The following is a 57,671-nucleotide window of genomic DNA, read 5'->3' as shown; positions in this document are numbered from 1 at the left end:
AAAGCTTTGTAAGCGATGTCTCTTAAAGAACGGGATACCCGAATCGGATTATTGTCACGAAGATATCTTCTGATTTCCCCAATAATCATCGGTACAGCATACGTTGAAAACTTAACATTTTGACCTAGGTCAAAGTTATCTATCGACTTCATCAACCCTATACAGCCTACCTGAAATAGATCATCTACATACTCTCCCCGATTGTTGAAGCGTTGAATGACGCTTAGAACGAGTCGAAGATTCCCGTTTACCAGTTTCTCTCTTGCTGAAATATCGCCATCTTGCAGTTCTTTAAAGAGTTTTCTCATTTCTTCATTCTTTAAAACCGGTAATTTTGATGTATCCACACCGCAGATTTCAACCTTATTACGAGACAAAATTATTCCCTCCTCACAGGAGCGCTGTACAAAAAACAGTATTTCCGCGGGAGGAAAAAATATGCACATGGCTAGAACAGAAAATCCCGATTATTTTTCAATATAGCTACCGAAGTATTGATTTGATTGACATTCAAGCACTTTATTTTTTTACACCATTTTATTAAATTCTTTACGAAGCCTCTTAATAATCCGTTTTTCCAAACGCGAAATGTAAGATTGGGAAATGCCCAGCATGTCGGCAACGTCCTTTTGGGTTTTTTCTTCTCCTCCTGCAAGTCCAAAACGGAGTTCCATTATCTGTTTTTCACGTTCCGATAACTGTGTAAGTGCTTTTGTCAGCAACTTACGGTCAACGTTTGCCTCAAGGTCTTTCGTGATAATGTCATCATCCGTTCCCAGTACATCGGATAACAGAAGTTCATTTCCATCCCAATCAATATTCAGAGGTTCATCAAAAGAAACTTCAGAGCGGATCTTGTTATTTCTGCGTAAATACATCAATATTTCATTCTCGATGCATCTCGATGCATATGTAGCCAGTTTTATTTTCTTCTCAGGATTGAATGTATTCACAGCTTTGATCAAACCTATGGTGCCTATGCTGATTAAATCTTCAATGTTGATGCCTGTATTTTCGAATTTCCTGGCAATATAAACAACCAGCCTTAAATTACGTTCAATCAAGATCGAGCGTGCAGCTTCATCGCCATTTGGTAATTTATTGATCAGTATTGCCTCTTCTTCCTTTGAAAGGGGCGGCGGCAGTGCCTCACTCCCTCCTATATAAAATATTTCGTCCGTTTTCAATCCGAGCTTGAACAATAGTTTGTACCAAAAGTAAGTAAGCCGAAGAATGAATTTCTTCAAAATAATTCTCCCTTCTAATAAACGGATTATGGGTCAAATTTAAGAGTGAATCGGTGGTTCAGGAGGCAGTTTGCACCGGTATGCCGGTTAACATCTTCGGGTGAACGATAGATTGATAGCTATTGTTGGGAGAGAGTTGTTGAAAGGTAAACGAAATGAGACCCTGCTTGACATGAAATTCTTTTTCTCCTTGAACGATTTTAATATAATCCGGTTTGATTGCGGTTAACAGCTGATGTTCATGCCCTACGACTTTATAAGGGATGACACGCATTCTTCCTGTCCATGAATATTCGGGCTGCACTTCCTGACTAATCAGGGTATCGGGGTTTTTAAAGAGCTCTAGCATATCATTCGGAATTCCTGTTTCCGCGCCTGAAAGAGAAATGATCATTACTGGGGAACGTGTAATCGGGTCATATAGTTGATTGCCGCTATCCACCAATCCATGAAACGTTCCTTCAAAGTCAGAAATTTTAACCGAGACCGAAACCATTTGTTCATGTGTGAGCTTGGTCATTTCCATCCCTTCTAGTGTTCGCTTGGAAAATTGCCATGCGAGCGGGAACCCGATCATGACGAATATCCAGCTGACAGGGTCGCCAAAACGATTGATTCCGGCATATTGACCAGGGTCCTTGGACACGATTTGGAATTCAAATAGGTAGTGAAGTCCCAGAAGGATTCCTCCCGATAAAAATGTCACAAAATATAAAGTGGCCACCGATTTCACGAATAGTTTTAACCTATTAAACCCAAAGGTTGCCAGCACCATGACCATGGATACTAAAATCTTCATGTATACCCGGTCGGCAATTGCATAAAAAGGAGTGAATGCCAATACGATAATGAAGGAACCAATCAATCCGCCGATGCATACCCGCCAAAGAGCTACCCTTCGTTTGAGAATGATTGCGGTCCAATATAAAAGGAGGCAGTCAAATAACCAATTCAATAACCAGATCACATCTAAATATAAAGTCAAACACCCTCCCCTCCTTATATGAACTAACCTTCCACTAGCAAAAAGTATAGCGTACCTGCCCTAAGAAAGTGTGTCACTTTTTGTACTGAAAACTTAAGAGTTTTTCAGTCATTTTTACCCTTTTTGTAGAAAATCAGCTATTGATATTTTCAATACTGTCTTAGAGACTATCCTGCTCCCTTTTACTGCTGTCGATTTATGTTATAAAAGTTTAATAATTTCTCTCTCATCTTTTTACATTAATGAATGGAAGTGAACAAAAGACGGAAGCTCCCTTCTGCCCAGGCAACATCCAGCACAATTCCGTCTAGGAATGCATTTTATTAACGACAAAAAACCGTCCCCAAATGGGAACGGCATATAACGTCGGTATTAACGGCGTCTGTTACGGTTACGGAGGAATGTTGGAATATCCAAAGCCTCATCACCTTGATTGGCATTACGTGCAGGCTGTTCATTGACTTCTTCCCTCTTCACTTCACGCTTCACGTTAGACTGTGGCGTTTGTTGTGTCTGAGGTCTTGATTGCTGCTGCTGTCCGAGTGTTGGACGTCCAGTAGGCCGAATTGAAGCTTCAACCTCGTTAAATCCTGTAGCAATTACCGTAACGACGATTTCGTCTTTAAGGTTTTCATTGATAACAGAACCAAAAATCATGTTGACGTCTTGATCGGATGCTGTAGCCACGATATCGGCCGCTTCCTGGACTTCAAAAAGACTTAGGTTCGTACCACCGGTAATATTCATCAGTACGCCTTGGGCGCCATCAATCGATGTTTCAAGCAACGGACTGGAAATGGCTTTTTTCGCCGCTTCCGCCGCACGGTTTTCCCCGGAGGAAATCCCGATTCCCATAAGAGCTGAACCTTTGTTGGACATGATCGTCTTAACATCGGCAAAGTCCAAGTTAATAAGACCTGGAACAGCAATTAAATCTGAAATCCCTTGTACACCTTGGCGAAGTACATTATCCGCTTCACGGAATGCTTCAAGCATTGGCGTGCTTTTATCGACGATTTCAAGGAGGCGGTCGTTCGGAATGACGATCAGTGTGTCAACCGATTCCTTCATGGATGAAATGCCGCCTTGTGCCTGTGTTGCACGTTTTCGGCCTTCGAAAGTAAATGGACGTGTAACTACACCCACTGTAAGGGCCCCTAGATCTTTAGCAATGCCCGCTATGACAGGAGCTGCCCCCGTTCCCGTACCGCCGCCCATTCCAGCCGTTACGAATACCATATCGGCACCTTTAAGCGCTTCTTCAATCTGCTCTTTGCTTTCTTCAGCAGCCTTTTTTCCTACCTCTGGATTGGCACCTGCACCCAAACCGCGTGTAAGCTTCCCACCGATTTGCATTTTGATTTCTGCTTTTGATAGATTAAGAGCCTGTGCGTCAGTATTGACTGAAATAAACTCAACACCCTGTACACCATGCTCGATCATTCTGTTTACCGCATTGTTTCCGCCGCCGCCAACACCTATTACTTTTATCGTTGCTAATTGTTCTAGATTAGAATCAAACTCCAACATGACAATCCTCCTATTTTGACGAAATTCCCGATTCTTAATGATTGTTATTCAAAAAAGTAACCCAGGATTTTTTTGAATTTAGATTCACCTTTTTCACCTTGTTTTTTAGCCGTGTTCTCTTTATTTTTCTGAGAAACCTTCTGGCTGCGCTGGTCGTTATCTTCTTGAGCTTGTCCAGCTGCTACAGGAGTTTTATTAGCGGTGTTTTTTTGCATTCTCTCTTTCTTGCATGCGTGTTTAATCAAACCAACAGCCGTGGTGTATTGGGGTTCCCTAACACCGATGTAATTGGGTTCAGCTGTCCTTACTCGGTTTTGGAACACATATTGAGCTAGCTCCAGGACACCCGGCATCTTGACGACGCCCCCGGTCAACACGAAACCACCCGGTATATCCTGGAAGCCAAGTCTCTTCAAATCATCTTGAATCAACTCGAATATTTCGGTCACCCGCGCTTCAATGATATCCGAAAGCATTAACTGGTTGCAGGTCTGTTGCTGATCGCTGCCGATGATCGGTATTTGGAATACTTCATCTTCAGACGCGTCATCATAAAAGGCATGTCCATGCTTCACTTTTATTTTCTCAGCTTCTTCCATAGTCGTCCTTAGAACGATGGAAAGGTCTTTCGTAAGTGTTTCCCCGCCTATAGGTATCACAGACGTATATTGTAAATAGCCTTGTTCGAAAATTGCCAGGGTCGTGGAACCCCCGCCAATATCGACAAGTGCCACACCAAGTTCTTTTTCATCCTTGGATAAAACAAGGGAACCTGCGGCTAAGGGCTGAAGGGCGATATCGGTTATTTCCAATCCTGCCCTTTCCACACAGCGCAGCGTATTATGTAAAATTGTCCGAAGACCTGTGATTAAAATCCCTCTCATTTCCAACCGGACACCTATCATGCCCCGTGGATCACTGATTTCATCAAGTTCATCAACTTTGTAGTGAATCGGCACCACGTCGATGATTTCCCTGTCGGATGGTATCGTTATTAACTCCGCTGCTTCCCTGACACGGAAAACGTCATGCTCGGTAATCTCTTTATTGTCACTGGATACCGCTACTACCCCATGACACGGCTGAAGCGTCACATGATTTCCGCTTATGCCGACGATTACTTTTGTTATCTCCATCCCTATCATCCGTTCTGCTTGCTCTATAGCCTTTTGAATGGATTGGACGGTTTCATCTATACCGACGATCGAACCCTTTTTGAGCCCTTCTGATTTAACATTTCCTACACCGATTATATTTAATGTGTCATTGACCATTTCCCCAATGATAACTTTTACACTGGATGTACCGATGTCAAGACTTACGTATATTTCGTTGCTGTTCATTCCATGGCACCTCCTTCAGTTTTATACATGTATTAGTAGAATAACATCTTTATATCGAAGACTTATACATTATAGAATAACAGAACTGTTTACAACAACTGACGAATTACATAGATAAGCGTTTCATTTTGTATTTCCCGAACAAAACTCGTACTTTATGGTGTATATTGTTCGCTTCTCTACGAGACTGATTTACTAAAAAAACTAGATACTGCCATAAACTATTCGTCATTTATAACTTAATTCCCTTTAAAATTATAGATTTTTTTTCTGCTTTTTCCGGGAAATGGACCATTTTTCAATCAGGATCCTTCTAATCAGGGCAATATTTTGAAAGAGCCTGACACCGAATACAAAGATTGCGGCTAAATATAAGTCTACACCAAGATGTACACCTAGAAAAGCCAAACCTGCGGCTAAAATAATATTAAAGAAGAATCCTGTTACAAATACAACTTCATCATAAAGATTTTGCAAATGAGCCCGTATTCCCCCAAATAAGGTATCAAAAGCAGCAAGCACGGCAATGGAGAGATAATTTGAATATTCATGGGGAATATCAAAATCCACCAAAAAACCAAGGGTGATTCCAATCAACAGACCAAAAACTGAAAGCCACATCACGATTCCCCCCCATCCATAATGGGTTCCATATGTTCCACGTTAATAGCATTTTGATAAGCCGGCAATGTCAACTCGCCGGAAGGCACCTTAATCTGCACTTCAAAATTGTCTATAAAGAAATCATCCATAAGTTCGGAACCTTCAATGCGCTGCTTCAGTTTCTTTGGATTAACGGTTATTGCCTGCACTTCGACCGGGTAATGAACCAGAGGATATCCGTCCATTTTCGGCTGCCCATTAATATCACGAATAACCGATGTTGATATATACCTTTGTCCTGAAATGGAAATTTCGTCAGCGCCATACCTATACATTTCATTAATGAGCCGAATGATCAATACTGGTGAAATATACTCGACCTTCTCACCGAGAAGGATATCGGCCTTGATAGGCTGTATAGATATGACTACCCCATTACCTCTTATTTCGGTCAAACCTGCGTCAGTCTTCAATTCGATCAGGGTATCACGCAAGACTTCTTCCTTACTCTCATTTTTCTTTGTTTCATAAGATGCTATTTTTCCCTCAAGCTTACTGATACCCTCTATTAATTCCGCCTGGGTCTGCTGTTCTTTCAATAAATCATTTTTCAGTTCCCACATATCCCTTGTATCGGATACGACAGGCTGATTCACCAAATTGAATTGAATAGCGAGCATGAAGCCAGCAATCAACGTAACCAAACTAAAAGAAAGCTTTTTTTTCATTTCCAGTTTCTCACCAATCTTTCATCGAATCCGGCGGTCACGATCACCCTCCAATAATTGGATCAAAAATGATATTCTTTTGTTTTTCCACTGTAAAGATAATATTCTCATTAACCAGCTGTTCCTTGATGCCACCCGGTAAATCCAGTGAAGCACCCAGGACTTCCGGGTCCCCTATCGCAGATATGATGAAGGGAGCAGGATGCTGGTGGCCATCGATTGTAATCACAGGCCCATTACAGATTATGTATGAATCATGATTTAACCTTTGACCGTTAATCGCAACTGCCTCTGCACCTGATATGTATAGTTCATTGACGACCTTGAAGACATGCTGTTCATGGACGAGGTAATTATTAACATTGGCTTCTGATTCCATATATATACCATCTTCAAGCGTCACCTGAAGGCCTGAGCCTTTCACTTTCACTTTTCCGAGAAACATTCGGTATTTTTCCGTTTCCTTTGCCAAATTGAAAAAAAGCTGCTTTTCCTGCGCTAGGTCTTTTTCTATTTGGGATACATTTTCTTGCTTCTGGAGGAGTTCCTTCTGAAGTTCGCGGTTCTGCTTCTCTTGTTCGATCAGCTGCTGCCTGAGCTCATATTCCTGATCCCAGGCTTTGTCCTTCCCTGCACCTTCACCTTCTTTGGTCAGATTGTAAGAGAAGGCAATCATGAATCCGAGAACCACACAAACCAGGGGTAAAACCACCCGTTTGCCATTAATTTTCCTCATTGGTGTCTTCCTTTTGTTCAGCGTCTTCATATGCTTTAAAATAAGAACCAACTTCCAGATCGATGACTCCCTTTACATTTGGATCCAGCTGGCTGACTATCGATGGATAGTGAATCATTTTCTCGTATAAAGTCCGGCTTGTCGCACTTACTTCAAACCCATCGTTCATGAACATGACGATATGGTATTCATCGGTTTTTGTAGGAGCGTAATGAATTTCCGAAATGGCATTCTGGATCTCGACAGGAAGCTTGTCCAGCTCTTCTAAAAGCAACTTTAATGCTTTACCCTCTTTGAAACCAATTAAAACAGGGGCAAATACTGGAATTTCTCCTGTTGCTAACTCCTCTAAAACGGACCCGTTTTCCAAAATGGGTGCAAACTTCCCATTATTGGACAAATATGCCATCCTGTTATGTTCCGAAACTGTAATTTTAATGGAATTAGGAAATACCGGTGTCACCTTAACGCTTTTTATTTCTTGATTTTTTTTGATATTGGCTTCGGCTGTCCCTGTATCAACCTTCCAGATGCTTCGATCCTTCTTCACCTTACTCAATTTAATGATCTGTTTGGAAGTAATATACCGATTCCCCTCTACCTGCACGGATTTCACATAGCTCAACGGGGATAAGAAATATAGCACACAAGCAACAAGAATGAAGAAAAGGGACAGCAAAAGAACAAGTCGCCTGTTTGCTTTGCTTTTTCTTAATTGTTTTAATTTCGGGATGCGGTCCTCAATGGAAACGATTTTTCCCTTTTCCATCCCCTTCACCTCTTCCTGAAAAAATGGATGGTTCTTGACAGTGCGAAATCAAGAAAACTCAATATTATGTTCTTAACAAACTTTAAAGGTAACACATTATATCACAATATTTGGATATAATGAATCTCATTATTTTCTTCCAATGATCTCCACTTCTGTTTCCATTTCAACTTCAAATTTATCATATACAGTATCCTTCACATGCTGTATCAAGGCTTGAACATCCGCTGCACTTCCATTACCTGTGTTAACGATGAAGTTCCCGTGCATCGGTGAAATCTGAGCTCCGCCAATAGAATGTCCCTTCAGGCCTGCATTCTCGACCAATTTACCAGCATGGTGTGGAAGTGGATTCCTAAATATGCTCCCGGCACATGGAAGATTATACGGCTGGGTATCTTTACGATAATTCTTGTTATTTTGCATTCTTTCAACGATTTCGGTTTTATCCCCCTCTGTCAATTGAAAAATTGCTTCCAGTACGATACCAGGTCTTTTCTTCTGAAGCAGAGAAGTTCGATAAGAAAACTCCATTTCCTCTTTCGAAAGCCAAGCTAGAGTTCCATCTTCAAAAAGAACATGTGCCTGCTTGAGGATTTCACTCATATCGGAACCATGTGCACCAGCGTTCATATAGACTGCTCCGCCGACGGAACCAGGAATCCCACTGGCAAATTCCAATCCTGCATATCCTTTTTTACTGATTTGTACGGAGAGGCTGACAAGTGATACCCCAGCTCCTGCTTTGATCTCCGTCCCATTTATCTCGAGATGATCAAGTCCTCTACCCAATTTAAGCACGGCACCTTCAATTCCGCCATCACTGACCAGCAGGTTCGAGCCCCTGCCAATCACCCTCCACGGCATCCCATTTTCTTTGATGACCTGCATCGTTTTTTCTATATTTTCAATGGATGACGGCATGATGAATAAATCAGCCGGCCCCCCAATTTTCATAGTGGTATGATTTGCAAGCGGTTCCTGTTCAAGAACTTTGCCGATTTTCATTTCAGTTAATTGCTTTATCACATTATCCATGATAAACCTCCTTGTTGTTCCAAAATTCCAAGTTATAATTTTCATTTCCTCTTCCATGAGGTCACTTATATTACAAGATTAATAACGCCTTTTTAGCAGAAAAATGAATAGAAGCAAGCCCCAGTACGGCCTAACCCTCTTATACTATAGTCTAAACAAAGACGTATTGCCAATATTTATTGTGGATTCCCCAACATTCATACATGGTAATATTTAAGCGGCATTTCATTTATTTCTAAATTTCGGCAAGCCCCACCAAAAAAATGTTTTTCCTGGAAGGGTTTTCAACGTAAAAAAGGGAAGCCCTGCGTTCAACAGGACTTCCCTTTTGCCAAACCACATTTTTTACTTATTTCAGAACCTCGAATATCGGCTAATATTCAGGAGCACCCCAATCGCCATCAACATGAGCGTCAGCGATGAACCGCCATAACTTAAGAGGGGCAAGGTGATACCCGTAACCGGCATAAGTCCCGTTACCACCCCTATATTGATCATCACTTGAATGGCGACCATTGCAATGATTCCCACCGCTACAAGGCTCCCGTATAGATCAGGGGCACCAAGTGCGATCCGAATGCCCCGCCAAAGCATTAGCGCAAATAATAAAATGACAAGAGAACCCCCGATGAAGCCAAGTTCCTCGGAAAGTATGGCAAAAATGAAATCAGTCTGCGGTTCGGGTAAATAGAAAAACTTTTGGCGGCTTTGCCCGAGTCCCAATCCGAACAATCCCCCTGGCCCGATTGCATAAAACGATTGAATCATTTGAAATCCACTGCCCAAAGGGTCTTCCCATGGATCCAGAAAAGACGTGATCCTTTTTATCCGGTAAGGCGCTGACAAAATCAGACCAATAAAACCTGCTACCCCAATTAGCCCCAAGCCGACAAAATGACTGATTCTTGCCCCGGAAATAAAAATCATGACAATGCACGTTCCAACCATTACCGTTCCCGTTCCAAGGTCCGGCTGTAACATGATCAAACCAAATGCCAAAAACACTAAACCCAAGGATGGAAGCATCCCTTTTTTAAAGGAGGTGATCAGCTTTTGCCGTTCTGATAAAAACTTAGCTAAAAAAGCGATCATCGCCAGCTTCATGAACTCAGAGGGTTGGACCGAAAAAGCACCCACACCAATCCAGCTCCTCGAACCATTTCTCGCCATCCCTATACCTGGTACAAGCACAGCCAGTAACATAATGAAACAAATGATGATAAGGATTTTGGCCCATGTCCGCCACGTCCAGTAATCCACATTCATGATGAAAAACATGGCTATGACACCGACGCAGGCAAAAAGCAATTGCCTTTTAGCAAAATAAAACGAATCATCAAATTTATATGTTGCCCAAATGGCACTCGCGCTGTAAACCATGATTAATCCAACAGTCAAAAGACTTAAGGTGACGATAATGAGAATGAGATCAGGATTCGATTTTTTTAATGGCACGGACATCCACCTCTAGGAAGTTTTTAGCCTACGAATATAAACATCAGTGCTGATTGCTTGTCAGCACTTTAGTCAAAAAAAAAGCGATAACGGCTCATTATCGCTTTTTTTCATGGTGTCAACGTAGAAGCAGGTTCACTTCTCTCTGCGAAAGCTCTTACTTAAGTTTATGCACGGCCTCCATAAACATGTCTCCTCTTTGCTCAAAAGTTTTATATTGATCCCAGCTTGCACAAGCCGGGGAGAGAAGAATACAGTCGCCTTCATTTGATAATTCAAATGCAGCCGGCACGGCCTTTTCTACATTATCGACACGTTTTATATTCGCTATTCCTATTTCTTTGGCTACCCGTTCAATTTTTTCCGCCGTTTCACCAAAAGTTATCACGGCTTTGACATTTTTCATCGCCGGTTTCAACTCATCAAATTCATTTCCGCGATCCAGACCGCCTGCCAATAAAATGACAGGTTCCGTAAAGGATGTTAACGCTTTGGATGCTGCAAGAATGTTCGTAGCTTTCGAATCATTATAAAATTTACGGTTATCGATCGTTGCCACGAACTGCAGACGGTGCTCCACACCATAAAATGTTTTCAGTACAGTCTGAATGGCTTCATTAGTTACACCCTTCAGCTTGGCCGCTGAGATGGCGGCGAGCACATTTTCCAAATTATGCTTCCCGGGAAGGGCTATCTCTGAAACTTCAATGATTTTTTCCCCTCGGAAACAGGCGGCACCATCTTCCACATAGGCTCCATTCTCATGTTTCACTTCAGCTGAAAAAGGAACAAGTTCAGCCTTGGTCTCTTTCGCCATGGATAAAACAAGATCTTGATCTGCATTATAAATCATGAAATCTGATGCTATTTGATTTTTCGTGATGGCAGCTTTTGCTTCGACATATTCCTGTTTGGAACTGTGATAATCCAAATGTGCATCATACAGATTTGTCACGATTGAGATTTCAGGACGAAATTCGTCTATTCCCATTAACTGAAACGATGATAATTCAATGACGATCGAGTCATCTGGTTTTGCATGTTCAGCAACACCAGATGCCACTGTCCCGATATTACCGGCAATCAGCGGGGATTTTTCACCGGACTTCAACATTTCGTATATCAATGTTGTCGTGGTCGTTTTCCCATTTGTACCAGTGATTCCTATGAAAGGTGCTTCACTTATCTGGTAGGCCAGTTCAACTTCCGTGATAACAGGAATCCCTTTTTCCAATGCCCCTTTTACTATAGGGTTCCGATAGGGAATTCCCGGATTTTTCACGATCAGCTCGAACCCCTCATCCAGAAGCTCGATTGGATGACTGCCGCAGATGACTTTGATTCCCTGTTCAAGAAGTCCTTGAGCCTCAGGATTTTCCGATAATGGCTTCATGTCATTAACCGTCACGAAAGCACCTAATTTATGTAGAAGCGAAGCTGCCATCACTCCGCTTTTTGCCAAACCCAATACTAATATCTTTTTCTCTGAATACTTTGCAGTCTCTTTCAATTATATCCACACCTCTAAATAGATTCCGAGTACCGCACACAGCAGCCCCACTGTCCAGAAAGTGACGACGACACGCCATTCCGACCAGCCGGAAAGCTCATAATGGTGGTGAAGCGGACTCATTTTAAAAATACGTTTACCAGTCGTTTTAAAAGATCCTACCTGAAGGATGACCGAGAGCGTTTCAATGACGAAGACTCCGCCAATGATGACCAGGAGGATTTCAAGCTTCGTTAACAAGGCGATGGTTGCGATCGCTCCCCCAAGGGCCAAGGAACCCGTATCCCCCATGAAAACCTTTGCCGGGTGTGCATTGAATACCAAAAATCCGAGTACTGCACCGACAACCGCCACCGAAAAAATGGCGACATCATATTGTGACTGACTCCAGGCTAAGATGGCAAAAGCACCAAAGGCAATGGCTGATGTCCCTGAGACAAGTCCATCAAGCCCATCCGTCAAATTGACGGCATTTGAAAAGCCTACCAGCCAGAATATAACGATGAACAGATAAAACCAGCCAAAATCAAAAGCAAAGTCAGTGCCTGGAATCGTCAATTCAGGATTAAAACGGTCTGTCTGCTTGAAGACGAAGTAAAAGATGACCGAAATCACAATTTGTCCAAGCAGTTTTTGCTTGGAAGTCAGTCCCAGGTTACGCTTCATGACCACTTTGATGAAGTCATCAAGGAAACCTAATAAACCAAAACCTAAAGTAACGAATAATAATAAATACGTTTCGGTTGAAGGTGCCGAAAATTTCAAAGTCATGACCAGTGTAGCGATGGTAACAGATAATAATATGACCAAACCGCCCATGGTGGGTGTTCCCGTTTTCTTCAAATGCGATTGCGGGCCTTCTTCCCTAATACTTTGCCCGAATTTCAATCTTCTTAAAAACGGGATGAAAATCGGCGAAAGAAGAACGGTTACTAAAAACGCCACCAAAATCGTATAAAAAATCACTTGTTCCAACATTCCTTATTCCCTCATTCCTAACACAATTCAAATATAAAATTCTGCTTGATGTCTTTTCCTATTTGTTGCAGGGCAATTTCAGCCTTGGTTCAAACTGAACCCAAACGACTTTGAATCGCCTTTTCCGCTTCCTCACGGTCATCGAAGTGAAGCACTTCGTCACCGACCAATTGATAGGTTTCATGGCCCTTTCCAGCAATTAATATAACGTCGCCCTCTTCCGCCTTGGAAACTGCGTAAGCTATCGCCTGCCTGCGGTCTTCAATAACCGTATATTCTTTGCCTGCTACACCAGCTTCCATATCGCGGAGGATCTGGGCAGCATCTTCACTGCGTGGATTATCCGAAGTGAAGATCGGGTCAGTCGCCAAGCTGCATGCAATTTGCGCCATGATTGGACGCTTTGTCTTGTCTCGGTCCCCGCCGCAGCCCACTATCACGTAAATTTTCTTTCTAGCAAACTCACCAACAGTCTTTAGAACATTTTCCAAACTGTCCGGAGTATGGGCATAGTCAACAATGACCGGGAAGTCCTGATTCGCTGAAATGAGCTCAAAACGGCCTGCAACACCTTTTATATCCTCGATGGATCTAATGGTCTCATCCAGATCGTTACCGGCGCACAAAGCAGCAGAGATGGCAGAGAGTACATTATAAACACTGAATTTACCAATTAGCTTCAGCTGAATGTATCGCTCTTCTTTACCTGCTGTCAAGGTGAACGATGTGCCATTTGCATCAATTTTTATATCCTTGGCCCTGAGATCCGCTTCATTGTCTATGCCGTATGTAACGACTGTAGCAGCAGTCGCTTTAATGAAATCGGCTGTTGCCTCATCATCAGCATTAAGCACAGCATATTTAGGGCGATTTTCTATGTAAGCATTGCCAAGCTGTGAGAAAAATAAGGACTTTGCCTGCCTGTATCTGTCCATGGTTTTATGAAAATCCAAATGATCCTGTGTGAGATTCGTAAAGACGGCAATATCATAATCACAGCCATGGACGCGCCCAAGCTCAAGTGCATGCGATGAAACTTCCATAATGGCCGTGGAAACGGATGCTTCGGCCATTTCATGAAAAGCCTTCTGCAATGTAACGCTATCTGGCGTCGTATTCTTGGTTTCATATACCGTATCGGCAATTTTTGTATACATCGTGCCAATCAAGCCTGTTTTTTCATGTCGATCCTCGAAAATCTTTTCCAATAAGTGACTGGTCGTCGTCTTTCCATTCGTTCCTGTAATTCCGATCAAGCGCATCTTTTGAGTCGGATGGCCATAAAATGCATCGGCAAGAACTGCCATCGCCCTGCTCGAATCCCTGACTACGATCACGGGAACATCGAGGTCAAGCGGCCTTTCGGCAATGACTGCTGCAGCTCCATGCTCTACAGCAAGTTCGGCAAAATCATGACCATCGACTGTATAACCTTTTATACAAACAAATAAACTTCCGTCTATGACTTTTCGGTTATCATTTTCAATGGAGGTGATTTCAGGATTTTCTCCTTCATACGTAAATAAGGAGTGTAAATAAGATAGTAATTTGTGAAGCTTCATTTTTCCATCCCTCTCAACTTAATTTGAGGATTCATTATATGTGATTAGCCTTGGCTTGTCGAGAAACCAATTTCAATTATACGGGGTTATCCCGACTCCGTAAACAAAGCGGCTGATGATTCTTCAGCCGCTTTAACTATTCATATATTATATTATACTTATTCTGTATTTTCGCCAAGATAAATTCTTATTGTAGAGCCTTGTTTTACTTTAACACCTGGATCTGGGGCTTGATTTATGACTTTATCCCCATTTCCGGCAATATCAAGCTTAAGGTCGATGAGCTGGGTTTGCAACTCTTTTTTGCTGAGACCCACGACGTCGGGTACCTCGACCATGACGGGATCCGTCCAGACCGTTTCCTTCTCAATCTGGTTCTTCCTTGGCTTGACGCCCATGGCCCTAAGTGAATCCTCCATGATATTCCCAACGATCGGTGCGGCAACGACCCCGCCGAATTGTACCGTTCCTTTCGGATTATCCACAGCTATATACACGACGATTTGCGGATCATCCGCTGGAGCGACACCAATGAATGAGAGAATATAATTATTTTCAAGGTATCTGCCATTTTCAGCTTTTTGGGCTGTACCCGTTTTCCCGCCGACGCGGTACGACTCCACGAATGCTCCTTTACCGCTTCCTTGGGCGACAACGGATTCAAGCGCTTCCCGGACTTTCTTCGAGGTTGCTTCTGAAATCACCTTTTTCTTCGCCTGAGGGGTCTTTCGCATTAGCACTTCCCCATTTTTTGGATTCACGAGTTCCTTCGCGATATATGGTGTATACAAAGTCCCGCCATTCACGGCCGCCGATACCGCTGTCACCTGCTGAATGGGCGTTACGGCTACACCTTGTCCAAACGCAGTAGTTGCCTGCTCTACCGGACCCACTCGATCCATGTTGAACATGATTCCTTTTCCTTCTCCGGTTAAATCAATTCCCGTCTTTTGCCCAAAACCGAAATCATTTATATATTTAAACAGCTTGTCTTTACCAAGCCGGTTCCCTAATTCTACAAAACCCGGGTTACATGAGTTCTCCACCACTTCAAGAAAAGTTTGATCCCCATGTCCTCCGCTTTTCCAGCAATGCAGCGTTGATCCTGACACTTCCACATGTCCGGAATCATAAAAATGTTCCTTTTGTAAGTCGACCTTCCCTTCCTCAAGCGCCGCAGCAAGCGTGATGATCTTAAAAGTCGATCCTGGTTCATATATACTCCAAACTGGTAAATTACGATTATACACTTCTGAGGGGACATTTTGAAAATTGGCAGGGTCGAAGGTTGGCCTGCTGGACATTGCCAATATTTCCCCTGTGTTCGGGTCCATTGCAATGGCAATTATACCATCGGGATCATATGTCGCCTCCGCATTATCGAGCTCCCTCTCCACAATTGTTTGGATTTTGCTATCGATGGTCAGCTTCAAGTTATCACCATCAACAGGGGGCTTATAGTCATCGGCCATATTCTCAAGCCTTTTCCCTTTTGCATCGGAGTAAAATTTAACGAACCCTTTTTCCCCGCTTAGTTCCTTATCATAAGACAATTCAATACCCATCAACCCTTGATTGTCAGAGCCTGTAAAGCCAAGAACATGTGAAAGGTATTCACCAAATGGGTAATGGCGCTTTGAATCTTCAGCGATATATACACCCTTTATCCCTAATGCCTTAATTTCCTTCGCCTTTTCGTGAGATATCTTTCTGCCTTCCGGAATTCTGACGCTCATCGCCTGTTTCGTTAACCATTGATAAGCCTTTTCCTTTGTCATATCCAATATTGAAGCAAGCTGTTCCGCCGTCTCCCCAGGATTCTCAATCTGTCTTGGGATGACATACACTGTTGGCGCAGATATATTCGTTGCCAGCTCGACACCATTCCGATCAAGGATTTCTCCTCGTTTGGCTTCAAAAGGAATATTCCTGCTCCAGGAATCTTTAGCCAGCCCCGTCAACTTATCCCCTAGATAAAACTGTACAATTCCCAATCGGATATCAATGATAAAAAAAACAACGATACCGATCGCCAATGCGATTGCCAGCCGTTTTCGGACAGTAACATTCGAAACACGCAAAAACAGGCACCTCCATTTCATACATGCTTCAATATATGCTTGTCTACTCGATGCTAGACTAGAAAATTCGAAAGAAATAAAGAGGGGATCCAATGCACATAACCCTGTCAAGTAGACAATAAAAAAAGAGTATTTTTTAAGCTACGGCCTTTTCTCGATATTCAATTGGAGAAAGGCCGTTGAATTTCTCCTGAAAGCGAGCCGTATTGTAAAACTCTATATACTCTTGAATAGCTAGATAAGCTTGCTCTGCTGTTTTTGGACATGTTAAATATAACTTTTCTGTTTTTAAATGTGAGAAGAAGCTTTCTATACACGCGTTGTCGTGACAATTGCCACGACGAGAGTGGCTTCCTCGAATGCCGAGTTCCTTCACCTGATTTTCATATGATTTCGTCGTATATTGGAATCCTTGATCTGAGTGCAGGAGAGCCCCCTTGCTAAACGGCTTGTCCCTTAGCTGGTTTAGCGTATTATGAACCAATTCAAGATCATTTCGTGTAGAAACTTCCCATGCAACAATTTCATTATTATACAAATCTAAAACGGCGGAAAGGTAGGCAAACGTGTTTCCAATCCGTACATAGGTTATATCTGTTACTAACTTATGAAACCTCATCTCTGCGTAGAATTCACGATTTAAGACATTATGAAATACAACTGACCCTCTTCGACCGTAGAAAGGGCGTTTCTTCCGAATGACAGATTGGACCCCCAACTCTCTCATTAATCGACGAACACGCTTGTGGTTTACAACGATTCCTTCTCTGGACAAAGCTCCAGTCATCCGTTTATATCCGTAGTAGGGGTGTAGCTTATGGATGGCTAAAATATGTTCTTTTATCCATAAATTTTTCTCAAGTCGCAAAGAACGAGCAGAATGTGTCTTCCGCCATTTGTAGTATCCAGCCTTTGATACTTCAGCGATTTTTAATAGCCACGAAAGTGGGTACGTTTTCCTCAAACCATCGATTATTTGAAACCTTTCGGCTTTCAGGACCATTCCTTCCCATGTAGATTTGGATTGCGCTTTTTTAAATAATCCACCTGCGCTTTTAGATAGGCATTTTCCTCTTCGACACTAGAAAAATTCTTACGGTTCCATACACCACGTTGATCTTCAAAAGACTCGTTATTCTGCACTTTCTTCACCCAACTCGCTATCTGTGCATCACTTTTAATACCAAAACGCTCACGAATCTGGCGATATGACCAACCTTCCTCCACTTTCAGACGAACCACTTCTCTCTTTAATCCTTCTGTATACGCTTGAAACGTTTGCCCCTTTTTTGCCATACAAAAATCCCCTCCAGATTGACAGTTAAGAACATTTTATCATGTTCTCTTTTTTCTCTGTCTACCTGAAGGGGATAATACCACAATTGGATCCCCTCTTTGTCTTCACTCTGTTTTCTCTTTTGTCGGTATATCTTCACCAGCCCCATCTGGCTGGGATAATTCAATATTGAAGGTTTCCCCTTCATTAACCTTTTTCCCGGCCTCAAGACTCTGTTTACTCACGTATCCCGTACCTTCGGTTTTCAGATCCAGTTTTGCAACCTTAGCCAATTTCATGACATCGCGCAAGGACCATCCCTTCATGTCAGGAACTTTCATTTCGCCGTCCGTCCTGAGGATTATCTTTTCACCCTGTAAGAGTACACTCCCCGCTTTCGGGGATTGGTCGAGCACTTTACGTCCACTTCCGATCGTACTTATATCATAACCAAGTTCCTTCAGTTCTGTAACAGCTGAACTCTCGGTTTGATTCGTATAGTCTTTGATTTTATTTGCTTTTTGTTTTTTAACTTCAGAAGGTTTTATGTTTAGATATTGCAGGCTATTTTGCATGACAGGATTAAATATCTCTGACAATGGATCAGCCCCAACATAAGATACACCTAACTTGGGCTGCTTGACCGCCACATACATGACCAACTGCGGATCATCTTTTGGAGCCATTCCTAAAAAGGAGAACACATAGTTATTTTTCCCTTCTAAATATCTACCTGTCGGACCCGCAATTTGTGCAGTACCGGTTTTCCCCGCTACTTGATATCCATCAATGGCATATTTTTTCCCTGTTCCTTTTTTCGCAGAAATTACCGTTTCCAAATAATCACGTACTTGTTTTGCAGTTTCTGCCGAAATCGGTTGCCCTGTCACTTTCGGCTTAGTCGTTTTCAAAATTTTTCCGGTATCCTGATCGGAAATGCTTTTTATCACGTACGGCCGCATCATTTTTCCGTCATTGGCTATTGCGGATGCAGCTTGGATTTGTTGAATCGGTGTAACGGTCGAACCCTGTCCAAAGGAGGTAGTCACTTTTTCAAGCTTATACTTGTATTGAATTTTTCCGGTTATCTCGTTTGGCAGGTCAATTCCCGTTTTTTTATCAAATCCGAACTTAGTCAAATACTCTCGGAACGTATCGGCTCCTATTTTATCCATTGCAAGTGTGGCAAAAGCGACGTTCGAGGAACGTTGAACCCCTTCCAGAAAGGTCATGCTCTTTCCTCTTTCGATTCCGCTATGGTCCCCGATTTTACCCGATCCGGCTTTGTAGGTTCCTGCAACAAAGCTTTCATTCGGATTAAAGACCCCTTCCTCAACAGCCGCGGCAAGGGTGAAGGTTTTCATGGTTGAACCCGGTTCGAAGGTTTCTTCAATTGCCAGGTTACGCCATGTATCCGTTAGGCCGACTTTCGTTGTCGGATGGAAGGTGGGCCTTTGCCCCATCGCCACAATTTCCCCCGTTTTGGGATTGGAGACAATCGCTATGATTTGTTCGGGATCGTATTTTTCCTGCACCTTGCTCATCGAGTCTTCCAAGAATGTTTGTATTTTCTTGTCGATCGTAAGCATGACATCATTGCCATTATCAGGAGCAACGACCTTTTCCTTCTTATCCGGTAAGAGGAAACCCCATGAGTCACTGTCATATGTCAGCTTCCCATCCGTTTCCTGCAATTCTTTATTGAGGTACCTTTCGATGCCGAACTTACCAGCCATTTCTTCCGTTTTTTCATCCTTTTCTACATAGCCAATCAGATGGGAGGCGAAAATCCCATTCGGATAAAAACGTTTATTGGTCCTTCCGAATGTAATTCCCGGCAGTTCCAATTTTTCTATTTTCTGCTTGACGACCTGAGTCAAATCCTTGCCGGCACTGCCAAACTCCACTTGGTATGCCCCTTTTTTCGTAAGTCTTTCATAGATGTCCTGTTCATCCATGTCGATATATTTAGCAAGCTCATTCGCGGTCTTCTCCGGATCCTTGACATGCTCTGGCTCCTTTTCACTAAGTACTGCCCTTAAGATATAGGAGGAAGTATCTTCGGCGATGACTTCACCTTTTGTATCGAGTATGCTTCCCCTTTTTGCTTCTATGACCTGTTTTTTTTCATATTTCTTGTCGATTTTCGAAGCCAGTACCTCCCCGCCAGCTGTACCCGTCACCTGAATATACAAAAAGCGGCAGACTAAAACAAAAAAGAGCAGGCCGAATAAGAAGAATAATCCGGCTGCCCCATGCTTCATATTTTTTTGTTTCTGCATTATCACTGCACACCCTTCACATTATTCTCATTTAACTTGAACCCTAGCGCTGCAGCTTTTTTCCAAATTCTCTCGTATGTACTAAGTTCAGCAACCTGCACTTTTAAATCATCATTCACTTTACCCTGTTCTTCAATCGATGTTTCCACTAGCTGGATCTCTTTATTCGTTTCATAGATGGCCGCTTGATTAGAGACTATTTTCACTCCCATGAAGGTGACCATGATAGCAAGGGCACATAGTAAGAAAACTTCACCAATGGATATCTTCGCTTTACGGATGACCACTGTTTGCTGTGTCTGTTGCTGCTGTTGGTCTTCATATTGCTGTTCTTGTACTTTTTTGGCTATGGAACTCATTCATGTTCCCCCTCACTGATTTTTTTCTGTAATCATTGCTTTTCGGCGATTCTTAGCTTAGCCGACCGGGAACGATTATTCCCTTCCAATTCTTCTTCTGAAGGTAAAATCGGTTTTCTCGTAATTATTTTCATAGTTGGCTTGAATTCATCCGGGATAACTGGAAGTCCAGGCGGAAGATCCGGCATGCTACTGGCCTTTTTAAATACCGTTTTACAAATTCTATCTTCGAGCGAATGGAATGTAATGACAGATATTCTTCCCTCTTTATCCAAAAGCGAAATGGCCTGCTCCAGGGAATCTTCAAAGACACCAAGTTCGTCATTCACAGCGATCCTTATTGCTTGGAACACTCGTTTCGCAGGGTGCCCGCCTTTACGTCTTGCCGGGGCCGGTATCCCATCCTTAATTAATTCCACAAGTTCGAACGTCGTTTCAATCGGTTTTATTTCACGTGCCGCTTCAATTTTCCTGGCAATTTGTTTCGAAAACTTTTCTTCTCCATATTGGAAGAAAATTCTCAACAAATCATGGAATGACCAAGTATTCACGACATCATAGGCAGAAATGGCAGCACTTTGGTCCATCCTCATATCCAGAGGTGCATCATGGTTATAGCTGAAACCACGCTCCGGTGTATCCAATTGTGGGGATGACACACCTAAATCATAAAGGATCCCGTCCACTTTCTCGATTCCCCGGGCATTCAACTCTTCTTTTAAGTATTTAAAATTATTAGGAACAAGAACAATACGTTCGCCATAGCTTTCCAATTTTTCCTTAGCATTCCGAATCGCCGTTTCGTCCTGATCAAAAGCATAAAGCCTGCCCTTGTCAGAGAGCTGTGAAAGTAAGTATTCGCTGTGACCGGCTCCTCCTAAAGTACAATCCACATAAATTCCATCAGGTTTGATGTTCAATCCATCAACCGTCTCTTTTAATAACACTGTTGTATGTTGAAACATGCTAGACATCCTTCCAATCGGTTATTGAGTGACTCTATATCTGAGGGCAGCCTTAAATATCAAAGCCAATCATATTTTCTGCTATCTCAGCGAAAGAATCCTCCGAAGCTGAAAAATAGTTTTCCCAAAGGGATTTGCTCCAAATCTCAATACGATTGGTAACACCAAGAATTACACATTCTTTTTCCAATTGGCCATATGAAGTAAGCGGCGTGGGGATATTAATTCGCCCTTGTTTATCAATTTCGCATTCTGTAGCTGCAGAAAAGAAAAAACGGGTAAAGGCTCGGGCATCTTTTTTTGTTAAAGGCAGGGCTTTCAGCTTTTCTTCTAGCAGCTTCCACTCTTCCATAGGGTAACCAAATAAACATTGATCGAGTCCGCGGGTAAGGACAAATTGCTCCCCGAGATTTTCCCTGAATTTCACCGGGACTATCAAACGGCCCTTTATATCGATGTTATGATGGTACTCTCCCATGAACATACCCAATACCCCCACATTCTAATCTCAATGTACCACATTCCCCCACCTTTCTCCACTTGTTTTTACTTTCTCCTTCCAAGTAAAAATTACCTTCTTTTCTTATTAAGTTTATTTAGCCAAATTATTCAAAGAAACGTGCATTTCCCTCGAATGCACTCAAACTAAGACGCAGGCCCACTATTACTGTCGAAGCCCCGCCTGACAAGTACTCAGGAAACAGAAAAAAGACAGGCTTTAGCACCTGTCTTTTTTCACATTTCAATCCCTCCATCAGGATTGGTTTGTGGCAACCGTATTCAAAATGATCTATCCGCCACTTTTCCCCAAAACGGATGGTTTTTCTAAATGAAAATCAATTTATGCTGATTATTGAAGCGATAGTCCAGTTTCATCATATCCCTTACGAGCTCTGGCCCATATTGATTCAAGTAATAAAACACATTCCAAATCCTCTCCTGGGGTGATTCGAGAGGGTACAGCGAATTTGCTATCCGATCATATTTTTTCAAGATGACCGAATGTCGTTCCTTTGTACGGTCACCGATTTTGCCATACATGAAATTCAATTGCTTTTGAATGAATTCAATGTTCTTGTTCAACATCGGCTCGAGTCCTCTATCCAAAGAGACAGCGTGGACAAATAGCTTTTCATGGTTCTCTTCAAGCTGTGATTTCAGCGTCCCGAACAGGGTGTCAATCGTCTCATCTTTAACGGAATCAAGGTAACTTTCCACTGCATTAGCGATCCCTTCAGTCAGAACAGTTTCCAAACTGAGTTCCATTTCTTCAAGGTCGCTTTGGATACTCCGCTCCACCAGCGTGATGTTTAACCTAGGAATGATTGGCGGCATCTTCATGGAAAACAACTCAAACACATTTTTTAATTCTGCCCAATAGGCTATTTCCCCTGGCCCAGAAACGAAAGCCAATACAGGGAAAAGCATTTCCTGCATGAGCGGGCGTGTAATGACATTGTTGCTTAATCGTTCTGGATGATTTCTGGCTATCTGCAAGAGTTCATCTCCGGTAAATGATACCTCACCGTTTTTTCCGCTGAAACCGCCTTCTACACGTTCGAGTAAACATCGATCTTTTTTTTCTGGATCATAATAAAATAAATTAGCGGCCTGTTTATCCATTTCAATCATTTTTGCATACCCTTTTGCATGCATGAATGATTGCTGTTCCTCGACCACTTCAGCAATCCGTCCACTTTCATTGACCATCGATTCAAAGTATGTCTTCTCGATTCGCCTTAAATCCGGATCTCCGGCATCGACTAGTAAAAGGCCATATTCTTTGAACCATTCATGAATCAGCTCGGCGAAGAAATCGACGAAAGTATTCGATCTCTTAATGGTTTCCTTCATATCAATCAGGAGTTTGTTCGTAAATTCCGTTTCTCCATATGTTTCAATGATTTCCTCAAGCCACTTCTCTGCCTTTTCCGTTTCCAGCTCCACATCGGAAACCATTGTTTTATATGGCTGGTAGGAAGGGTAGGTTTTTTTATCGGGTTTTCCGTTTTTCATAACATAAACATGATTGACTTCAGCCAAATCATGATCTTCTCCAGCTATCCAAAAAACCGGAATGACTGGCTGCCCCAGTTTTTTTTCCTGTTCTTCCGCAAGCTTAATGATCGATATCACTTTATGAATGGTATACAGCGGCCCTGATAATAACCCTGCCTGCTGTCCTCCAATCACAACCACGGAATCATCCCTGCGCAACCTTTCAATATTACCCTTAACTGCCTCACTGAATGAAAGACGAGACATGTATTGTTGTATGTAATCCGACAATTCATCACGTGAAAAAGAGCGGTTCATCAATTCTTCATATCTATTGAGATAAATGTCAGGCTTAGACAAGTCATAGTGAAAATAATCCTCCGCTTCAAAACGGTTTTGTAAATAGTCCGATGCAAAACGGTTTAAAGATGGTAACGCGAGATCTTTCATCTCCATTTCTGTTCTCCCTTTCTCTGCAACTACAATTCTTTTTAGAGTATAACATTCCGGTTTAAGAAAACAAAAGAAGTTGCCCAGCAGCAGAAAATTGATGCGATGTTCTATGTTATGTAGTCAATATCTTCGTAATACTTGTAATTATTCCAATGGAAAACAATAGAAGGTAAGCCACGAAAAAGAAGGCGAAGTTCACTCTCCAAAAACCCTTTAATACCTTATGGAAAATGATTTCTTCTTTTACCTTGTAATGGACAAGAACCACCACGAATGCGTTGATGATCATGATGAGCATGATCACCCAAAGAATTTGCATATCCCAAATCGTAATGATCAAATAATGGACGGATAATACGAATAGTAGCGTACTCATGTCCATTGCAAATTGAACGGAGCGCCGATGGTTTCCAGTGAATTGTTTGGCACCTATAAAAAAAAGTATATACCCTACGAAAGGCAAGGTAATAAATATCGCGGCAAGACTTGAAACTACGTACGGCACATCCTCATCCCCCCTGAGACTCTTTTCCTTTGACCATCTTATATAGAGAAGACGTCAGGCAATCACTTTTCCCTTTACTCTTTGCCTCCGAGAGGATATGACCCAAAATGGCATCAATTTCCGTTTTACGGCCATTTTCTAAATCTTTTAGCATGGACGATCGATTTTCAGCAGTTGCCATGCAAACGGATTTCACATGTTCAAATGACTCATCCTTATTTTGAACTTCCAAAATACCGGAGATTTCCCCAAAAAGATCTTGAAATAATTGGTAGTGAAAAGAGTTAGTGATTAAACCGCCATTTTCCACACCAAGTATCGCCGTTAATGGATTTATCACCGCATTGACGACAAGTTTATCCATCAGCATCGAGTGAAAATCTTCACTCGTCGTAAAAGGAAAATGATCGATCCTTTCATTCACGAGCGATAGTTGCCCAAGTTCCCCTCTAAAGGAAGCGATCCTTGTAATGCCAAGCCCCGTATGCTCCACGGTATTCCCGTCATGTTTCAATGCTCCATGCTCCACTACCCCCACATATATGGTCGGGGATTGAAGCTGCTTTAAATAAGAAATATGCCCATAGCCATTCTGCAAGAATAGCAATGGAACCTTAATACCTTTGATCCTAGGCAGTATTTGCGGCAGGTGATATTGCTTGACGGCCACTATAAGAAGATCCACATCCGATATCCCTTCATCCAGCCCTTTGGAAATGATGCCCGTCAGCAGTCGGTTTTCACCATCCGCAATAAGACGGATTCCATCACGTTGGATGATGGACGCCTGATCCGCAGTATGAGTATAGAGAGTCACATTATGTTTTTCACTTAAATGGGACGCAAACAGCAGCCCTATGGCCCCTCCGCCAATGATTCCAATTCTCATAATAACCTTCCTTACTTTTTGAAATATATTTACTATTTTATCACATTATCTTTTTTAGCCTGCACCAATTTTCCCATCGTTGGAAAACGCAGCCAATCTGATTGAATGAAACGATGGAACTGCCATTATCGATGGCTCATCATAAAATACCAATGGAAAGAATGATTAATACGCCATTGAAGATATATTTTCTTCTTTAAGTGTTAATTTAATGGTATATTAGATACGAAAAGCTTAGCCATTTTGAAGACTTTACAGGAACAAAAGATAACTCCAAACTCACCCGAAGAGAAATTGAAGGGAAAAGGGCGGGGGATAAAAGGCTATAAGCATTTAGTCAGCTAGGATAAGTCGATGATGTCATACTAGATTTAACCTAAGTTGAAATTCCACATGGCAAAGATCAGTGGGATGACTTTCAAAGGGTACTATCGGAAGAGGTTTATCAGAATTAAGGGGGAGCTTTTTTATGGAATACAAGGTTGAACGATTACTTGTAAATTTTAAAACGCTTGAGGAATTCAAAAAATTCAAAGAATATGGGATACAGGAACTGTCCATGCTAGATGATTTAGAGGGTAACATCATCGAAAATGACAGCCAATCACCTTTTTACGGAATCTTTTATGGCGATAAACTTGTAGCTCGCATGAGCCTGTATAAAAGAAGCGCTAAATTCGACCAGTATTTTGACAATTCCAGGGATTTCCTTGTTCTTTGGAAACTTGAAGTCCTGCCTAACTATCAGAAAAAAGGTTATGGAAGAGCTTTGGTCGAATTCGCCAAAAGCCTGAACATGCCTATCAAAACCAACCCAAGAGTCCATTCACAAGACTTTTGGAAAAAGATGGGTTTTTCTGCTGTTTCCTATGACTTGGACAGGGACCTCGGAGAAAACCCGCTGATTTGGAGCCCATTTGACATACAAGATAAGAAAGAAATAGATACACAAGAATAAGGAAGCATCAAGAAAATGCGGGCGGATTTTCCCACCCGCATTTTTTATTTATTGACCCTTTCCAAATTACCATTCTTATCCATTTGAAAACTCACCTTCGGATTCGCCTTTTCGTCCTCCTGGACACTAAGTTTTCTTGCGCGCTCCATGATCTGCATTAACGCACGATAATCTTCCTCAACAGCTTTCAGGTTTTCCTTAAGCAGGACATTCTCTTCCAGTAATCGGACATTTTCCCGTTCAAGAAATAGGGAACGCTCAGAAATCCGTTCTTTTTCCTTATTATCAAGCTGAAAGAATTCATCCATTTTGGTTAAATATAATATAACTTCCTGAAGGGTAATAGATTCTTTATCTTCATGCTCGGGCGTTATTTCTTCAATCGTGACATTTTCGACCGCTGCAATCGAATCCCTTTCCACTTCAGGATTATTGACTACCTGTTCCTTCCTTTGTTTTTTCGCCAGCTCTATCCCTGATTTATATTGCTTCCTAACAAAGGAATTCCAACGGAACCCACAAGCAGCAGATGTCCTTGATAACTGTTTCCCCACGTCTTCAAACGCCTTTAATTGTGTACTGCCTTCCCGTATATGCCTCAGTACCACTTCAGCCAACAACAGATCCTCATCATGAGTCCATGCATCTTGTCTCGCAATCGTCATCTCTCTACCTCCTTAGCAAGTTTTAATTCATAATATGCACATGCTAGGAAAGATAGAAGATATATAGAGCGTGTAATATTTATTTTTTCTTATTTAGAAAACGCTCGACTGCAGCATGGTGCTCATCACTCGCCCACAGTTTGGAACATTCACGGATTTCCGCATCCATTCTTCCTTTAAGCCCGCTATCCTGCCATTTATGGACCAGCAATCGTTTATAGGCCATCAATACCCCTGTCTCATGGCGAAGAAAATCTTCCGCAAACCATTCCCATCCATCCGTACCTTCTCCGACTACCTCATCTACGAAACCAAGTTCCTTCGCTTCCTCAGCTTTATGTATTTTTGCATCCAATAATAGCTTTAGCGCTTTTTGCTCTGGTATTTTTTCAAGTAAGAGCGAAGCTCCGCCCCAGCCAGTCGTTATTCCTAGAGTACCTTGTACAAACCCTAGCCTAGCTTCCCTCTTTGCTAACCTGAAATCACAAGCTGTCGCTATTTCGCATCCGCCGCCGAAAGCACTTCCATTGATTAGCGCTATTGTCGGTTTTGGGAAAACTGCTAGTTTATACAGAATTTCACCCATTTTCGATAACATAAAAAAGGCCTCTTCTTCTGTATGCAAATCCTGAAATTCCCTTAGATCCCCGCCTGAACAGAACGCCTCAGAGCCCGCGCCGGTCAGGACCAGCAACTTAACTTCATCATCGCTTGCAGCTTCCGACAATATCGACTCAAGTTCGTCCATCAGCTGATAATTCACGGCATTCCTTTTCTCCGGTCTATTAAATAGGAGCTTCATGAAACCGCGTTTATCCATTTCAACTTCAATCACCTGACCCATGTAAACACCTTCTCCAAAATCATCGGCAAACGCTAATGATTCGAAATATTCTGCCAAATACATTTGTAAAAAAAGCACAGAGAAAAATCCCTGCGCTTTGATTAGCGTGTTGCATCAAGAGAGCTAAGCTCTCAAGTAGGTCAAGAAATTATTTTGCGACAACTTCTTTTCCTTTATATGTTCCACATTCTTTACAAACGTGATGTGAAAGAGTCATTCCACCACAGCTCGGGCATTCTACCATACCAGGTACTTGAAGCTTGAAGTGCGTACGACGTTTTCTTTTTACAGTTTTCGACGTTCTTCTAAAAGGTACAGCCATTATTCCCACCTCCTTAAAAAATATAAAAAAGCTGGAAAAATCGGATTAACGATTTTTCGTTCCAATCAAGATTCTTTATTGTTGTCAAAAAAGTCGGCAAGCTTTGCAAATCTCGGATCAACCTTATGCTCATTTTCCTCTTCGGAAATAACAGCCCAGTCTTTCCCAGATTGAGGAGCAGCTTCATTCGAATCGACATCCTCACAAAAAACCTGCATCGGAATTTCTAGCAATAAATTTTCTTTAATTACCGGTATTAGGTCTACAACGTCGCCTTCCACAACAGTGACATCATCTCCGTAGAAATCTGTGCCATCTGCCTTTAAAAGAAAGGTTTCCTTTGTATCAATATCAATCGGATATTTAACGTCTACCAGTGTACGGGAGCAAGGTAATGTTAATTCACCTGAAAGATGCAAGTGAAAAGTAATCTCGGTCGAGCTGATATCAGCTCTTCCTGCTACTCTGATCGGAGAAACATCGCGAATTTGCGGGTCTCTTTCTCTAATGTCCAAGACATCCACCAGTTCATCAAACCGTAAATCTTTGTCCCGAATTTTTTGAAGTTGACTAATCGTCCATTTCAAATGAAATCACCTCAAGGCAACAAAAATAATTATAGCTTTCAATTATAAGTTTGTCAATATTTTTTCTTTACACTATAATGTAGTCATCCTAACTGATTGTCTAAGTTTATGAATCATTTCTAACAAAAAATCCAGACGATTACTTATAGTAATTTTACTTGAAATACTATTTTAGCACTAAGTTGATAAAATACAAAGTTTTTCTCTGAGGTGAACGAATGAAAGCTTGCGGTTTAGTAGTCGAATATAACCCTTTTCACAATGGACATGTTTTACATGCAAGAGAAAGTAGAGAAAAAACAGGTGCAGATGTTGTTGTCGCTGTTATGAGCGGGCCCTTCTTACAGCGTGGCGAGCCCGCTATCGTCAGCAAGTGGACACGCGCTGAAATGGCCTTGAATGGCGGCATTGATCTTGTCATTGAGCTGCCATATGCTTTCGCGACACAGAAGGCTGAAATATTTGCAAAAGGATCTATTGCTCTTTTGGAATCCCTTGGCTGTGACTCCTTTTGCTTCGGAAGCGAGGATGGCAAAATTGAACCATTCATCATCGCCCACAGAATCCTTTCGGAAAATTCCGCTGCATTCGATGCCGCAATCAAATCGGCCATGGATGCCGGTAATAGTTATCCGGCAAGTGCTGCCCAGGCTTATCGTTCGATCATCCATGGTGATGCGGCATTGGATTTGACGAAGCCGAATAATATCCTTGGAAAGGAATATGTAAGTGCTGCCCTTTCTAACGGCTACTCCATTCGCCCTTATACGATTCAAAGGGTCGCTGCCGGGTACCATGAAACAAAGTTGTCCAAAGACCCTATTGCCAGCGCAACGGGGATACGTAAAGCCATCCATGAACACCAGGAATTACATTCTGTTTCCAGTTACATTCCTCAAGCGACGATGAGTGGCCTTGAGCAATATTTAACGCACTACCATGCCTTGCATGACTGGGAAATGTATTGGTCCATGTTGAAATACCGTATCCTTTCCTCCTCTTTAACCGAATTGGCAGGAATATACGAAGTTGAGGAAGGCATAGAGCACCGAATGAAGAAGATGGCCAACCATTCTTCGAGCTTTTCTGGATTCATGGCAGCGCTGAAGACAAAACGCTACACATGGACACGGCTGCAGCGGATGTGTGTCCATATATTGACGCATACATTCAAGGAACAGGTGATTCATAATGACCAACCGGCCTATATCAGACTTCTTGGCATGAATGGCCGGGGACAAGAATATCTTCGTTCTGTAAAAAAAGGCTTGCCCCTCTCTCTCGTCTCTAAACTTTCGTCCTATCGGGAGCAGGACATCGATATGGACTTGCGAGCGGCACAGGTTTATGCACTGGGCTTGCCCGAGCCGCATCAAGCTGCATTGATGAAACGTGAATATGAATCTCCCGTCATTTTCAAATGAAGAAGGATTCAAGCTTGGTCCGTATCATCCTTAAGTGTAAAAAGAAAAATGAAAAAAGCGCAAACAGTAGATGACTGCCTGCGCTTTTTTTCATTTTTCTTTTCCATTTAGCTTCGTTAAATAGGCTACTGCATCTTCAAAGTTGTCAACCGGCACGATCTTCATGTCAGTGTCAATATCCTTTGCTGCAATGAGTGCATCTTCATAATTCGAACCCGCTGCTCCGTTTTCATTCGGGGCAAAGAATATTTCGGCTCCAGACTTATCGGCTGCAACAATTTTCTGTTGAATTCCACCAATTGGACCGACTGTCCCATCATCAGACATCGTCCCTGTACCCGCTATGTCATATCCATTTGTAAGATCGCCTTTCGTTAATTGATTATAAATTTCCAACGAAAACATTAAACCAGCCGAAGGACCGCCTATATGTTCTGAATCTATGGCAATCGCCGGTTTTGTGGTCACTCTTCGATTGTCATCCAGCGAAATGCCGATTCCTACCCTATTTGGGTCATTTTTAAAAGGCTGCAATGAAAGAACGGCCGTTTTCTCCGTCTCTTCCCGCTTATAAACTATTTTAACTTCATCTCCAGCCTTCTTTTCGTTAATATAGTCCATGAATTCCTGTGCAGACTTGAATTTAACATCATCAACTTGAATGATTTGATCGCCCGCTTTCAGCTCTTTTGCTGCTGGCATTCCTTTTAGCACGTCCAAAACATATACACCCAGGTACTCGTATTCGACTTCTTTCCCTGCTTTTTCATATGCGATCTTAATGGCATTATTTTTAGAACCATCCATTAAATGGAGCTGCCTGATATTATATTCTTCATCTGTTTCATCTTCGCTTCTGATGGAGGTTTCAGGATAAAGCTCCTGATATTTGCTCCACTTCGCCATCATGTAGGAATATATATTCGCCCGGCCCATCCTTACAGTGGTTAACATAAAGCTTCCTTTTGCTTCATCTCCTCCCGATACCTCAATGATTGGCTCCAATTCTTTAGCCATTCCTGGTTTCGATACATAAAAAGGTAGGGAATAAAGGGCTGATGCTATGAGAAGTATAGCCACCACCAGGAAAGTGCGTACATACGTTTTACGGCTCATCTTCAAAGGACTCCTTCCAAGTAACAATGCTCTGCTTAATTTGATCTATCTTACCTCTTGCTGCTTCTTCTCCAATACTAATTATTTCCTGTACGTTTGTAAATGATTTCGAGCTGTATTTCTCAACCCTGGGGCGTATCATGACGTCTGAAGCAAACTCCCTGCTTTTAACCAGCTCCATTTGCAGGATATCGAGGCTTTGCATGATGACGTCATATATGGAGTTTATCTCCATATCCTGTTTCACGTGGGCTACATCCACACCAATTATGATGTCTGCTCCCATATCCTTCACAACTGAAACAGGAACCCTGTCAACTACGCCGCCATCAACAAGCAGTCTGTTTCCGATTCTTTCGGGAATGAAAATCCCGGGAATGGAGATGCTTGCCCTTACAGCCGGCGCGATGGGACCTTCCTGAAAAATGACTTTTTCCCCCGTTTTTATATCAGTGGCTACCACCGCCACAGGAATATCAAGTTCTTCAAATTTCTTGCCATATGTAAATACCCTGATTAAATCCTTTGTCCGCTTACCCGAAATGAAGCCCATCTTAGGTATGGTGAAGTCCAAATAATACTTCCGCTTAAATGCACGGGACAACTTATACAGCCTCTCGATATCCGACCCCGCTCCATAAAAGGCTGCAACCATTGCTCCCATGCTGCTTCCAGCAATCATATCTATCGGAATGCCTTCTTGCTGCAATACCTTTATCACGCCAATATGTGCAAACCCCCTAGCTCCTCCTGACCCAAGTGCAAGCCCGACCTTTGGTTTCGACAAAGATATCCCTCCCGCTTTAACTAGTTCAAAATATTGAAATAACACTCATTCAAAGTTATGGTCTTAAACGGATTTATAGAAGCATATTATTTATATTGACAGTGAAACAAGCATGGCAGATATATTCCATGCAGCCAATGTAAGTGAAGGGCTGCGCGGAAATTCCATTGTGCGGATCATACCTCTTTACATGTCGGTACAATCCTTATTCCATCATGCGCTTACTTTCGAGAAAAAGAAGTTCATATTTTATTATATACGAAACGAACTGCCCTTATTTAGTAACCTTCAAGAGGAGGCTGAATTTTGCTAAAATCAAAATCTAAAACAGTACTGTTAGCTACCTCCGTCACGATGATGGCAGTTGGCTTGATCATCTTCCCCCAAGAATCCTTTGAAGCTTCCAAAGGCGGACTGAATATTTGGTGGACAATTGTTTTCCCTTCGCTTCTGCCTTTCTTGATTTTCTCGGAGTTATTAATCAGTTTTGGGGTTGTCAGGTTCATCGGTGTCATGCTCGAACCATTTATGCGTCCCTTATTCCGTGTACCAGGAGTGGGAGGTTTCGTTTGGGCGATGGGGCTTGCATCAGGGTTTCCAGCCGGGGCGAAATTCACTGTAAGGCTTCGTCAGGAAGAACAATTGACCCGCATTGAAGCTGAAAGACTCGTTTGTTTTACTAATTCATCCAATCCATTGTTCCTATTCGTTGCCGTTGCCGTTGGTTTTTTCCACAACCCTCATTTAGGGATCATCCTTGCACTTTCCCACTACCTAGGAAATATTTGTGTAGGCATCATCATGCGTTTTTACCGTTGGAAAGAAGAAAAATCCCATGCAAAAGTACTGACCAAGCTCCCCTCCATAAGACAAGCCTTTAGTCAAATGCATCGAACCAGAATAAAAGAAACAAGACCATTTGGCAGTTTACTTGGAGATGCAGTACTCTCATCCATCCAAACCCTATTGATGATCGGGGGGTTCATCATTCTCTTTTCTGTGGTGAACAAGCTTTTATTTCATATGAACATCACCGGATTGCTAGCATCTGGGGTCGGAGGAATTCTACATATTTTTAATTTCCCGGATTCCTTAAGCCTTCCCTTCATATCAGGTATGTTTGAAATGACTCTAGGTTCAAAATTAACCAGCACGGTCGAAGAGGCGACACTCTTTCAGCAAACCGTGATGACAAGTTTCATCTTAGCTTTCAACGGGTTCAGCATTCAAGCGCAAGTTGCCAGCATCATTGCCGCAACGGACATTCGTTTCACTCCCTTTTTTCTGGCTAGGATTGCACATGGCCTTCTTGCATCCATTATCACCGTCCTGCTTTGGGAACCATTCTATAAAGGCAAAATGTACAGCGGCAGCCCGATAAACGCATTCCCGGTCAGCGGATCCGGTGACCACGCGAATTCCCTATATCAAAGCATGCTTGAAATAGGTCCCATTCTAACACTCGTGTTTTTGATCCTATACATCATCATATTTACCAAAAGGTTATTCAAAGGCCTTTCGTAAACCAAAAAAGAGCATTGCGCGTTGGCAATGCTCTTTTTTCTATCCTTTCAGTTCCTCGTATTTTTTGGCCAGAGCTTTCTGGACGACACTTGGCACTAGTTCGGAAATATCCCCGCCATACTTCGCTACCTCTTTCACGATACTCGAACTCAAGAAAGAATATTGATTTTTCGTCATGATAAAGAATGACTCTATTTTATTGTTAAGGAATCGGTTCATCGAAGTTCCCTGCATTTCATATTCAAAGTCTGAAGTCGCCCTCAATCCCCTGATGATGGCATTCGCGGAAACGCTTTCAGCATAGTCGACCGTCAATCCCTGATAGAAATCCACTTTAACATTCGGCATATGGGCAGTCGCTTCAGTAATCAGTTCCAGTCTCTCCTCCACTGTAAAAAGAGAGTTTTTCGCTGAATTGTTCACGATGACCACATATACCTCATCAAAAACATTCGCTCCCCTTTGAATGATATCAAGATGACCAAATGTTATTGGATCAAAACTCCCCGGACAAATCGCTATTTTGGACATTCATAGTTCCCCCTGTTCGTGTACGTTTCCCCATTGATAAATCGTAACGGCAATGACGCCATAAACTTCTTTTCTCTTAACGGTAAAGTCACCAACTTTTTCTGGCAAAGTAACATCATGGCCATGCTCACAAACAATGTATCCCATATCGTTCAGCAATCGGTATTTATGTATTTCTTCAAGAATCTCAACTAGCTTTTGTTTCTTATAAGGTGGATCAAGAAAAATCAATTCAAAAGTCATTTCCCTTTTCACCAAAGCCTTTAATGCACGTTCTGAATCATTTTTATAAACTTCTGCACGGTCTGAAAACTTGCATAGTTCCAAATTAGCCTTAACCGTTTGATTTGCTTTAAAATCCCGGTCGACAAATATGGCTTTTTCCATGCCTCTGCTTAACGCTTCAATTCCCAGTCCACCGCTTCCGGCAAACAAGTCGAGGACCAGCCCTCCTTCGAAATAAGGACCAATCATGTTGAAAATGGATTCCTTGACTTTATCAGTAGTCGGCCGGGTTCCTGTACCCGGTACAGCCTTAAGTGGTCTTCCTTTGCAAATTCCGGAAACGACCCTCATCATTCTCACCACATTTTATGACAAATTTCTGTTACTTTCCTATCCTAACATATTAGAAAAAGCTAGCCAATATTTAAACCCATTTGGCTTCATTTCAATGATGAAAAGAACATAACATTTCGTACCACGGATAGTAGATATCCATTCTTTTTATAAATCTTTTACATGTTGAATAATAAAGTGGTTTTTGGCAATAATGTGAATAACAACATTCCTTTTTAGGTGTTGTTGCCAACCGCGGAGAAGGCTTACGTTTCCCCATAAGTTCTTCCTCCGGTTTCTCCTCTCCCTTTGCCTTCTGGTCCTTAGTTAGACATAGAAGGACCCTGCATATTTTTGCAGGGCTTTTTTTATTGATAAACCACTTATTTCTAATTTCCTTTATCATCATTCGTCAATGAAGTTGTCCTTCTCTTTTATGAGGGATAATGATAAAGTAATGAATAATAAGTTAGTTAGGAGAGGTTTAATTGATTCAACGTTTTATTGAAATTGGACAAGGATATTCCGATATATATGAGTTGCTGGAAGTAGGCCGCAATCAGAAACATCGAGTTGCAAGGCTCTTGGCCATGCATACTACTATAAATGATAAAAAGGTAACGTCATTGGTCATCATCATGGAGCCCACAGATCCCGGGAAATTCCAGCCGCTTTACATTTGCCGTGAAGGTATCCCTAACCCACATGCCACCAAAAACAAACGCTATGAACTTTTTGAGAACTTGGCTGAGGAACTGGATAGGCCAATTATTGAAATCGACGTGAAACCTTCGGTGCTCTTTGCAGAAATCGAGTTGTACTACCAGCATTTAATCGGCATTTTGCGAATGAATAGATATCTGCCGCCATTAGGTTGAAAGATGTTGCTGCCCTGAAAATGAAAAAGCTGACTCCGCATGAGTCAGCTTTTTTCAAATTCCCATTTTATAATCATATTCTTTCGCTTTATCCGGTTTGGAGTTTTCGAACTCCACCTTCAAAAAAGGCTTGTAAGAAAGGTCCACCTTTTTAACGAACGAATAATTATTCAGTTTTTCCACCAGTGGTTCCACTTCATCCATATTCGTATAAAGCACGACATATTTCAACTTTTTTGAAACATAATGGATATTTCCAAATTTCCTAAGCATTTTGGCTTGTTTCAATGTATGTAAATAGACGATGATTCCCTGTCTCGCTCCAAGCATATCAATAACTCCCTTTTATAAAGGTTTTAACTAAGTGTAGCATAGCAGAATCTTTACTTTCAACCAAGAAAAAAAGATTATAAACAAAATTCTCTCACTATTATGAATATATACACTGTGAAGGGAGCCAAACAAACGATGGATTTAAACCAAATTTGGCATCAATTTATTGATCATCTATTGGATAATGATGAAATTACCCAAGCTTCGATAAAAAAGTTCACAGGAATCCCCTTTATATATATCCATTATCATCCGGCACCAAATGATGATGGTAAGCTTTCTCTCTTAATAAAAACAGCCGCAAGCCTTTCAATGCGTGGCAAGCAGCTTCATTGTGAAACCATTTTCGTACGGCAGGAAGAACATTTATATGTATTCCGGCATCGTTTTTATGTGCCGCAGCAAAAGATGTTTTGCTGCGGCAACCTTTGTCCGGATTGTATTTTATATCGCAGTTAATCGCTTTTTGCCACGTATCCGGAATATGTACAATGAAAGAACATGCATCGGTTCATGACCATGTCTCGGCGAGGTTCCAAACATGACACAGCCACCGAACTCCGTATTAATGTCGAATTTCGATGGCTGCATGTTATATACCGGCCCTGAATGTTCCCAATCTGGCCATTACCTTAAGCAGAGCACCCGCAACTTCCCCCGGTTCCGCAGCTTCCCGTTGAACATCCGCCGGATGAAACAAAAAATGGATTCCCAGCCGGGGTTTTGACCTGTTCAGAAACAGCTCGGCCAATTCTTCCGCTTATTTCATCAAGAACGGATTGCAACTCGGTCTCCGCCCGCTTAAACCTTGCAACGGCAGGATGCATATCCATGTCTCGTTTAGCTTGCCTCGTTTCTAAATTAATGCGTTTATAATCCGGATGATATTTACCGAACCTTTGAACATCTTCAAATAGATCCTTAAGCGAAGTAAACTTGGAAATTATCCGCTGGGCCTCTTTGTCCTTTTGTAATTTATATAAACTAAGGAGGTATTCTTCCCCTATTTCAGAATGAAGGATCATTTCAGCTAATCCATCAGCCTGATGTAAAATGTCGATGATTTCCATAGTAGCAAGCATTAACAAGCTCACCTCCACAACCATTTTACCATTTCTCCCTTTTAGATGCTAATGGTTTGATTAAATCGAGGAAGTGATATGTACCTCAATCTCTTTTTGCAGCCCTGTTTTTTCACCTGCACCATTCAAAATCTCCAGCTTTATCTTATGCATGCCATTCGGGACATCCTTTACGATAAATGCTGCCGTTTTCATATCGACTTTCTTTTGATTATCAATAAATACGGACACAGTCGCCAATTGTTCAGGATTTGATTCAGAAAAACCATAGTTTTTCAAGTAGCACTCAACGTAGACGGAGTTGCCTTTTACAAATGTTTTTACCCGAAAGTCCTCATCTGAGTTTTTGATGCTCGATACAGTGGTGGCAGCCTCTAGTGTAGATACACCTTGTATGGCTACTCCTGAGTTTTCAGGTTCGGGTATTTTCTTGCCACAACCCGTCGCTGCCATCAACACTGTTAGAGCCAATATCAACTTTCTCATTCCATCGTCCCCCTTTTGCTTTTATTGTTCGCCAAAAGGAGTAATTTACTCTTATTTTCTTCATTCACTTGGAGCATTCATCGCTTGAAACATATGAAGCATCATTGAGGCAACCTGAACGCTTTCCGAAAATTTAGAGACCCGATGTGGAATCGACTTCTCAAAATAATATTTAGCTTCGGTTTCAAACACATCCACTTCATGTGGATTACGCATTAATCTTTTGTACCATGCAGGCTGAACCCTCAAATAATTTCGCATATCTTCGTTTGTTTGAATGAATTCATATATATTCTGGCGCATGAAAAACCCTCCTTAATCTTTGGTGAATAAAAAAGGGTTAGCTCTCTGCTCTTTTTCTTTTGGGGGAGGACTGGTATCACCTGATTTATTCCCTTGGAAAGCAGATAGCACTCCTTGGATTGCACCGATGGCCTGATTGGCATTCGTAATATATTGTTGAATCTGCCCCATATCCATGTTTTTAACGGCACTCATTAACGAACCGATCAACTCAGTGCTTTGGTCTCCCTTTTCAACCGGCGGTGATGGAGATCCTGTATCCTCTTTGGGCTCACCCACACTGCCGTCAGCCTGCCAGCGCGGATGATCTTCTCCGAGTAAATACCACTCTTCAAAAAGTTCCTGCCATGTTGCTTGTTTGCTTCTCACTTCATTCACTAAATGAGGATGTTCCTTTACAAACTCCCGAAATCCATCCACGGAGGGCCGCTTTCTTTTTGCCATTACTCTCACCTCACACTTAGACATCGCCTATTGCACCATATGCTAAAGGTAGATAAAAAGTGCATAAATTCCTTTTCAAATGCAATGGGGTGTGGAAGCGGAGTCCAAGTTCGTTATGTAAAAACCTCCTTTAGCAAACGATCCTCATCGAGGGGAATGCAAATGGTTGGGACCTTTTTCAATTTAAAAATATGATCCACAACAAGAAAACGGACCCAAACCGGGTCCATTTCAGACTGTAGTCAAACTCGATGAAAAACGAGTTTGTCTACATTTTTTTGCTTGTACAAATTTCGACGTTGATTTCCACTTCAGGCACTCGCTTTCCGCGGGCGGTCCGGGAGCCTCCTCGGCGCACTTGCGCCTGTGGGGTCTCCCTTGGACTCGCTATTCCCGCAGGAGTCTCGCACCTGCCGTTCCAATCAACTATGTTTTAGCCTACAGTCTTTTGTTTTGAAATAGATCTATTAAAACTTGAAGTGATGAGGATGCTTTCGAAACATATTTCCATTCGAGATCAACTTGTAATGATTACTTTAGATTAACTGGTGCCGGCGAACCATTTGGTCAGTGAGGCTTCCATTGACTTCACTTTCATTTATGACTTGGTGAAAGGTATGTATTCAGAGGTAGGACGCGCAGTATTGTTCCAGTTATTTTAGTTAAACTGTCATTCATTCAATATACCTTCGTTATTCGTTCCATGCGTAAAGCGATTGAAGAAGCTGAAAAAAATATGGCTTACCGTTGGTTCTTAAATAAGCACCTCACTTCTCAAAGTTCTGAAAAATTATGAGCGACGTTTTAAAGATACAGACCCGTTTGAACAGATTTTCTATCGCACCTTAATAACAGCTGCTGATAGAAAGTTAATAAGCGCTGAACACGTATTCGCGATTCCACACATGTGAAAGCCAATGCGAATAAGCGCAAATTGAAAAGAAAATCGTACGCATAGAAACACGAGCATATCAATGACGTCTTCCAGATGAAATAAATCAAGATCGTGAAAACCATGGAAAGAAGCCTTTTCCACTAGATAAATTTGATAAGGAAGAAGCAGATCATTGCGTCTTCATCAAGATATAAAATCTATATATGCGAAACGCAAAGAAACGGTTGAGCGTATATTCGCAGATGCAAAAGAAAAGCATGGTATGCGATGGACTACTTTAAGGGGACTTGAAAAATTGCCGATGCATGCGATGCTTACTTTCGCTGCCATAAATAAAGAAGATGGCCACGTGGACATGGCAAGGTCCTAAAATGGCATAACATAGTGGCTCGAAGTGCTTAAATCTCTTAACCTTTGGTCAAAATTTCAAAGGGAATATTAAAGGTTCGGAATTTTTTAATTCCGAACCCTTTTTGTCTACAAACTGAGACGGACCCAAACCGGGTCCATTTTTTTATCTCTTTATGAAATTCTGGGTGTAATACTTTTTATATACCCCGACGCCCAGACCTGTAAATTCCTCGCTCAGCATCGCATCCCGATGCCCTTTGCTATTTAGCCAACCTTCCATGACTGCAGCTGCATCCACATAATTGGCTGCTATATTTTCACCGGCCGCCCTGTATTTCACATGACCTGCATCAAGACGATTTTCCAAATCCCCCTTTGTTTCAGAAACATGGGTTCCTTCAGGGGTGTCCTTCATTTCCCGGCTATGAAGGTAAGCAACCTCCGCAGTAGCGGCATCCCATTCTAAAGGCTTCAAATCAAATCTGCTGCGCATGATATTCGTAATATCGAATATTTGCTGCTCATTTCCATCTTCCACTTTCGCCATGTCCTCATCTGAAAGGTCCTTAACTGTCACAAGTTCACCATGATAGGTCAACTCATATGGCTTTTGTTTCAATAGGGCGGAATCATTCAAAAATCGGATGCTTGAAACAGTCCCCGTGAATTTATCCAAATAAAGCTGAACATTAATATTCCCTAAATCAATTAACGGCCTCATGTTCATATCTTCCTCCGACAATTCAAAACGATAGGAACTGTGACCAACTTCAATATCAACAGTAGGTTCCACATATAAACTGGAATAGATGGCATCAATCGATTGTCCAATTTTAAAAGGAGCGACATTGACCTCATCACCGATTCCGTAAGCAGATACCACTTTTTCATTTTCAACGGCTAATTGGAAATAATTATTATAGTCCTTTTTATAAACCCACCATTCATATCCATAGGCAGACAAATCAATTCGATCCGGCTTACCGTATTCCCTTTCTATCTCTTTTGCATTTTTCCCGATCGTTACTGCCAGACCTTCTGTCACTTCAGTAACCCCTTCCTTTTCAGAGGAAGTGCTTCTTTCATTTATATGTCCATTGGGGTTAACACCTTTGTTACCATCAATAAGAGGGTTCCCTTCATCTTCATCGCCGATATTAAGATAAATACCGATTACGAAAAAAATAATGATTAACACCAACACCTTACCTAAACTGCGCAGAGGAACACTCCCTCTCTCTATCTAATTTATGTATCCAATGCAAAAACCTTTCTTTCCTGATTATATCACTGTTCAATCATAATTTTCTAATTTACGATAGACTGCCCCTTCATTAAATTTATTTAAAAAATGGAACTTTTGTGAATGATTGAAATACAATGGTTGAGTTCATTGCAACTTCAACCATTTCGTACTATTATAAAATATAGGATAAAATGGTATATTATAAACATACTTGGAGATTTTTAATATATTCATGTACATAATATTTTCCCGGTATGTCATTTTAATTCTCAATAGTAAACATAGGAGGTACTACTCGTGAAATTTGAAAGCTTTGGAATCGAAAACATCACAGCCGACTTAAACCGACTAGATGACCTAATGCCGCAATATGGTTTAATACGAGCAGAACAATGGGATTACGAAAGAGTCAGTTACGATCGTAAGTTCGAATTAAAAGAAGGCACGTTTTACCTGAGAATACTTGGCTATGCTACAGAGGGCGATGTTGGCGCTCACAGGGCCGTCATCAAATTAATGGTTCCTCTATTAGGAAAACACTATTATCCACACGGAGTTGAATATGGTGAAGGAGAGGATTTCCCTGCATCACTAGTTAAACAAAGTGAAAAAATCCTCGCTCAAATCAAAGAAGAACTTACACAATTCAACGGCCTGTAAAAGCCGTTAGCGAAAAGTGGGTCAAAGAGAGAGGATCATGTGTGATGCTCTCTTTTTTGTTCAATACAAAAGCCTGATGCTTTTTTTGCACCAGGCTTTTTGTCATTTTAAAATCCAAGGATCGCCTTTATTAAAGATGTTGTTTCGCCGCCATGATAAATCACATAAAGCAGGATGTAAACAGCTACTCCAGTAATCCCAGTGAAAAACCAAATGATGCTGGTCGCCGGCCCGATTTTCTTATGAATCGCGAATTTACCTTTAAACCCAGTGGTAAGCATGATGATCCCCAAAACAGCTCCAGTTGTTGCAAGCGTTATATGGAAAATCAAAAAAATCGTATAATAAATTTTTATGTCATCGGGTCCGCCAAATGACGTACTACCAATGAAGACCGTCCGAGAAAGATATATAGTGAAAAAGATCACCGCAAAAATCGCAGCTGCCATCATGGTTTTTTTATGGGTCTCGATTTTGCGTTGTTTAATTTGATACCAGCCTATTGCAACAGTGATGGCACTTAATACAATGAAGGCTGTACTTATCGTTGGAAGGATTGGTAAAGACATATGAAGTGTAGTCCTCTCTATATTTATTAATCAACTACCATTTTATAAGAGGCAATCGTAAAATTCAATAAAATCAAGGATTATTAACAGAATGCTCACTTTTAAAGAATAGCCAAGTCAAATCACTGGCAATTTGCTTTAATTCGAAAATCAGGCAAAGGCAGATAAAAGACTTGTCCGCCCCAAGACAAGTCTTTTATCTTACAATTATTCTACAGTCTGAAAATCCGAAGGTATCGGATCGATATCACTTTGGCCGCCATTCTCCTTTTTGAACCAAGCAAAGAAAATGACACCTAATACATAGCCTAAAACGATTTCTTGAATCACCTTCATCAGAACCCCACCAAGCTGTTGATCCTCAAGCAACGGCAGTCCATTGAACATTTCCGGGCCACTGAGCGTTAAGCCCGACAGTGCTGAAGCAGGAACGCAAAGTTCCATGGCACTCGCCCAAGATTCCGCATTCGTAAATGTATCATACATCGGATCATTAGCAAAAATGATTAAAGCGCAAGCAGGGGTCATTAGAATGCCACTGCCGAAAATATAAGCTACTTTTTTCACACCTGATAGACTTTCACGTTCCGGCAGTTGATTGACAAGCGGGAACCACATCAAAACGGCAGTCGTAAATAAAAGGACCGTGTATCCGGCATGAAACCACATACCAGTTTTGATAAAGTCGAATACTAACGGGATATGGTACAGAGAGAAAAGAACATTAAATAGTAAAAGGGCGACAAGAGGTTTCGTGAAAAATTGAAATAACGTCTTCACTCCCCTTGAATTTATGAAAGTTCTTATAAGCCAATCTGGAACCGCAATGATAAATAAAGGCGGGATCACGAGATAAAGCAGTGCCATTTGAAACATATGGGCACTGAACATGATATGGCTCAATAAGTCCAGTGGCGATCCTTTTACAACATACAGAAGGAACATGGCTATCAAAAAATAAGTAGCCTGTTTAACGGAAAGCGATGAACTGCCCGAAAACTTTTCCCTTTTTTTTGTCACCAGCCAAAAATAGCCAACGGTTATAAGTACGAGGACGGCAAAATAATAAGGACTCCATAAAGCACGAAATCCGAAAATATCAATAGACAAAAAAATCACCTCGTTCATGAACTTTTTCTTACTTTCATTATATCTAAAATGAAACCTGGTAACAAATATAGATAAACTTGGATTCATTTTCTAGCTCATCACATAAAGAAAACCGGCTATCATTCAATAGCCGATTTTCTTTATGGTCTATAACCAAACAATCGTTGTGAACACAAGGACCGTTATCAAGCCGACTGCAAGCCCGGAAAATAAGAACAATGCAATGGTGCCATGACCTTTATGCTTCATATGCATGAAATAATACAATTGGAAAATCACTTGTACAACTGCCAGCAGCAAAATGACTGGTTTAATGAACCAATGTGAAAAACCCTCAATTCCTACAGCAGCAAAAGCAAGTAATGTAAAGAAAATCATAAGTGTAAATGATATCACTTGGTGTTTCATCTCTTCAGCATTTTTCTTACGGCGATATTTTAAATCGACATTCGGGTTCGCTGAATTTGATTGTTCATTCGCCATCAGTTATCCCACCATTCCCATTAAGTATACGACAGTAAAGATAAACACCCAGACTACGTCAATGAAATGCCAATATAGACTCGCAACATAAAATTTAGGAGCGTTATATAAATTCAAGCCCCTTCTTGCATTCCGAACCATTAGAGATATGATCCAAACCAAACCGAAAGCAACGTGTCCTCCATGAAAACCAACTAACGTATAGAACGCGGAGCCGAATGCACTGCTCGTAAAGGTATGATGGAATTCATGAACATAGTGATTAAATTCATAAATCTCAAGACCTAGAAAAGCAAAACCAAGTGCAACCGTAATTACAAGCCATGCTTGCATTTGTTTAAAATGGTTATTTTTCATATGGTACATCGCATACACACTGGTTAATGAGCTGGTCAATAACAGCATGGTTGCTACAAATGTCAGTGGTAATTCGAACAAGTCTTTAGCTAAGGCTGCTTCACCATTTGGAACTTTATCCTTCAATGCAAGGTAAGTTGCAAAAAGTGAGGCGAATAGTACCGTCTCTCCACCAAGAAACAACCAGAATCCCAAATACTTATTTTTACCTTCTAAAGTCGCTTTCTCGGGAGAAGCAGGCCAAGTGGCATCCGTGAATCTTTCATCTGTTTGCATTATGCCTTACCTCCCTTGTCTTTATCGTCCATAAGTTCTTCTTTATGAATGTGGTATCCATGATCGTCTTTAACGGAACGGATAAACATTGAAACGAATGTGATCAAAAGTCCAACAATCATTATAGGAAGGGTCCATGTCTTATCATCCATATTATATAAAGCTCCGAATGCGGCAACAAATAAACCCAAGGCAATCGTTAAAGGAAGTATAGATGAATTCGGCATATGGATATCCCCCAGTGGTTCTGCAGGAGTCATTTCCTTTTTCCCTTCCATTTTTTCAACCCAGTAAGGATCCAATCCGCGGACAAGCGGAAGTTGTTTGAAATTATAAAACGGCGGTGGTGACGGAATGGCCCATTCAAGCGTACGGCCGTCTCCCCATGGATCATTGCCGACTTTCTCATTCTTAACAGATGTAATGATGATATTGATGACCATAACCAATACCCCAAATGCCATTAAGAAGGCACCGACTGTACTGATCATATTACCTGTATTGAGGCCTTGATCGTCCAAGAATGTAAATACGCGACGAGGCATCCCCATTAGACCTAAGAAATGTTGGATGAAGAATGTTAAATGGAAACCGATCAAGAACGTCCAAAATGTGATTTGTCCCAATTTCTCGCTTAACATCGTTCCAAACATTTTCGGCCAATAGAAATTGATTCCAGCCAGTAAGCCCAATACAACCCCACCGACGATTACATAGTGGAAATGGGCAACAACGAAATAACTATCATGGTATTGATAATCAGCAGGTGCTGACGCGAGCATGATTCCTGTCACGCCACCCATGGTAAATGTAGGGATAAAGGCAACAGCATAAAGCATCGGTACCGTGAACTTGACGCTTCCTCCCCACATCGTAAAGATCCAGTTGAATATCTTAATACCTGTCGGTACTGCGATAGCCATGGTGGCCACGGCAAAGATTGCATTCGCGATAGGACCTAAACCAGTGGTAAACATGTGATGCGCCCAAACCATGAAACCTAAGAAACCGATTAAAACGGTTGCAAATACCATCGATGAATATCCGAATAATCTTTTTCTAGAGAAGGTAGCGAAAATCTCGGAAAAAATACCGAAAGCAGGAAGGATCAGGATATATACCTCCGGGTGACCGAATATCCAGAATAAATGCTCCCAAATGATCGTATTTCCGCCCGCTGCTACATCAAAGAAATTCGAGCCGAACATCCTATCGAACATCATTAACACCAATCCTACCGTAAGCGGAGGAAAAGCGAATAATATCAATGCGGAAACAACGAAAGTTGACCATGTAAACAGGGGCATACGCATATATGTCATACCAGGCGTACGCATATTAATAATGGTTACAAGGAAATTGATCCCCGCAATTAATGTTCCCAATCCTGATATCTGCAATCCCAGGACGTAAAAATCAATACCATGGCCTTCGGAGTGCAGGGAAAGTGATGCATATGATGTCCAGCCTGCATCAGGAGCCCCTCCTAAAAACCATGAAAGATTCAGAAAGACTCCTCCAAAGAAAAACAGCCAAAAACCTAACGAATTCAAAAATGGGAACGCAACATCACGTGCCCCTATCTGTAAGGGTACGACCGCATTCATTACAGCAAACACCAACGGCATGGCTGCCAAAAATATCATAGTCGTACCGTGCATGGTCAATATTTCATTATAAAATCCGGCACTTACGAAGTCATTATTTGGGATTGCAAGCTGGATACGGATAAACATCGCTTCCAAACCGCCGATTACAAAGAATAACCCGCCAGAGATAAGATATAAAATGGCGATTTTCTTATGGTCTACCGTCGTCAGATAATCCCAAAGCGTAGCGCCAAATCCTTTTTTATTAGCGTACGTACTCACGATTTAACCTCCTTAATCAATGTTCTATTTGTCTTCCACCTTAAGCTCTAATAGATAAGCTGCCAGTGCATTAATATCTGAATCCGAAAGTTCACCGTAAGTACCGGTCATCGTGTTGCCCGGCTTATACTTCTCAGGATCCTTGATCCATTTCTTCACATTCTCTTCCGTATGATCCAATACGCCAGCTACTTTTTCACGCTCACCGAATGTAGCCAGATTCGGAGCCTGACGAGCAGCTTCAGGCCTGCTGTCATTTGGTGTCACCGCATGGCAGCCTATACAACTTTGATTAAAGACATCTTCACCCTGTTTGGCTAGATCACCTTCAACGACAGGTTCCTTCGAGGCTTTCATATCTTTAGTCCATGCTTCAAAATCGCTTTTAGACTTCGTTATGACCTTAAAATCCATCAAAGCATGTGAAGGACCGCAAAGTTCAGCACATTTTCCGTAGAATAAGTTGTTCGAATCTTCTGCCTTTTCACCGTCGAATTCTAAGAAAAACTGATTGACCCCTTCTGTATTTGTATCCATCTTTCCTCCGACGGACGGTACCCAGAATGAGTGCTTAACATCTGAAGCAGTTAGATTGAAGTACACTTTTCGATCTGTCGGAACAACCAGGTCCTGACTTGTTACAACGCCAAGGTCTGGATATTCAAACTCCCACCAATAAAGGTTTGCCCTAACATTCACGACAAGTGCATCCTTCGTTTTTCCATCCTTATCTTTCTTATCCATTGCCTTTGTGTCGGCTAAGTCAAAAGTCGTGACGACGGTTGGAACAGCCAGAACAATTAAAAGAAGGATAGGAATAACAGTCCAGATAATTTCGAGTTTATGACTTCCCTCAATTTGTTTCGGTATTGTTTCGTCGCCTTCCTTCCGACGGAAGCGTAGTAAAACTACAACGAACAAAATAATCACAACAATAATAACCAGTACCATGATTAGTGTACTCAATATCAGTAAGTCATACTGAGATTGCGCAACATCGCCAGCTGGCTTCAGCGCGGATAGAAATGGTTCGCCGCAGCCCGAAAGGACAAGTCCTACAATACCCAGCAGAGCAATTAGGCGCCATTTGTGCAGCCTTTTTTTCATAGCTTCAGAAACCCCTCTTTCGTCAAAATTTTCTCACAAAAATAAAAATGGGCGCAATTGCGAATATTCTCTCTATGTCAATTTCTAAAAAGAAAGAATCCCTAATCTAAGGAATTATAAGTTGATTCATGTAACCGCTCTTATGTATGCCCCTGTTGGTTCCGTTAATATGTATGAATGGCGGTCAGAGCTTTATTTATCAGTAAACTGGAGCCTGTAAAAGAACAGGCCGCCAGTTTATTTAAACCAAAACTAGATCAGTGTGACAATAACCATCGCTACAAATAAAATGGTCATATAATTTAAAGAATATACAAACATGGATGTTGCCCATTTAACATCGTCTTTCTTTTTATACCCCTTAATTCCCAAAATAAGCCAACCTGTGCTCAATAATGCAGCAAGAATAACTAGCGGTGTTCCTAATGGGGTTAAAAAGAAAGGAATGAACATTAAACAGATGATCCATAGCATAATCGACCTTTTTGCAGCCTTGAATCCTTTTACGACCGGAAGCATAGGTACTCCAGCTGCTCGATATTCTTCGACACGCCTCATTGCAAGTGCATAAAAATGAGGCGGCTGCCACAAGAACATGATCGCGAACAGGACCCAGGCGATCTTATCAAGGCCCGGGTCTACCGCAGCCCACCCGATAAGCGGAGGCACAGCTCCGGATATACTTCCTATTATCGTATTCGAGACAAATCTACGTTTGAAAACCATAGTATATAAAACAACATAGGCGAAGACGCCGAATGCACCCAGTATGGCAGTTGTCATATTAGTCAATGCAAGTAAAATCAGCCCTGCAGCAATTAAGCCGAAACTTAACGCCAATACCTTTGAAGGCTGTACTTTCCCAGTTACCGTTGGACGGTTTTTCGTTCTTTCCATTAAATGATCGATATCACGGTCATAATAATTATTGAAACTGCAAGATCCCGCCATTATGAGCGCCGAACCTGCAAGTGTATAAAACACTACATCTAGATTGCTTAAAAAGCTAAGCCCCGAAAAATGAAGAGCTAACCACACGCCGGTAAAAGCTGTAATTATATTTGAATTGACGATCCCCACTTTTATAAGTGCGAGAAAATCCTTCCAAGCTGTTGTTTCAGGTATATCCGATTGAAGGGCGGCTTTACTGTCCTCCATGACAGCTTCTGACAAACCCCTTGTTTCTGACATTTGTTTTCCTCCTTTAAATCATTCAGCACGACGCAAATGCAAAAAAATACTTACATATGCTATAGAACATTATTTCATACTTTTTGATATTTGTAACCAAGGAAGCGTAAACAAAAAGTAAATTATTTACCAATGACTGTCGTCAATGGAATCCATCGAGAGCTATCATTCTTAATATCATGCTTAATAACAGTAAAATTTAGTAAAATCATTTCTTCAATATATTAAAACACATTTTTGGAAGCTTTTGTGAAAATTTTTCGGATATTTTTTGACCAATTTGTGTCTCAATAATTTACTGCTCCTGTAAGATGTTCATCAAGAACATGAATAGTATGCTATTTTCATCATCCCCTAGGCTCTATCCCTATTTTGCTCCTACTTGAAGGTTTACACTCCCTTTATTTCTATCAAAGTCTTTTGTAACTTTCAACTATTTCAGGCATTTTAATTAATAGTTATAATATTAACTGAACTTGTAAAATCATTCTATTTTGTGTAATATCGAGGAAGTTCGACAAATATTATGAAAAATCTTATGCTATTATTAATTTTATGGAACAATCCTAATTTGCTACAGAGAAAAAGGTGGGACTACTAGTGAAATCGTCTCTTAAATGGTTTGCTGTTTTAACAACGATTGTAATGCTTTTCATCTTACTTGGCGGAGCTTTAGTCACGAAGACGGATTCCGGCATGGGATGCGGCAGGTCCTGGCCATTGTGCAATGGCCAATTGATCCCGGACAAAATCACGATTGAATTGGTCATTGAACTTTCCCATCGTCTCGTTTCAGGTGCTGGAGGATTCTTGGTTTTAATTTTATCGTATATGTCTTGGAAAAAAATCGGCCATATCCGTGAAGCACGTTTCTTATCCGTCCTTTCTTTTGGTTTTCTGTTACTACAAGGGTTAATCGGGGCCGCTGCCGTCATTTGGTCACAATCCGATTTTGTCCTTGCCCTTCATTTCGGCATATCGCTTATTTCCTTTGCTGCCGTCTTTTTACTGACATTGTTGATTTTTGAAGTAGACAAGAAGTTCGAAGCGGAAAAACTTATAGTTGACAAACGAATGAAATTCCATATCATTGGCGTATTGATTTTTTGTCTCGTAGTCGTATATACAGGTGCTCTTGTAAGGCATACAGAATCAAGTCTTATCTGTAAGGATTGGCCTTTATGTGTAAATGACAGCCTTGCACTCCCCTCTAACCTTTATGAATGGATTCAGATGGGACACCGTGCAATCGCAGGCGCCATTTTCATTTGGGTATCATATGTGGCTTATATCGCAAAAAAACATTACAAAAATCAAAAAGTGTTATATGGCGGTTGGATGGCTGCATTCATTCTCGTATTTTTACAGGTTACCGCTGGAGCCTTCATCATTTTCTCAAGGCAAAACTTATATATCGCATTGACACACGCATTATTCATTGCCTGCTTTTTTGGTGTAATGAGCTATTTGATGCTATTGACATCAAGAAGCAAAAAAAATGCACTGGCCAAGCAAAAAAGAAACTCCACGCACACAGTCAAAGGACAGGATGAAAAGGATATAACACCAACAGTACCCGCCCGTTAATTTCTGATTGTTCAATCAATAATATAATAGGACAAAACAAAAACCACCATTCCCCTGGGGAACGGTGGTTTTTGTTTTGTCCTAAGATGACCGTGGATTGCCTTGAAAGAGGGTGTAGGGCAGCTTGAAACCTCAAGCATACCCCATATACCCTAAATCATTCAGAAGGTCACAGTCAGCGATATTACTTAGTTATTTCTATCAATAAGTCTCCAGTACTGATCGCTTCTCCATCTTTTACATAAATATCTTTGATGGTCCCGGAGAATGGTGCTTGCACGGTGGTTTCCATTTTCATCGCTTCCGTAATGATCAGGTGATCACCCTGCTTGACCTGATCTCCTTTCTCGACCACTACACGAATTACCGTACCTGGCATTGTCGCACCGATTTGTTCTTTATTTTTTGAATCAGCTTTTACTTTTGATACAACGGAAGATTTAATGTTTTCATCCTTGATGATCACTTCACGTGATTGACCATTCAACTCAAAATACACAACCCGTGTTCCATCAGCCAATGGCTGGCCGATTGAAACCAATTTTACGATAAGCGTTTTACCCTTTTCGATTTCAACTTCGATTTCTTCCCCTAACCTCATACCATATAAGAAAGTCGCGGTATCGAGGTTGGAAACATCTCCAAACAACTCAATCGTTTTATTGTATTCCAGGAATACTTTTGGATATAGGGCATATGCAAGCACATCGAAATCAGTGACTGCCCGTCCCAATTCCTTGAATAATTCTTCTTTAAGTGCTGCAAAGTCCACTTCTTCCAATAACTCACCCGGTCTTACCGTTATAGGTTTCTTCCCTTTCAGGATAACTTCCTGAAGCTCTTTAGGGAATCCCCCAACTGGCTGACCTAGATAGCCTTCGAATAACTCTATGACTGAATCAGGGAAATCGATGGATTTACCTTTTGTCAGAACATCCTCTTCAGACAGGTTATTTTGGACCATGAATAAAGCCATGTCCCCAACAACTTTGGATGAAGGAGTCACTTTAACGATATCGCCGAACATTACATTGACGCGCTGATACATCTCTTTCACTTCATGCCAGCGGTCTCCCAGCCCAACTGCTTTGGCTTGCTGCTGCAGATTACTATATTGGCCGCCCGGCATTTCGTGTTTGTAAACCTCGGTATGAGGTGCATTCATTCCGCTTTCGAAGTCATGATAGAATTTCCTGACCTCACCCCAGTATTCTCCTAAACGCTCTAGTGAATCGACTTCCAACTTAGGCTGTCTGCTTGAACCCTCCAATGCATAATGAAGTGTTTGTACACTTGGCTGCGAAGTCAGTCCAGCTAAAGAACCAATCGCCGTATCAACGATATCCACACCGGCTTCAATCGCTTTAGAATACATGTAAATTCCATTTCCGCTTGTATCATGGGTATGCAGATGAATCGGAAGGGATGTCGATTCTTTCAGTTCCGAGACAAGGCGGTAAGCAGCATCAGGCTTCAAGAGGCCGGCCATATCCTTGATCGCTAAAATATGGGCACCGGCTTGTTCCAATTCCACCGCCATATTTTTATAGTAGTCGATATTATACTTGCTGCGTGATGGATCATTCAAATCCCCTGTATAACAAATTGCAGCTTCTGCAATTTTGCCGGATTGACGGACTGCATCAATAGCCAATTCCATCCCTTTAACCCAGTTTAAACTATCGAAGATACGGAAAACATCAACGCCTGCATCCGCTGATTTCTCTACGAATTCACGAATGACATTATCAGGATAATTTTTGTAACCAACTGCATTTGAAGCCCTTAAAAGCATTTGTAATAGGACATTCGGTGCTTTTTTCCTGAAACTTAACAGCCTGTCCCACGGATCTTCTTTCAAGAAACGATATGCGACATCGAAAGTTGCCCCGCCCCACATTTCCATTGAAAATAAACCAGGAAGCAGTTTTGCTGTAGGTTCTGCGATATCAAGGATATCTTTCGACCTAATTCTCGTCGCAAGTAAAGATTGATGTGCATCACGGAAAGTCGTATCGGTGATCAATACCTCTTTCTGTTCTTTGATCCAATTGACCAGTCCCTCTGCTCCTTGCTCTTCAAGTATATTTTTTGTACCCGAGATAAGCGGGAGGCCACCAACATTCGGAATTGGTGCTGGATCAAAAACAGGTTTTTTCTTTTTCTCGACTCCCGGGAATCCATTCACGGTCACATTTCCGATATATGAAAGCATTTTTGTCCCACGGTCTTTTCTAATTGGGAAGCTAAATAATTCCGGTGTTGAATCAATGAATGATGTATCATATTCCCCATTAATGAATTTTTCATGTTTTACAACATTTTCAAGGAAGGGGATATTTGTTTTAATACCACGAATCCTGAATTCCTTAAGGTTACGAACCATTTTGGAAGCTGCCTGCTCAAATGAAAGCGCATGAGTGGAAAGTTTAACGAGAAGGGAATCATAATATGGTGTGATGACCGCACCTTGGAACCCATTCCCTGCGTCCAGACGGACACCGAATCCCCCACCGGAACGGTACACCATCATTTTCCCGGTATCAGGCATGAAATTATTCAATGGATCCTCGGTCGTCACCCTTGATTGAATCGCGTATCCATGAGTTTTAATGCCTGCTTGTTCGGGAATCCCGATCTTCTTGCCATGGAGCTCATGCCCTTCAGCCACCATGATTTGAGATTGAACGATATCAATGCCCGTAATCATTTCAGTGATCGTATGCTCAACCTGCACCCGTGGATTGACTTCAATAAAGTAAAATTCGCCATTTGCGACAAGGAACTCGACCGTACCAGCGTTTACATAATCAATATTTTTAGCCAACTTGACTGCTGCTTCACAAATCCTTTCCCTTAAATCTTCGGTAAGGGAAACGGAAGGTGCCACTTCCACAACTTTTTGATGCCGTCTCTGAACGGAACAGTCACGCTCATATAAATGGACGATATTCCCATGAGTATCAGCCAAAATCTGAACTTCGATATGCTTCGGATTTTGTATGAATCTCTCTACATAGACTTCATCATTACCAAAAGCTGCTTTAGCTTCTGATTTTGCGCGATCATAAGCCTCTTCAACTTCTTCGATTTTTCCGACAATTCGCATTCCGCGTCCGCCGCCGCCTAATGATGCTTTTATAATAATTGGAAAACCGTATTGTTCACCAAATTCCTTGACTTCTTCAACACTGGTCACCGGTCCATCGCTACCAGGGATAACCGGAATATCCGCCAGTTCAGCTTGTGTTCTAGCTTTTACTTTGTCACCAAACATATCTAGGTGTCTTGATTCTGGTCCGATGAAGATTATGCCCTCTTCCTCACAACGTTTCGCAAATTCAATATTTTCTGAAAGGAAACCATAACCGGGATGAATCGCATCGACGCCACTCATTTTGGCAATCGCGATTATGCCTTCAATATCCAGGTATGCATCAATCGGCTTTTTGCCTTCCCCGACCAAATATGCCTCATCCGCTTTATATCTGTGATAAGAACCATAATCTTCCTTTGAATAGATTGCAACTGTGTGAATGTCTAATTCCGTACAAGCCCGAAAAATCCTTATCGCTATTTCCCCGCGATTTGCCGCAAGTACTTTTTCTATACGTTTCCCCATTGCTACCACCCTAATCAATATGTATTTTTATTGAATATATAGAAAAAAAGCGTGAAAGATTTCCACCACTTTTTATTCATGAATTGATTTCCCAAATAAGGAGTCCAATCTGTTTAAGCTCATTTTATCGCTGATGTAATTATTTCGATATATTTTATATTTTCGTTATTCACATCCGATAAAGACTAAAAAGAGCCCTATACCATTACCTAATTAAAATTTAGCTATAATAATATATTATCAATTTGATTTAACATTCAATTAATATAACAATAATACTAAAATTAACTGAATACAATAAAAAAATAAAAAATTACATATATTCGTATAAAAAAACAGGGAATTAGATCTGACTCCCGTACTATCGATCCATTATTGATCAAAGCCATATGACCGGAAAATCCCACATGTTTAATGCATGATTGGGAATTTTTAAAAAATGGAAGATGACTATTGAACTTAGATCAAAAATTCAAAAGAATAAGAAAACTCAAATTGAGCTTCTGTGAATTAATTAGTATGTCACTATTAAAAAGTAGTATAACATTATTCATTAATTGTGTATATAAATAAAAAACTCAAACAATCATCGAGATTTGTTTGAGTTAGTATGTTTTATCTATTATTTTTTTAACGATGCTTCATGCAAAACTGACAATTCCTGTTCAAGGGTTTCCAAAAGGGATTTACCCTCGGTCTCCTCTACCAAACCTAAGCGTACGGCAAAATCGATTTCTCGTGATAGGCCGAACATTTGCGTATCAAGTACCTCTTCATATAAAGGACATTGAGGCATAGTGAGATTTTCCATTTGAACTTTTATCAGTTTTAGAATCTTGTCAGCATCTGCTTTTAATAAAGCATAAGCTTTTTCTCGATGATTGACAAGCATATCAGATGCCATGTTAAATCCCCCCGCTCAGAGCGATTAAATCTTATCTCTAAATTCTACCTTTAGTTTTATGAAAAAGCAAGGACATTGACAAACAATTTGCCTTTGAGATATCACGATCCCCTCTCAAATGAATATACCCAGCCATGGAATTTGTTCACCATCTTGAAGATGTGACATTTCAATTATAATTGATTATAATCATTAAAGAGCAACAGAAAGGAATGAGATATTTGGAACCCATCGTATTTATAAATGGAAAAGTGAAATATCCAATTACGCTAGATCCTGGAGTATGGATTTTTGATGACCGTAAAGTTGAAATCGATACATATTTCCACGCTGAAAGAGTCCAAGTCAATGAATTAGAAGAATATACGATTGCCGCCTCCAAGCATTGGCAAAAAGAAATACAGGAAGGCGCAATAATGCCACCCACTATAAAAACGGAACGAAAGTTCGAGAAGCAAAGATTGCTGGAAGGGACTTTCGGCATCCCTTTTGAACCTTTTTTAAAAAACGCCGAACCTGAAAATGGGGTGACCGAAGTCATCGTTACAACCGATGATGAGGAGCTTACATTCCCGTTGGAAACGGCACTTGAATTTTTCCTGGGCTTTTCCAAGGATGGAAAGCCGCTTAAAATATCCGAGGGCGGCCCCCTGGAAATTTATTTCGGAGACGCTTCCAACATCAATGAACCGATAAAAAATGTACGGTCTTTCACCGTTAAATAATACTTCGTTCATTCTTGCCAAAAATTTTGGCAATCGGCAAGGGAAATCCCTTGCCGATTGCATTATAATAGTGTAGCTGCCAGTTGTGCCAATCCCGATCTTTCCCCTTTTATCAATTTAACATGGCCGGCAATACGCTCGGTCTTGAATTTTTCCACAACATAGGTCAAACCATTATTATATTCATCTAAATAAGGATGATCTATTTGCTCCGGGTCCCCCATTAAGACAATTTTGCTCCGTTCGCCTACCCTCGTCAAGATTGTCTTGACCTCATGTTTCGTTAAGTTCTGCGCTTCATCGATGATGATGAACTGATCCGGTATGCTCCTTCCCCTGATATAGGTGAGGGCTTCAACTTCGATCGAACTCATTCCTGCTAAAATCGCATCCAATTCCCCAGGTTTTTTCGTATTGAACAGAAATTGGAGATTATCAAAAATAGGCTGCATCCATGGTCTTAATTTTTCTTCTTTTTCCCCTGGCAGATAACCAATATCTTTACCGACCGGAACAATGGGCCTGGCAACCAAAAGTTTCTTATATTGCGACAAATCTTCAGTTTGCATCAACCCTGTTGCCAATGCCAATAAAGTCTTGCCTGTCCCCGCCTTACCAATGAGCGTCACAAGCTGGATATCCGAACGAAGCAACAAATCAAGGGCCATGGTCTGCTGGACATTTCTCGGTTTAATTCCCCAAATATGCTCCCCTTCATACATCAATTTCTTAACGGTCCTGCAGTTCTCATCCACTATCCCAATCGCCGAAGCTGAACTGCCCAGCGTGTCCTTCATCAACAGGAATTGATTTGGATAATATGCATCTTTTGTCAGTTCTTCCAGTGAAAGAAAACTTTTTTCATAAAACTTATTCAGGTTATCAATCGATACATACACTTCCTTGTGCCCAGCGTATATATGATCCAGTTCTACAACGCGATCATTTAAAAAGTCCTCTGCCTCTAGACCGATGGCGTCAGCTTTAACCCTGACTAGAGTATCTTTGCTAACAAGAATGACCGTTTTTCCATCTTCCTTCGTCTCTTCTTCCAAAGATAAATTTTTCGCGACTGCCAATATCCTGTTATCATTCGTTTTCTCAACAAAAATTTCCTGAAGTTTGTGAAATGAACGGTGGTTGAGTTCAATCCTTATGCTGCCACCATTATGAAGCGGAATGCTCTGATGCAGCTTTCCTTTTTCACGAAAGCTATCGATCAATTTCGATACTTGCCTGGCATTCCTTCCGATTTCATCCATATATCTTTTTTTTGAATCCAATTCTTCTAATACGACTGCTGGAATGACAACTTCATTATCTTCGAATGAATAAATCGAATACGGATCCTGCAACAGGACATTCGTATCTAAAACATATATTTTTTTCCCCAATATGACGCCTCCTGCCTGCTCTATAGGATATGTCTTACCATTTACTACACTCAGCAGTTATGTAGCGGACGAGACTGTTGATAAAATATATGTTCCTTTGCATAAAGATAGAAGAACATTTACAGACTATAAAGAAAACTTCCAGCAAAGAATGCAATCCCCACCATTGATTTCTCCATGTTTGGCTGCATTTTATACTCAGTTGCATCAGACTAGGTAGCGATGGACAGGCTGGAACCAAAGGAAAACATTAAGGAGGTTTTACATTGCAAAAAATCATATTGTCGCTCGCTGCTGTTCTGTTGATGTCAGGTTGCACAATGGATAATAAAAATGAAGTGTCTGAAAATAATGCGCAAAACAATATAACGAAAGTCAATAATACGACCATTAAGGAAGCAGACAGGAATACAGGTCAGCAAACAGCGGAGAGACTCACCGGTTTGGCTAAGTCCATTCCAGAGGTGAACGATGCCACCGCAGTCGTACTTGGCAAATACGCCATCGTCGGAATAGATATCGACCAAGATATTGAGCGTTCACAGGTTGGGACTATAAAGTACTCAGTCGGAGAAACTTTAAAACATGATCCTGACGGTGCAAATGCCATCATCGTCGCTGACCCGGATTTAAATGAGCGGATCAGGGAGGTGGCCAAAGATATTAAAGACGGCAAACCGGTAACCGGGATACTAAATGAACTCGCTGACATCACAAGTCGAGTCATCCCGGAGGTTCCTGGTGATATTTTAACCCCAACGCCATCTAAGAACATCGAAAAGGAAAAAAATAAACTTGATGATGATACGGAAAGAAAAGAACTCGATAAAGAGCAAAATGATCAATCCAATCACTTTAAAGAATGAATTTACCCGACCCGAAGTGAATCTTCGGGTCTTTTTCATACCTAACAATCAACTTCAACTGTTAGTTTCACTTTATCCTCGTTTTACCATAAAAATATTGGTATACTTAAAAGCATATTCAAATTGAAGTGAGGTTCAACTAATATGAAGGTTAAATGTGTAATATGCGATCAAATTGAATCTATTCCCGACGATAGCCCGGAAGCAAAGAAACTTCGCAACCGTCCTATACATACCTATATGTGCAATACATGCAACCAACGCATTGAAGAGCGTACGAACGAACGGATTGCCACCGGTAACTTCCGTCTTTACCGGACGAT

Annotated in this window: 57 protein-coding genes and 2 pseudogenes (2 of these 59 cut by a window edge); 12 read left to right on the top strand and 47 right to left on the bottom strand. The window is 41.4% G+C overall.

What is annotated here, in order from left to right:
- The 23 genes from sigG to MHB45_RS05420 all read right to left on the bottom strand — a co-directional run.
- Positions 1–377, bottom strand: the start of a protein-coding gene (sigG, locus tag MHB45_RS05530) for an RNA polymerase sporulation sigma factor SigG (RefSeq protein ID WP_034313871.1). The gene continues 403 nt to the left of window position 1, outside the view; only the first 377 of its 780 coding nucleotides appear in the window; its start codon is at positions 375–377; the stop codon falls past the left edge of the window.
- 150 nt (positions 378–527) lie between these two features.
- The gene (gene sigE, locus MHB45_RS05525; RefSeq protein WP_034313874.1) at positions 528–1,247 is read right to left on the bottom strand and encodes an RNA polymerase sporulation sigma factor SigE; all 720 of its coding nucleotides are present in this window, start codon (positions 1,245–1,247) and stop codon (positions 528–530) included.
- 58 nt (positions 1,248–1,305) lie between these two features.
- On the bottom strand, positions 1,306–2,232 hold the full coding sequence (spoIIGA, locus tag MHB45_RS05520) for a sigma-E processing peptidase SpoIIGA (protein ID WP_048684599.1): 927 nt from the start codon (positions 2,230–2,232) through the stop codon (positions 1,306–1,308).
- Between the two features lie 372 nt (positions 2,233–2,604).
- Entirely contained in the window at positions 2,605–3,762 is a 1,158-nt protein-coding gene (gene ftsZ, locus MHB45_RS05515; RefSeq protein ID WP_034313879.1) for a cell division protein FtsZ, read from the bottom strand.
- Positions 3,763–3,806: 44 nt separating this feature from the next.
- Complete coding sequence (gene ftsA / locus MHB45_RS05510; RefSeq protein WP_034313882.1) at positions 3,807–5,105, bottom strand: cell division protein FtsA; 1,299 nt, start codon at positions 5,103–5,105, stop codon at positions 3,807–3,809.
- A 255-nt stretch (positions 5,106–5,360) separates the two neighbouring features.
- Positions 5,361–5,726 carry a small basic family protein gene (locus MHB45_RS05505; RefSeq protein WP_034313884.1) on the bottom strand — a complete coding sequence of 122 codons (366 nt, stop codon included), beginning with the start codon at positions 5,724–5,726 and terminating at the stop codon, positions 5,361–5,363.
- Positions 5,726–6,436: a DUF881 domain-containing protein gene (locus tag MHB45_RS05500; protein WP_081088556.1), complete on the bottom strand. Its 711-nt coding sequence runs from the start codon at positions 6,434–6,436 to the stop codon at positions 5,726–5,728. The genes MHB45_RS05505 and MHB45_RS05500 overlap by 1 nt, the downstream gene beginning before the upstream one ends.
- Positions 6,437–6,479: 43 nt before the next feature.
- Positions 6,480–7,172, bottom strand: coding sequence for a DUF881 domain-containing protein (locus tag MHB45_RS05495; RefSeq protein ID WP_072272702.1), 693 nt, complete (start codon positions 7,170–7,172; stop codon positions 6,480–6,482).
- Positions 7,159–7,941 carry a cell division protein FtsQ/DivIB gene (locus MHB45_RS05490; protein ID WP_048684592.1) on the bottom strand — a complete coding sequence of 261 codons (783 nt, stop codon included), beginning with the start codon at positions 7,939–7,941 and terminating at the stop codon, positions 7,159–7,161. Before MHB45_RS05490 ends, MHB45_RS05495 begins: the two co-directional genes overlap by 14 nt.
- A 129-nt stretch (positions 7,942–8,070) precedes the next feature.
- Entirely contained in the window at positions 8,071–8,979 is a 909-nt protein-coding gene (gene murB, locus MHB45_RS05485) for a UDP-N-acetylmuramate dehydrogenase (RefSeq protein ID WP_034313894.1), read from the bottom strand.
- A 354-nt stretch (positions 8,980–9,333) separates the two neighbouring features.
- Positions 9,334–10,440 (bottom strand): stage V sporulation protein E, encoded by a 1,107-nt coding sequence (gene spoVE, locus MHB45_RS05480; protein WP_034313896.1) that lies wholly within the window; start codon positions 10,438–10,440, stop codon positions 9,334–9,336.
- Between the two features lie 151 nt (positions 10,441–10,591).
- Positions 10,592–11,944 carry a UDP-N-acetylmuramoyl-L-alanine--D-glutamate ligase gene (gene murD, locus MHB45_RS05475; protein WP_048684588.1) on the bottom strand — a complete coding sequence of 451 codons (1,353 nt, stop codon included), beginning with the start codon at positions 11,942–11,944 and terminating at the stop codon, positions 10,592–10,594.
- Positions 11,945–12,922 (bottom strand): phospho-N-acetylmuramoyl-pentapeptide-transferase, encoded by a 978-nt coding sequence (gene mraY, locus MHB45_RS05470; RefSeq protein ID WP_034313901.1) that lies wholly within the window; start codon positions 12,920–12,922, stop codon positions 11,945–11,947.
- A gap of 89 nt (positions 12,923–13,011) precedes the next feature.
- A complete protein-coding gene (locus tag MHB45_RS05465) occupies positions 13,012–14,484 on the bottom strand; it encodes a UDP-N-acetylmuramoyl-L-alanyl-D-glutamate--2,6-diaminopimelate ligase (protein WP_048684585.1) in 1,473 nt (490 codons plus the stop codon).
- 158 nt (positions 14,485–14,642) lie between these two features.
- Entirely contained in the window at positions 14,643–16,565 is a 1,923-nt protein-coding gene (locus MHB45_RS05460) for a stage V sporulation protein D (protein ID WP_034313905.1), read from the bottom strand.
- Between the two features lie 136 nt (positions 16,566–16,701).
- Positions 16,702–17,861, bottom strand: a protein-coding gene (locus tag MHB45_RS05455; protein WP_424765136.1) for an IS3 family transposase whose coding sequence is annotated in 2 segments (ribosomal slippage) — positions 16,702–17,603 and positions 17,603–17,861 — 1,161 coding nt in all. Because the reading frame shifts where the segments join, the coding sequence is not laid out codon by codon here.
- 105 nt (positions 17,862–17,966) lie between these two features.
- Positions 17,967–20,123: a penicillin-binding protein gene (locus MHB45_RS05450; protein WP_340907473.1), complete on the bottom strand. Its 2,157-nt coding sequence runs from the start codon at positions 20,121–20,123 to the stop codon at positions 17,967–17,969.
- Between the two features lie 2 nt (positions 20,124–20,125).
- The gene (gene ftsL / locus MHB45_RS05445; protein WP_072272701.1) at positions 20,126–20,482 is read right to left on the bottom strand and encodes a cell division protein FtsL; all 357 of its coding nucleotides are present in this window, start codon (positions 20,480–20,482) and stop codon (positions 20,126–20,128) included.
- Positions 20,483–20,514: 32 nt separating this feature from the next.
- Entirely contained in the window at positions 20,515–21,447 is a 933-nt protein-coding gene (gene rsmH / locus MHB45_RS05440; protein WP_034313911.1) for a 16S rRNA (cytosine(1402)-N(4))-methyltransferase RsmH, read from the bottom strand.
- A 52-nt stretch (positions 21,448–21,499) separates the two neighbouring features.
- Positions 21,500–21,931: a division/cell wall cluster transcriptional repressor MraZ gene (gene mraZ, locus MHB45_RS05435; protein ID WP_034313914.1), complete on the bottom strand. Its 432-nt coding sequence runs from the start codon at positions 21,929–21,931 to the stop codon at positions 21,500–21,502.
- 341 nt (positions 21,932–22,272) lie between these two features.
- The gene (bshC, locus tag MHB45_RS05430) at positions 22,273–23,901 is read right to left on the bottom strand and encodes a bacillithiol biosynthesis cysteine-adding enzyme BshC (RefSeq protein WP_072272700.1); all 1,629 of its coding nucleotides are present in this window, start codon (positions 23,899–23,901) and stop codon (positions 22,273–22,275) included.
- A gap of 109 nt (positions 23,902–24,010) precedes the next feature.
- Complete coding sequence (locus MHB45_RS05425; protein WP_048684577.1) at positions 24,011–24,403, bottom strand: DUF3397 domain-containing protein; 393 nt, start codon at positions 24,401–24,403, stop codon at positions 24,011–24,013.
- 4 nt (positions 24,404–24,407) lie between these two features.
- Positions 24,408–25,292: a 2-dehydropantoate 2-reductase gene (locus tag MHB45_RS05420; RefSeq protein ID WP_072272699.1), complete on the bottom strand. Its 885-nt coding sequence runs from the start codon at positions 25,290–25,292 to the stop codon at positions 24,408–24,410.
- A 469-nt stretch (positions 25,293–25,761) separates the two neighbouring features.
- On the opposite strand from MHB45_RS05420, the gene MHB45_RS05415 reads away from it, so the two are divergent.
- Positions 25,762–26,250, top strand: coding sequence for an N-acetyltransferase (locus tag MHB45_RS05415; RefSeq protein ID WP_048684574.1), 489 nt, complete (start codon positions 25,762–25,764; stop codon positions 26,248–26,250).
- A 44-nt stretch (positions 26,251–26,294) separates the two neighbouring features.
- On the opposite strand, the gene MHB45_RS05410 is transcribed toward MHB45_RS05415, so the two are convergent.
- From MHB45_RS05410 to MHB45_RS05395, 4 genes are all read right to left on the bottom strand, one after another.
- Positions 26,295–26,915, bottom strand: coding sequence for an RsfA family transcriptional regulator (locus MHB45_RS05410; RefSeq protein ID WP_072272698.1), 621 nt, complete (start codon positions 26,913–26,915; stop codon positions 26,295–26,297).
- 79 nt (positions 26,916–26,994) lie between these two features.
- Positions 26,995–27,837, bottom strand: coding sequence for an enoyl-CoA hydratase/isomerase family protein (locus MHB45_RS05405; RefSeq protein WP_318260559.1), 843 nt, complete (start codon positions 27,835–27,837; stop codon positions 26,995–26,997).
- A gap of 70 nt (positions 27,838–27,907) precedes the next feature.
- The gene (gene rpmF / locus MHB45_RS05400) at positions 27,908–28,081 is read right to left on the bottom strand and encodes a 50S ribosomal protein L32 (RefSeq protein ID WP_034313929.1); all 174 of its coding nucleotides are present in this window, start codon (positions 28,079–28,081) and stop codon (positions 27,908–27,910) included.
- 65 nt (positions 28,082–28,146) lie between these two features.
- On the bottom strand, positions 28,147–28,668 hold the full coding sequence (locus MHB45_RS05395) for a YceD family protein (protein ID WP_048684570.1): 522 nt from the start codon (positions 28,666–28,668) through the stop codon (positions 28,147–28,149).
- A 218-nt stretch (positions 28,669–28,886) separates the two neighbouring features.
- Here MHB45_RS05395 and MHB45_RS05390 point away from each other — a divergent pair, with 218 nt between their 5' ends.
- On the top strand, positions 28,887–30,092 hold the full coding sequence (locus MHB45_RS05390; protein WP_340907467.1) for a nucleotidyltransferase: 1,206 nt from the start codon (positions 28,887–28,889) through the stop codon (positions 30,090–30,092).
- A gap of 90 nt (positions 30,093–30,182) precedes the next feature.
- Here MHB45_RS05390 and MHB45_RS05385 read toward each other — a convergent pair whose 3' ends face one another.
- Both MHB45_RS05385 and MHB45_RS05380 read right to left on the bottom strand, forming a co-directional pair.
- A complete protein-coding gene (locus tag MHB45_RS05385) occupies positions 30,183–31,208 on the bottom strand; it encodes a SepM family pheromone-processing serine protease (RefSeq protein WP_048684565.1) in 1,026 nt (341 codons plus the stop codon).
- Positions 31,198–31,995 carry a patatin-like phospholipase family protein gene (locus MHB45_RS05380; protein ID WP_034313939.1) on the bottom strand — a complete coding sequence of 266 codons (798 nt, stop codon included), beginning with the start codon at positions 31,993–31,995 and terminating at the stop codon, positions 31,198–31,200. Before MHB45_RS05380 ends, MHB45_RS05385 begins: the two co-directional genes overlap by 11 nt.
- Positions 31,996–32,301: 306 nt before the next feature.
- Here MHB45_RS05380 and ylbJ point away from each other — a divergent pair, with 306 nt between their 5' ends.
- Positions 32,302–33,519 carry a sporulation integral membrane protein YlbJ gene (ylbJ, locus tag MHB45_RS05375; RefSeq protein WP_048684560.1) on the top strand — a complete coding sequence of 406 codons (1,218 nt, stop codon included), beginning with the start codon at positions 32,302–32,304 and terminating at the stop codon, positions 33,517–33,519.
- Positions 33,520–33,558: 39 nt separating this feature from the next.
- On the opposite strand, the gene coaD is transcribed toward ylbJ, so the two are convergent.
- Complete coding sequence (gene coaD / locus MHB45_RS05370) at positions 33,559–34,050, bottom strand: pantetheine-phosphate adenylyltransferase (RefSeq protein WP_034313942.1); 492 nt, start codon at positions 34,048–34,050, stop codon at positions 33,559–33,561.
- Complete coding sequence (rsmD, locus tag MHB45_RS05365; RefSeq protein WP_048684558.1) at positions 34,051–34,626, bottom strand: 16S rRNA (guanine(966)-N(2))-methyltransferase RsmD; 576 nt, start codon at positions 34,624–34,626, stop codon at positions 34,051–34,053.
- Positions 34,627–35,096: 470 nt separating this feature from the next.
- Between rsmD and MHB45_RS05360 the strand changes: the two genes are divergently transcribed.
- Complete coding sequence (locus MHB45_RS05360) at positions 35,097–35,486, top strand: DUF7147 family protein (protein WP_048684555.1); 390 nt, start codon at positions 35,097–35,099, stop codon at positions 35,484–35,486.
- A 54-nt stretch (positions 35,487–35,540) separates the two neighbouring features.
- Here MHB45_RS05360 and MHB45_RS05355 read toward each other — a convergent pair whose 3' ends face one another.
- Positions 35,541–35,816, bottom strand: a complete 276-nt coding sequence (locus tag MHB45_RS05355) for a YlbG family protein (RefSeq protein WP_048684554.1) — start codon at positions 35,814–35,816, stop codon at positions 35,541–35,543.
- Positions 35,817–35,954: 138 nt separating this feature from the next.
- On the opposite strand from MHB45_RS05355, the gene MHB45_RS05350 reads away from it, so the two are divergent.
- Entirely contained in the window at positions 35,955–36,278 is a 324-nt protein-coding gene (locus MHB45_RS05350) for a hypothetical protein (protein ID WP_048684550.1), read from the top strand.
- A gap of 173 nt (positions 36,279–36,451) precedes the next feature.
- Here MHB45_RS05350 and MHB45_RS05345 read toward each other — a convergent pair whose 3' ends face one another.
- The 4 genes from MHB45_RS05345 to MHB45_RS05330 are packed head-to-tail and all read right to left on the bottom strand — an operon-like array spanning position 36,452 to position 38,134.
- Positions 36,452–36,901, bottom strand: coding sequence for a YlbF family regulator (locus MHB45_RS05345; protein ID WP_048684662.1), 450 nt, complete (start codon positions 36,899–36,901; stop codon positions 36,452–36,454).
- A 60-nt stretch (positions 36,902–36,961) separates the two neighbouring features.
- Positions 36,962–37,387, bottom strand: coding sequence for a hypothetical protein (locus tag MHB45_RS05340; protein WP_048684546.1), 426 nt, complete (start codon positions 37,385–37,387; stop codon positions 36,962–36,964).
- A gap of 60 nt (positions 37,388–37,447) precedes the next feature.
- Entirely contained in the window at positions 37,448–37,690 is a 243-nt protein-coding gene (locus MHB45_RS05335; protein ID WP_034313959.1) for a YlbE-like family protein, read from the bottom strand.
- Positions 37,691–37,702: 12 nt separating this feature from the next.
- Complete coding sequence (locus tag MHB45_RS05330; RefSeq protein WP_048684542.1) at positions 37,703–38,134, bottom strand: YlbD family protein; 432 nt, start codon at positions 38,132–38,134, stop codon at positions 37,703–37,705.
- A gap of 545 nt (positions 38,135–38,679) precedes the next feature.
- Between MHB45_RS05330 and MHB45_RS05325 the strand changes: the two are divergent.
- Both MHB45_RS05325 and MHB45_RS28225 read left to right on the top strand, forming a co-directional pair.
- Positions 38,680–39,193, top strand: a pseudogene (locus MHB45_RS05325) (transposase); the annotation flags it as partial.
- An 8-nt stretch (positions 39,194–39,201) separates the two neighbouring features.
- Positions 39,202–39,409: pseudogene (locus tag MHB45_RS28225) on the top strand (transposase); the annotation flags it as partial.
- Positions 39,410–39,543: 134 nt separating this feature from the next.
- Here MHB45_RS28225 and MHB45_RS05320 read toward each other — a convergent pair.
- Positions 39,544–40,578, bottom strand: coding sequence for a CAP domain-containing protein (locus tag MHB45_RS05320; protein WP_226990469.1), 1,035 nt, complete (start codon positions 40,576–40,578; stop codon positions 39,544–39,546).
- A gap of 345 nt (positions 40,579–40,923) precedes the next feature.
- Between MHB45_RS05320 and MHB45_RS05315 the strand changes: the two genes are divergently transcribed.
- Positions 40,924–41,286, top strand: coding sequence for a YugN family protein (locus tag MHB45_RS05315; protein WP_034313973.1), 363 nt, complete (start codon positions 40,924–40,926; stop codon positions 41,284–41,286).
- Between the two features lie 107 nt (positions 41,287–41,393).
- On the opposite strand, the gene MHB45_RS05310 is transcribed toward MHB45_RS05315, so the two are convergent.
- The 7 genes from MHB45_RS05310 to cyoE all read right to left on the bottom strand — a co-directional run bounded on the left by MHB45_RS05310 (position 41,394) and on the right by cyoE (position 48,250).
- Positions 41,394–41,855, bottom strand: a complete 462-nt coding sequence (locus tag MHB45_RS05310) for a DUF420 domain-containing protein (RefSeq protein WP_048684536.1) — start codon at positions 41,853–41,855, stop codon at positions 41,394–41,396.
- A 207-nt stretch (positions 41,856–42,062) separates the two neighbouring features.
- A complete protein-coding gene (ctaG, locus tag MHB45_RS05305; RefSeq protein WP_309247788.1) occupies positions 42,063–42,974 on the bottom strand; it encodes a cytochrome c oxidase assembly factor CtaG in 912 nt (303 codons plus the stop codon).
- Between the two features lie 138 nt (positions 42,975–43,112).
- Positions 43,113–43,448 carry a cytochrome c oxidase subunit IVB gene (ctaF, locus tag MHB45_RS05300; protein ID WP_048684534.1) on the bottom strand — a complete coding sequence of 112 codons (336 nt, stop codon included), beginning with the start codon at positions 43,446–43,448 and terminating at the stop codon, positions 43,113–43,115.
- Between the two features lie 3 nt (positions 43,449–43,451).
- Positions 43,452–44,081 carry a cytochrome (ubi)quinol oxidase subunit III gene (locus MHB45_RS05295; RefSeq protein ID WP_072272694.1) on the bottom strand — a complete coding sequence of 210 codons (630 nt, stop codon included), beginning with the start codon at positions 44,079–44,081 and terminating at the stop codon, positions 43,452–43,454.
- Positions 44,081–45,952, bottom strand: coding sequence for a cytochrome c oxidase subunit I (ctaD, locus tag MHB45_RS05290; RefSeq protein ID WP_072272693.1), 1,872 nt, complete (start codon positions 45,950–45,952; stop codon positions 44,081–44,083). Before ctaD ends, MHB45_RS05295 begins: the two co-directional genes overlap by 1 nt.
- A 24-nt stretch (positions 45,953–45,976) precedes the next feature.
- Complete coding sequence (coxB, locus tag MHB45_RS05285) at positions 45,977–47,059, bottom strand: cytochrome c oxidase subunit II (protein ID WP_048684529.1); 1,083 nt, start codon at positions 47,057–47,059, stop codon at positions 45,977–45,979.
- A gap of 252 nt (positions 47,060–47,311) precedes the next feature.
- Positions 47,312–48,250 (bottom strand): heme o synthase, encoded by a 939-nt coding sequence (gene cyoE, locus MHB45_RS05280; RefSeq protein ID WP_034313989.1) that lies wholly within the window; start codon positions 48,248–48,250, stop codon positions 47,312–47,314.
- Positions 48,251–48,850: 600 nt separating this feature from the next.
- Here cyoE and MHB45_RS05275 point away from each other — a divergent pair.
- Positions 48,851–49,837 (top strand): COX15/CtaA family protein, encoded by a 987-nt coding sequence (locus MHB45_RS05275; RefSeq protein WP_034313992.1) that lies wholly within the window; start codon positions 48,851–48,853, stop codon positions 49,835–49,837.
- A 184-nt stretch (positions 49,838–50,021) separates the two neighbouring features.
- Here the strand turns inward: MHB45_RS05275 and pyc are convergent, their stop codons facing one another.
- Both pyc and MHB45_RS05265 read right to left on the bottom strand, forming a co-directional pair.
- The gene (gene pyc / locus MHB45_RS05270) at positions 50,022–53,459 is read right to left on the bottom strand and encodes a pyruvate carboxylase (RefSeq protein WP_072272692.1); all 3,438 of its coding nucleotides are present in this window, start codon (positions 53,457–53,459) and stop codon (positions 50,022–50,024) included.
- A 622-nt stretch (positions 53,460–54,081) separates the two neighbouring features.
- A complete protein-coding gene (locus MHB45_RS05265; protein ID WP_034313996.1) occupies positions 54,082–54,363 on the bottom strand; it encodes a YlaN family protein in 282 nt (93 codons plus the stop codon).
- Between the two features lie 221 nt (positions 54,364–54,584).
- Between MHB45_RS05265 and MHB45_RS05260 the strand changes: the two genes are divergently transcribed.
- Entirely contained in the window at positions 54,585–55,088 is a 504-nt protein-coding gene (locus tag MHB45_RS05260) for a hypothetical protein (RefSeq protein ID WP_048684525.1), read from the top strand.
- A 62-nt stretch (positions 55,089–55,150) separates the two neighbouring features.
- Here the strand turns inward: MHB45_RS05260 and MHB45_RS05255 are convergent, their stop codons facing one another.
- Positions 55,151–56,482 (bottom strand): PhoH family protein, encoded by a 1,332-nt coding sequence (locus MHB45_RS05255; RefSeq protein ID WP_048684523.1) that lies wholly within the window; start codon positions 56,480–56,482, stop codon positions 55,151–55,153.
- A 266-nt stretch (positions 56,483–56,748) separates the two neighbouring features.
- Here MHB45_RS05255 and MHB45_RS05250 point away from each other — a divergent pair, with 266 nt between their 5' ends.
- Positions 56,749–57,348 carry a YhcN/YlaJ family sporulation lipoprotein gene (locus tag MHB45_RS05250; protein WP_072272691.1) on the top strand — a complete coding sequence of 200 codons (600 nt, stop codon included), beginning with the start codon at positions 56,749–56,751 and terminating at the stop codon, positions 57,346–57,348.
- 144 nt (positions 57,349–57,492) lie between these two features.
- Positions 57,493–57,671, top strand: the 5' portion of a protein-coding gene (locus tag MHB45_RS05245; protein ID WP_072272690.1) for a YlaI family protein. 22 nt of this gene lie beyond the right edge of the window; only the first 179 of its 201 coding nucleotides appear in the window; its start codon is at positions 57,493–57,495; the stop codon falls past the right edge of the window.

Source organism: Peribacillus sp. FSL K6-5616 (genome assembly GCF_038008245.1).
Taxonomy (GTDB): domain Bacteria; phylum Bacillota; class Bacilli; order Bacillales; family DSM-1321; genus Peribacillus; species Peribacillus frigoritolerans.
Note: the sequence above shows the minus strand (reverse complement) of the source record. Positions and strands in the feature narration are given on the sequence as shown.

Bases quoted from the DNA above. Each gene is read 5' to 3' on its own strand.
- MHB45_RS05450 (WP_340907473.1), bottom strand. From the start codon at position 20,123: ATGCAGAAACAAAAAAATATGAAGCATGGGGCAGCCGGATTATTCTTC.
- ftsA (WP_034313882.1), bottom strand. From the start codon at position 5,105: ATGAACAGCAACGAAATATACGTAAGTCTTGACATCGGTACATCCAGT.
- MHB45_RS05295 (WP_072272694.1), bottom strand. From the start codon at position 44,081: ATGCAAACAGATGAAAGATTCACGGATGCCACTTGGCCTGCTTCTCCC.
- MHB45_RS05310 (WP_048684536.1), bottom strand. From the start codon at position 41,855: ATGTCTTTACCAATCCTTCCAACGATAAGTACAGCCTTCATTGTATTA.
- ftsL (WP_072272701.1), bottom strand. From the start codon at position 20,482: ATGAGTTCCATAGCCAAAAAAGTACAAGAACAGCAATATGAAGACCAA.
- MHB45_RS05390 (WP_340907467.1), top strand. From the start codon at position 28,887: ATGAAAGCTTGCGGTTTAGTAGTCGAATATAACCCTTTTCACAATGGA.
- rsmD (WP_048684558.1), bottom strand. From the start codon at position 34,626: ATGAGGGTCGTTTCCGGAATTTGCAAAGGAAGACCACTTAAGGCTGTA.
- rpmF (WP_034313929.1), bottom strand. From the start codon at position 28,081: ATGGCTGTACCTTTTAGAAGAACGTCGAAAACTGTAAAAAGAAAACGT.
- coaD (WP_034313942.1), bottom strand. From the start codon at position 34,050: ATGTCCAAAATAGCGATTTGTCCGGGGAGTTTTGATCCAATAACATTT.
- coxB (WP_048684529.1), bottom strand. From the start codon at position 47,059: ATGAAAAAAAGGCTGCACAAATGGCGCCTAATTGCTCTGCTGGGTATT.
- MHB45_RS05495 (WP_072272702.1), bottom strand. From the start codon at position 7,172: ATGAGGAAAATTAATGGCAAACGGGTGGTTTTACCCCTGGTTTGTGTG.
- MHB45_RS05505 (WP_034313884.1), bottom strand. From the start codon at position 5,726: ATGTGGCTTTCAGTTTTTGGTCTGTTGATTGGAATCACCCTTGGTTTT.
- MHB45_RS05335 (WP_034313959.1), bottom strand. From the start codon at position 37,690: ATGCGCCAGAATATATATGAATTCATTCAAACAAACGAAGATATGCGA.
- MHB45_RS05465 (WP_048684585.1), bottom strand. From the start codon at position 14,484: ATGAAGCTTCACAAATTACTATCTTATTTACACTCCTTATTTACGTAT.
- MHB45_RS05410 (WP_072272698.1), bottom strand. From the start codon at position 26,915: ATGACGATTGCGAGACAAGATGCATGGACTCATGATGAGGATCTGTTG.
- MHB45_RS05500 (WP_081088556.1), bottom strand. From the start codon at position 6,436: ATGAAAAAAAAGCTTTCTTTTAGTTTGGTTACGTTGATTGCTGGCTTC.
- MHB45_RS05350 (WP_048684550.1), top strand. From the start codon at position 35,955: ATGGATTTAAACCAAATTTGGCATCAATTTATTGATCATCTATTGGAT.
- MHB45_RS05385 (WP_048684565.1), bottom strand. From the start codon at position 31,208: ATGAGCCGTAAAACGTATGTACGCACTTTCCTGGTGGTGGCTATACTT.
- rsmH (WP_034313911.1), bottom strand. From the start codon at position 21,447: ATGTTTCAACATACAACAGTGTTATTAAAAGAGACGGTTGATGGATTG.
- ctaF (WP_048684534.1), bottom strand. From the start codon at position 43,448: ATGGCGAATGAACAATCAAATTCAGCGAACCCGAATGTCGATTTAAAA.
- MHB45_RS05330 (WP_048684542.1), bottom strand. From the start codon at position 38,134: ATGGCAAAAAGAAAGCGGCCCTCCGTGGATGGATTTCGGGAGTTTGTA.
- MHB45_RS05340 (WP_048684546.1), bottom strand. From the start codon at position 37,387: ATGAGAAAGTTGATATTGGCTCTAACAGTGTTGATGGCAGCGACGGGT.
- mraY (WP_034313901.1), bottom strand. From the start codon at position 12,922: ATGTTGGAACAAGTGATTTTTTATACGATTTTGGTGGCGTTTTTAGTA.
- pyc (WP_072272692.1), bottom strand. From the start codon at position 53,459: ATGGGGAAACGTATAGAAAAAGTACTTGCGGCAAATCGCGGGGAAATA.
- MHB45_RS05490 (WP_048684592.1), bottom strand. From the start codon at position 7,941: ATGGAAAAGGGAAAAATCGTTTCCATTGAGGACCGCATCCCGAAATTA.
- murB (WP_034313894.1), bottom strand. From the start codon at position 8,979: ATGGATAATGTGATAAAGCAATTAACTGAAATGAAAATCGGCAAAGTT.
- bshC (WP_072272700.1), bottom strand. From the start codon at position 23,901: ATGGAGATGAAAGATCTCGCGTTACCATCTTTAAACCGTTTTGCATCG.
- MHB45_RS05415 (WP_048684574.1), top strand. From the start codon at position 25,762: ATGGAATACAAGGTTGAACGATTACTTGTAAATTTTAAAACGCTTGAG.
- spoVE (WP_034313896.1), bottom strand. From the start codon at position 10,440: ATGTCCGTGCCATTAAAAAAATCGAATCCTGATCTCATTCTCATTATC.
- MHB45_RS05345 (WP_048684662.1), bottom strand. From the start codon at position 36,901: ATGCTTGCTACTATGGAAATCATCGACATTTTACATCAGGCTGATGGA.
- ftsZ (WP_034313879.1), bottom strand. From the start codon at position 3,762: ATGTTGGAGTTTGATTCTAATCTAGAACAATTAGCAACGATAAAAGTA.
- MHB45_RS05265 (WP_034313996.1), bottom strand. From the start codon at position 54,363: ATGGCATCTGATATGCTTGTCAATCATCGAGAAAAAGCTTATGCTTTA.
- cyoE (WP_034313989.1), bottom strand. From the start codon at position 48,250: ATGTCAGAAACAAGGGGTTTGTCAGAAGCTGTCATGGAGGACAGTAAA.
- MHB45_RS05355 (WP_048684554.1), bottom strand. From the start codon at position 35,816: ATGCTTGGAGCGAGACAGGGAATCATCGTCTATTTACATACATTGAAA.
- mraZ (WP_034313914.1), bottom strand. From the start codon at position 21,931: ATGTTCATGGGAGAGTACCATCATAACATCGATATAAAGGGCCGTTTG.
- MHB45_RS05420 (WP_072272699.1), bottom strand. From the start codon at position 25,292: ATGAGAATTGGAATCATTGGCGGAGGGGCCATAGGGCTGCTGTTTGCG.